Genomic DNA, 57,671 nt, shown 5'->3' with positions numbered 1-57,671 from the left:
CCCTTTTTCACAAGTCCTTCCATGTCGCTATAGCTAAGCTTGCCCAGGCTGGTGAGCATAGCCGATCTCACTTCAGGAAATGGATGGCTTGCCATCATAGTGGCCAGCTGGTCGTTGAAGTCAGCTACTTGCAAGTCAGCCAGCATATTTGCAGCGGCAATCACGACTGCGCTATTGGAGCTCTGAAGAAACTTACCAGCATTCGCTTTCGCTTTTGCCTGAGCAAGTGCAGCGTCTCTTTTGATTTCTCCACGATAGCGGCCGTCTACTCTGTCCATCACCGATGGATTGGCCCAGGTGCCCAGCGTCGCAAGTGCTTCTGCTTTTAGTTCCGGCGCCACGCCGTCTCTTAGCGCAAAGGCAATGACCATGTCCAGCTCTTTGTCTCCACCCACTCTCAAGGCGGCGTTAATGGCCCTTCTAAGCAAAGGCTCGGAGGTAAATCTAGTCTCGGCCAGAGTTGCTGCCAAAGCTGGCAGTGCAGGTTCAATCGACCAGTCGTCGTTGATAGCCCGTGCTGCTTCCGTTACAATGTACTCATCCTGATCTTTGAGGAAGGTGGCTACTTTTTCGCTGCCAAGCCTTCTTAGTACCAACACAGCGGCAATGCGCAAAGCCCTGCTTGAGCTGCTTGCCAGCGCTACCACTGGCTCTTGCTTGCCTATCCGGCTAAGAGCGAGTACGCCTGCGTGTCTGATGTAAATATCTTCATCGTTGTTGGCCTCAATCATTTTGATTAGGTCAGGAATAGCCTGTTCGTACTTGATTCTGCCCAATGCTTCAGCGGCATAGAACCTCGCTCTGGGATAGTCATTGCTCAAAAGTTTTACAAGCTGAGGGGCAGCTTCAGCGTACTTTAAATCTCCAAGCATTTTGGCAGCCTGGGCAACGATTTCAGGGTCGCTGTCACCAAGCAACCCAACAATCGGCGCTGCATGGTCGAGGCGTTGTCTTCCCAATTGCCCAAGACCCCAAACACCATGAACTCTTGCTAGTTGGTTGTCGGTTTGATCGATGGCCTTCTTAAATAGTTGCGCTCCTTTTTTCCCCCGATTTACCAGTTCGAACTGCGCTTTTTGACGAATACGCATGTCGGCGTGAGAAAGTAGTTCATACAGCCTGTCTTCGCTTTGATTTTCGTAGTCAAGCACCATCAGCTCTTTGGTTTCTTTACGAGCGGCTGCCAGGTCGTTCTTGTCGCTGGTTACATCTATTTTCCATACTCTGCCATAGTTCTTTGTGTCCCATCCATTGATCCAGTCGGCGGCGTAGAGTGCGCCATCCGGCCCAAACCGGATACCAGTTGGTAAGATGCCCAAAGCTAGTTTTTTCTCCTGCTCCAATTCGAAAGTGGCTCCTTTAGGCTTCAGGGTAAACGACCAAATCGGCGACCTGCTTGGGTTGCCAACAAACTCCACAAGGAAGAAATGGTTTTTCCAGGCTGAGCCAAGTGCTGTACCGGGGTTATACACCATTCCCGTTGGCCCGTTATGATAGTTCATGATGGGCGGAATGATGTAAGCGGCCTGACCATCCCAACGAGGTTGGAAGAGTCTTTCATCCATCCAAACATGGTACTTGTTGTTCCGGGGGTCGGTGTATTTTCCATACTGCCAGTTGGCTCTCCATCCAGCGTCGTGACCTTCTACTATATGTACAAGCCTTTCACTTTCACCACGGTGGTCACCGTCGTTGTCAGAGCTGATGATGTTGCCATAGGCATCGAAAACAAATTCATGCGTGTTGCGAAGCCCGGCAGCAAAGACCTCAAAGTTGCTCCCGTCAGGATCCGACCTTACAATCACACCCTGATTCGGATACTTGTAAGTACTTCCGTCTTTGGCGGTTAGGTTGGCTCCAATATCGCCAATGCCCCAGTAGATACGACCATCTGGCCCTTCAATGGCACCTGACATTCCGTGTCCACCGAAGCCGATATGTACAGCAAATCCTGTCGCTATCGACTCTTTTTTGTCCAGCACTTCATCGCCATTGGTGTCTTGAAGCCTCCACATATCCGGGCCAACACCAACAAAAACATCATTCTTTCTTACTAGCAGTGCTCCGGCTACGTCGGTTATTTCGTCGTGAAAATCGCTGAGGATACGCTTGGATACATCGGCAATGCCGTCACCATTTTCGTCTGTGAGCTTCCATACTTCTTCTTCCTCCACAGCCAGGTCTTTCCAGTCATGAGAGCCATCGTTGTTGAGGTCGGGCAGGTATTCATTTCTGGCACTGTTTTCTGGTGCGAATTCCTTATGTAAAAAGGCCCGGCGTTCCTCTGCGGTTTGCAATGCAATGGAACGGGTCATCCAGTCCTGGTGGCCACGAATATCGAACTCAGAGTGTTTCTGACGATTGGTTCTGGTGAGATATACATTGCCCTCATCGTCTATCGACATCGCAATAGGGTCAGGAGCCAGTGAGTCGGAGGCCCAAAGGCTCATGGTAATACCATCATAGAGTTCCAGGGAAGTGTTTTCACGGACTTCTTTTGCCCGGTTATAGGCAGTAGCCTGGTCTTCTTTTATCGTTAGTGGAGTTTCTTTAGGCAGCTCTTCGGTACAGCCGACGAGTAGCAAGGTCAGAAAAAAAGCAGGCCACAACCTGCGGGTGTTCAGTAGGAATGTCATATTAAACAGGAGTATATATTTGAAAGCATAAGTTTATATTATTTTAGACGAGGAAGCCAGTAGTTTGCCTTAAACGGCAGGAAAATTTCAAAGTCCCCGAAGATAACCTCCGTGTTCAGTCTGGGAGTGACCGCATACCATTCAGCCTGACAATCAGGGTAAATACATAATTTTTGTATTCACTTTTGTGAACCTGTCCCATAAAAAGGAGATATTAAGCTACGCATTTAAGTGAAGCGCCTAAACTACCTGCTTTGAACATACAGTATTTTACAGAAGATCCTCTGTTTATTTTAGCTATTGGCATTCTCGTCGTCTTTGTCAGTATCATAGGATTCCGGCTCCATGCGTTTCTGGCGCTACTGCTCGGAGCCTTTGTTGTAGCCCTTATCACTCCTGAAGCAGCTATTATCCTTTACCAAACAGGTAAGGGTGCTTCTGCTGTAGCTGCTCAGCGGCTTGCCAGCCAAAGCGAAGGTATCCGCATCGCTACAGAATTTGGAAATACCTGTGGTAAAATCGGGATACTGATCGCCATGGCCTCTATCATAGGCAAAACCATGCTGGAGAGTGGCGCTGCCGAAAAAATTGTGCGGTCAACACTGAAAATCACCGGCGACAAATATGCGCCCATGACATTTCTGGGCAGTAGCTTCTTTATCGGTATTCCCGTTTTCTTTGATACCGTTTTTTATCTCATGGTGCCGCTGGCCAAAGCCATGGCCATGAGGGTTGGGAAAAATTACGGACTGCTGATTCTTTGCATCGCTGCGGGAGCGGCTATGGCCAACTCGTTAGTTCCACCAACGCCGGGCCCACTATTTTTAGTCACCGAAATGAACATACCCATTGGCATGATGATGATGGGAGGCTTCCTTGTTGGGCTGGTGACCATCAGCGCCGGTTACCTTTATGCCGCCTGGGCCAATCGAAAGTGGCCAATTCCACTACGGGATGCTGTAGATGCTCCGTTGGATGAGATTAAGTCACTGTCTGAGAAAGATGAGCGGGAGCTTCCAGCACTGTGGTTTTCCTTGCTGCCGATATTTATCCCTATTGTGTTGATAAGCGTAAATGCCCTGGTAGGTTCCTTCGTCGAAGTGAGTACAATGTCATCGTCGTGGTTGACTGGGGTGCTGGAATTTGTTGGAGAAAAAAATGTCGCCTTATCCCTGGGGGCTCTGTCTTCCATCTGGTTGCTGGCTGTGCAGAAGAAAGGTGACAAAAAGGGACTAACTGCCTCAGTTCAAACCGCCCTGATGAGTGCGGGCGTGATCATACTTATTACATCAGCCGGCGGCGCCTTTGGCGGAATGTTACAACAAACGGGCATTAGCCTGCGACTGGCTGAGCTCACCAAAGACTACCAAATGGCGTTGATACCACTGGCTTTTTTTATAACGGCTATTGTCCGAACAGCTCAGGGGTCGGCGACAGTAGCAATGATTACGGCCTCTGGAATATTGGCGGGCATGGCAAACACGGGCACGCTGGAATACCACCAATTGTACCTTGGGCTGGCCATTGCCTGCGGCTCGAAACTTATTCCCTGGATGAATGACAGCGGATTCTGGATTGTGTGTAAAATGAGTAACCTTACCGAGCAGGAGGCACTCAAAACTTTTTCTCCCCTGCTTACCATCATGGGACTGGTCGGGTTGATCGTCATTCTTATTGCTGCCAGTATTTTCCCCCTTATCTAATTGATATATCAGAAACGTCGAAGAATATGACACCGAATATTAACCGAAGAAAGGCCATCTCTTCCCTGTTAAAAACCTCGCTTGGAACCACAGCCATGGTTGGATCGATGGGTTCAATGATGACGGGGTGTGAGGCAGCAGACAGCAAGGCCAAGGCTGACTCGCCACCGAAAACCAAACCAATGCGCATGCACGTTGGCTGCCAGCACGGGGGCACGGGAAAAGAAAACCTTGAGTATCTGGCCCGGCACGGGGTGTATCACCTGGACGGAGGCTCCCCGAAGTTGATTGAAGGAGTTGGTTGGGATTTGGAAGACTCGCTTGCAAAAAAGGAGGCCTGTGAAAAATACGGGATCAGCCTCGATGCCTATCACCTACCCCTTTCTTCAGCTGGTATCGACAAGATTTCAACGCCTAATATTATGCTGGGGAAAAGTCCGGAGCGAGACAGGGAAATCGAGATGATCCAGCAAATGATTTCGGTGGCAGGTAAAACGGGTGTTCGTACGTTGAACTACAATACCATCATTCTGGAAATTTTGAGAACCGGGCGAACCATTGATCCGACCAGAGGTAATGCCTCTTACAGCACATGGAATTACGAGGAGGCCCTGAAACAAAACAAACCCAAGACCATAGCAGGCGACGTATCGATCGATGAAATGTATGAGCGCATCACCTATTTTCTCGACAGGGTGCTGCCGGTGGCCGAGGAATACAACGTGCGCCTGGCCAACCACATCGCCGACCCACCAGCGCCCGTGGGATTCAGAGGGATCACCCGATGGAACAGTCCAGATGTATTTGAAGGGATCAAGAAATTTGCGCAGTTATATGACAGCCCCTCACACGGATTTAACTTGTGCCTCGGGTCGACGGCTGAAGGATTGAAAGATCCGAGAACAGAGATTTTACCTATTATCCGCTGGGTAGGAGAGAGGAAGCAAATTTTCAATATTCACTTGCGAAACATCAAAGGAGGGTGGGATAATTTTCAGGAAGTATACCCCGACAACGGGGATATGAATTTTGCCGAAATCATCCGGGAATTGAGAAATGTTGACTTCAACGGCATGGTGATGCCGGATCACATCCCGCACCACGATGACCCCGCCAGTGGCCTTCAGGGTCATGCCTTCGCTTTTGGTTATATTAAGGCATTGATTGATGTGATTGGTAGCGAAGCATAATCTTCAGGAGATTTCGTCTTGCCGACTAAGAACCATCACCTGTCTCCACTCTTCCGTCTCCCGTATGACTGTCTGAACATCTGCGTGTCTGACTGTCTCCGCCGAAGGAGAGCCTTTTTGTATTTTTCTCAAACCAACTTGCACTTTTTTGCCTTTCATTGTTGCGTCTAAGCCGAAATTTGATGCATATTGCCAACTATACCTTTGTGAGTATTTGTGTAGACTCCCTTAATGACGCCGTCAGGTGGGTAAATTTTGATTTTAATTGTAAGTTTGCAACTTCGAACCTGGGAGTGAAACGGGCCTTCCTTTGCTATACGCCACTGGTGCAAAAGGATCAACGACAGTTCATTTTTGGTTGCAGACGGTAAAAACATGTAATTCATTCCGGTATAATGCTAACATTTGGTGTCAGGAAGTCCTGGTCTGGGCTGGTTTTTAATATAATTCTATTTTTTTTACTCGGCGCAGCCCTTAGCGCATGCATTTCCAATAAGAAGGTAGTGTACATGCAGGAAGCCAATGAGGAGTCCCCTGCGGTTCCCAACGACAGCTTGCTAAGCTTCCCCTATAAAACCTATGTGGTGCAGCCAGGTGATAATCTGGACATCAAGATCAAAAGCCTGGATGGCACCACAGATGACATGTTCAATGTTGGTGGGTTGGCCACGCAGGCTGCTGGCCAACTGATCAACAACGCCTCTGACATTTTCTATCTCACAGGCTTCAATGTAGATGCCAATGGCATGATTGAGGTGCCGGTGATCGGCAGAATCGCAGTAGCGGGGAAAACACTGGCTGAGGTAAGAAAAGTGGTGGAAGAATCGGCACAGGTATACATCAAGGATCCTTATATCTCAGTGAAATTGGGTGGTATCCGGTTTACAGCGTTGGGTGAATTTAGAAGCCCTGGCAGGTATGGCGTACTTCAAAACAGGTTGACTATTTATGAAGCCATTGCTTCGGCTGGCGACTTGCAGATAGAGGCCAACAGAAAAGAAGCTTTACTTATCCGCCAATACCCTGAAGGGCAGCGTATCCACAAAATAGACTTGACGCATCGTGACTTGATTAACTCTGAGTTTTATTATATCCAACCAGGCGACCAATTGTATGTGGCGCCTTTGAAAGTACGAGAGCTCGGAACAGGCATTACTACTTTCCAAACCATTAGCGCCGTGGCTGCCACCATCACCGCCGTTTTTTTGATCCTTAACTTTTTCACCAAATAGTCATTCATGGACGCACAGGGAGTAAATAAGTTGCCCACAGTTCCTACTTATGTTGAAGAGGAAAATTTAGATGTGAAAGATTGGGTGTACAAAATCCTGGATTATTGGCAATTTATTTTTCTGTCAGTAATAATTTGCGTTGGAGTTGTTTTTCTTTTTCATAGGTATTCAACCCCTAGGTTTGAGGTGGCAGGAACAATTCTGATAAAGGAAGATAAAAAATCTATTAACCCAGAACTTTTACAGGAGCTTCAATTTTTTCAAGGAAATTCAACAAAGCAAAATGAAATTGAGTTATTAGGATCCTATTCACTTCTCAAGCGAGCAATCGAAACGCTTAGTTTCGATATAGCATATTATGGTGTTGGTAGGATAAAACAAAGAGAAATTGAACCTGACAAAATGCCTTTTCGGGTGAGTTTTGTTAATGAAGCAAGACCAGAGCGAAATTTAGCTTTCAGCGTTGAGATACAAAAAAATGGAGGCTTTGTTTTATTTTCAGAAGAACTTGGCCTCCCTCGTCAAAATTATCAGTTTCCTGCGGTCATCGAGTTCAATGGAATCTCTTTTAAAGTCGAAGAGAGGCAAATGGATTTAGCTGAGGTTGATTCTTACCAATTTGTGCTTTTTAATAGTTGGGGGTTGGCAAGGGCTTACCGTGGAAGGATTCGAATCTCTGACGTTAACAAAGAGGCAAGCATTTTGGCAATTAGCATGCAGACGGAGTTGCCGTCAAAAGGCGTGCAGTTTATCAATAGCTTAATAAATATATACATTCAACGTGAGTTGGAGGAAAAAAATGAAACTGCAACTCGGACAGTCGAATTTATAGACGAGCAGCTGGCAAGTATCCAAGACTCTTTACTGTTGATAGAGCGCCGGTTACAAACATTTAGAACAGACAATCGAGTAGTCGACATTAGTCAAGAAGGCCTTGCAGCATTACAAAAACTTGAGGATCTTGAAAATAAAAGGGCTGAAGAGAGATTTCGAATAGAATATTATAATTATATAGTTGCTTACCTTAAGGAAGAAACACGGCCTCACGGTATTATTAGTCCATCTACTGCAGGAATAGATTCGCCGCTCTTGGAAGCGTTGACGCAAAACCTGGCTGAATTGAGTTCACAATTGCTGCAGATTGAAATTGGAGCAACGGATGCTAATCCTCAAGTATTATCTCTAAAGAATCAGACCCAGAAAGTAATTTTATCAATTATTGAGAACGTACAGAACCTAAAAGGAAGTAGCGAAATTCTTGTTGCTGATCTTACTTCGAGGATTAAAGAGTCGGAGAGGTTGGTCAATAAATTACCACTTACCGAAAGAACACTTGTGAACATTCAACGAAGGTTCTCCTTGAGTGAGAATTTGTTTATATACCTCCAAGAAAAAAAGGCTGAGGCAGGCATTGCAAAGGCATCTAATGTGCCGAACGCCAAAGTTGTAGATCCACCAATGTTACGAGGACAAACGTTTCCAACCCCTTTAAGGAACTATGCAATTGGCTTTAGTTTTGGGTTAATTTTACCAATTGTATTAATTGTTATCAAAGATTTCTTTTCGATTAGCATTCAATCTGTTCATGAAATTACAAAAAGTACAAAATTGCCGGTTTTGGCTTCAATTGCGCTGAGCAGGTATGAAACGGAGTTAGTGATGGAAAAGTATCCTCGATCGCAGGTGGCCGAAAGCTTTAGGAAAATGCGAGCTTCGATGAAATTTTTGGAGCGAAAGAATCATAAGGTGGTGATGGTTACTTCGTTTCTATCAGGAGAGGGGAAATCGTTTCTAACCATGAACACAGCCATAATGCTTGCGAAAATGGGACAAAAAGTTCTATTGCTAGGTTTAGACCTTCGTAAGCCGAAAATTTTTGACTCTTTTGGAATATCAAATGATCAAGGGATGAGCCAGCTACTCATTGGTGATAAGAAATATGAAGACGTAATTCAGTCAACGGAAATAAAGGGCTTGGATATGATTGCTGCTGGACCGATCCCCCCCAACCCAAATGAACTGCTAATGGGACAGGAGTTCGATGATGCAATGAGGTGGTTCAAGGAGCACTATGACCATATTGTAATTGATACCCCACCTGTAGGTCTTGTGTCGGATCCTATCGAGATTAGTCGCCATGCTGATGTGGCATTATTTATTATAAGACAGGATGTCACTCCCCGCCACGCCATTGATTACATTAATGATATCCATAACAAAGGTCTAATCAATAATATTGGAATTGTTCTAAACGGGGTCGACTTTAAGAAACCAAAATGGCATTCTATTTATGGATATGGTTACGGCTATGGTAATTACTATGGAGGCAAAAAAGCCTCGGGTAGCGGATATTACCAGGACTAGAGCCGTCAGACTATCCTCAATCCTTTGTTCGGACTGTCAGACGTTCAGACAGTCACAATTCCCTGTAAAAGCCATCAGTCGGTGTTTTAATCCTTTTGGTGTCTCTCGCAGAGGACACTGAAAGAGTTGCGATCGTCTTCTTTTCGCCGACATAGTCCCACTAAGAGAATGGATTTGATTGACTCCCTCACAGTCCCTGACGGAGACTCCAAGGGGAATAGTTTTTCCGTCCGACTGTCCGAACATCCGACAGTCAGACTATCCACAATCCTTTTGGTGTCTCTCGCAGAGGAATCCTTTTGGTGTCTCTCGCAGAGGACACTGAAAGAGTTGCGATCGGCTTCTTTTCACCGAAATAGTCCCACTAGGAGAATGGATTTGATTGACTCCCTCAGAGTCCCTGAAGGAGACTACAAGGGGAATAGTTTTTCCGTCCGACTGTCCGAACATCCGACAGTCAGACTATCCACAATCCTTTTGGTGTCTCTCGCAGAGGACACTGAAAGATTTATGACCGGCTTCTTATAGGCTTCTTTTATCGCCCCTTCAGGGCTCGTAGGTAGGATGATCAAACCCCGCCTCCGATCTTCCGTCTCCTCTCTGAATGTCTGAATGTCTGAATGTCTGAATGTCTGAATGTCTGAATGTCTGAATGTCTGAATCTGCTATCTTCTCCCCCCAAATCAAAAATCCTCCCACCCCCTTCGAATTGTGCTAAAAAAAATATGACATGTCCATCTGGCTTCCTACCTTTGAGTAGTATTTCTACTCATTATGCCAGCAACCACCCATTGGTACGTATTATATACCCGCTCGAGGACTGAGAAGAAGGTGGCGGAAACCCTCAAGAAGCACGGTTTTAGAAGCTATTGCCCAACGGTTACAACCATCAGGCAGTGGAGCGATCGGAAAAGGAAAGTGCAGGAACCTCTGTTCAGATCTTATGTTTTTGTTAGTGCTACCGTAGAAGAACGTGTACCTATCCTTCAAACGCCTGGCGTCATTAACTTTGTGTACTGGCAAGGCAAGCCCGCCATTGTAAGGCAAAACGAAATTGAAGCCATTGGCATTTTCACGCAAGAGTTAGCCTCGAAAAATGTGTCAGAGCTTTCTTTCGATTTCCAAGAAGGATCAACTGTTAAAATAGACTGGGGTGCTTTTAAAGGCATGGAAGGAGAATGCATTGCCAGACAAGGCAACAAGATCATCCTTCATATTGAGTCGCTGGGCCAGGTGATCCGGGCCGAAGTGCCTGCTGTGCATTTGCAACAGGCTCGTTGAGTGGAATAAAGGAAGTTTTTTTCTTCCTAACATGAAAATAAAATGGTTGGCGGATGTCACGATGTGTGACTGAGGAGGCGAAGCTGTGCCGGAGACTGGAAAGTCAGATTGTCCGATACTCACACAGTTCAGACACTCAGACACTCAGGCGATCCGACCTGTCGACCTAAGCATCGCCGTAGGTTGAAAATCCGAACATCCGAAAGTCCGAACATCCGAACCGCCCGACTCGTCTGAATAGTCCGATCATCCGAAAGTCTGAATCATCCGACTTGTCGACCGAAGCTTCAGCGTAGGTTGAACGATCCGACCATCTGAATAGTCCGACCCGTCTGAACCATCCGAATAATCCCCCTTGCTCGATACCCTCATCACTTCCAAAACACGCATTAAACTCCTGGTCAGGTTTTTCCTGAGCCCGGGCAGCAGATCGTATTTGCGGTCGCTGGAGACAGAATTTGGGGAGAGCACCAACTCTATTCGCTTGGAACTCAACAGGCTTGAAGGCGCTAACTTGTTGAGAGCAGAACTGGAAGGCAATAAGAAGGTATACAGTGCCAACGATCAGCACCCGCTTTTCGGCGAGATCAATAAGCTGGTGCGCAACTACCTGGGGCTCGATGTCCTTGTGGAGAAAGTGGTGGATAAACTAGGTAACCTCCACAGTGTCTACCTGATCAATGAGCTGGCAGAAGGGAAAAATACGTCCAATATCGACATGGTGATTGTAGGTGATGCTATCGACACACAGTATTTGTCCCTTTTGGTGGCCAAAGCGGAGCAACTTATTCACAGAAAGATCAATTATAGCATATTCAGCTTGTTCGAGATGGACAATGTAAAATCCGAACTGAACCGCAAGCCTTTGCTGCTGCTTTGGTCTGCCGATGAGTAGGTGTCGGAGCGGTAATAGCCACCCCTGCAAGCCGTGTCCGCCCGCTGGCGGAAGCCGTCAGACACCGAATGAAAAGAAAGCCGTAAAGGCGCTGTGTTTCACACACCTTAAAATACAGAGCCGCAATCTTAAATATGTATTCTCATATCCGCCATCGTTAATCCCATGACCAACTTCCCCTCCAACCCTAAAATAGGCCTCATCGGCCTGGGCTATGTAGGCCTTCCGTTAGCCGTCGAATTTGCCAAACAATTTCCTACCGTTGGTTTTGATATCAACCTGGCTCGGGTAAAAGAACTTAATCAGGGCCACGACCATACGCTGGAGGTAAGCGATACTGATCTTCAAAAGGTTGTGTCGAAGGAGCTTTCTGCAGGCAAAGGCCTTTTAGTGAGCGCTTCCAAGGAAGACCTCACTAGCTGCAATGTGTTCATTATCACGGTACCTACTCCCACCGACAGGCACAACAGGCCAGTGCTTACGCCGCTCATCAAAGCCAGCGAAACGGTGGGAAGCGTGATGAAACCTGGTGCGGTGGTAGTATATGAGTCAACGGTATACCCTGGTGTCACCGAAGACGAGTGTGTGCCGGTGCTGGAAAAGGCATCTGGACTGTCATTCAATAAAGACTTTTTCGCAGGCTACAGCCCTGAGCGGATAAATCCGGGGGACAAGGAGCATACAGTGGCTAAAATTCTTAAGGTAACCTCAGGTAGCACACCGGAGGCGGCTGAGTTCATCGATGGGCTGTATGGCAAGGTAATTACCGCCGGCACCTACAAAGCGTCCTCCATGAAAGTAGCCGAGGCTGCCAAGGTGATCGAAAACTCTCAGCGAGACATTAACATCGCTTTTGTGAATGAGCTGTCCAAGATTTTTAACAAGCTGGGGATCGACACACATGAGGTATTGCAGGCAGCCGGCACCAAATGGAATTTTTTACCCTTCAAGCCGGGGCTGGTGGGCGGCCATTGTATAGGCGTTGACCCATATTACCTGGCACAAAAAGCACAGGAAGTAGGCTATCATCCCGAGATCATCCTCGCCGGCCGTCGGTTGAACGACAGCATGGGAGGCTATGTGGCATCTGAAACGGTCAAGCTCATGGTGAAAAAAAGTGTTCCCGTGGCGAATGCCCGCTGCCTTATATTAGGCTTTACGTTCAAAGAGAACTGCCCCGATGTACGCAACACAAGGGTCATCGATATTATTGACGAGCTAAAGTCTTTTCACACAGAGCCAATCATCTTCGACCCGCAAGCAAACAGCGCCGAAGTAATGGCGGAGTATGGCATAGACATATTGAATAAGCTTCCGGAAGGAAAATTTGATGCAGTCATATTGGCTGTAGCTCACAAAGAATTTGCACAGCTCGACATCCGGTCTTTGGTCACAGAAAATGGTGTCGTCTACGATGTAAAGGGAATTTTACCGAAGGAAGTAATCGATGGCCGACTCTGATAAAAGGAATGCATGAATCACCATGAGGACGCCATCGGTATCTGAGTAAAGAGGTCGCTCCATCCGCCAACACAAGAGCGCCCTCTTTACTTCACGCCAGAAAACGTCATCGCCAGGCATTGTCAAAACCCGGCAAGTGTGCTTGACGTTACCAGATAATATAGCTATTTTCATTAGCCCATGAATCTATCAGACGATAAATTGACTACTCTTCAGCTAGAACTTTTGAAAGTCTATTCATTCAATCCTTCTCCAAAGGAGATGGAAGAGTTGAAACTTTTCTTGGGCAAATTTTTTGCCGATAGGTTCACACAGAAAGTAGAGTTAGCTGCCAAAGAAAATGGGATAACCAGCAAAGATCTCGACAATTGGCTTGAGGAAGATGGACAGTAGGCCTCGGATTGTGTTGGATACAAATGTCTTTTTAGTAGCAATTTTACCAAAGCACAAATATTGGTGGGTATTTCAAGCATTTATGGATCAAAAGTTTATTCTTCTGCTCAGCACCGAAATACTAACTGAGTATAATGAAAAATGCATCGACAAGTATGGTAGTAGTTTATCGGAAGAGCGGCTGGAGTTTCTACTAGAATTTCCCAATGTTGAATTGGTTACACCCTTCTATAGATGGAACCTTATTAACGACGATCCTGATGACAATAAATTTGTAGATTGTGCTGTGGCTGGTCAGGCCGATCACATAGTCAGTCATGACAAACATCTAAATGTGCTAAAGCAAATTCCTTTTCCAAGAGTCAATGTTGTCAGACTACCGGAATTTCATGAATTACTAAACGGCAATAAAACGGCATGACGAACTCCGGATTTCAGATACTTCGATCCGTCGACCAAAGCTTTTTTCAACTGCCGAAGCTTCAGCGAAGGTAGTGGCGTAGGTTAAACCATCCGAACCGTCCGAACATCTGAACTGTCTGAACCATCCGAACATCTGAATTGCCCGAACCGTCCTTTAATCCATATCTCTTGAATACTAAATTATTCAACACCCCTTTCCACACAGGCTCCCTGGCCGACAAAAAATTCCTCATCACCGGAGGGGCTGGCTTCATTGGATCCAACATCGTCGAATACCTCCTTCGCTACGGAGCAGGCCATGTGCGGGTGCTCGACAACCTGAGCAATGGCTACTACGAGAACATCGAAGAGTTCATGTCGCTTCCCAATTTCGAATTCGTTGAAGGCGACATCCGTGACCTTTCTACCTGCCAAAAAGCAGTCGAGGGAATGGACTACGTCACCCACCAGGCAGCCCTGGGCTCAGTGCCCCGCTCGATAAAAGACCCTGTTACTTCGAATGAAGTAAACATAGCTGGCCACCTGAACATGCTGGTGGCAGTAAAAGAGAACAAGGCCGTAAGAAGAATGGTGTATGCCGCCTCTTCTTCTACCTATGGCGACAGCCCCGACCTCCCCAAAGTTGAGGGCAGAGAGGGGAAATCCTTGTCGCCCTATGCGGTAACCAAGGCAGTCAACGAAATGTACAGCGACGTGTTCAGTAAAACCTATGGCCTTCACACCATTGGGCTTCGCTATTTCAACATATTTGGCCCTAATCAAAACCCCAACAACCCTTATGCTGCGGTGATTCCCATCTTTTGCCAGGCGTTTATCGAAAACAAGCAGCCCACGATTAATGGGGATGGCAAAACCACCCGGGACTTTACTTTTGTAGCGAACGCTGTGCAGGCCAATATCAGGGCCATGTTGTTAGCAGAACTAAGGCAACATGAGGTAATGAACACAGCCTGTGGCGATCAGATCAGCCTCAATGAAATGATCACTATGCTGCAGGAAATGACTGGAAAGGACATCAAGCCGGTATACGGCCCCGAGCGCCCCGGCGACGTAAAACATTCCAAAGCCAGCATCGACAAAATTACTAAGCTATTGGGCTATCAGCCCACTGTCCGCTTCCGGGAAGGATTGGAGTTGGTATACGAATGGTATCAAGCTAAATATAAATCGTCGAAATGATCGACAGTCAGATATTCAGACACTCAGACAGTCCGACACTCAGACACTCCGAACCGTCCGACTATCCGAACCATCCGAAAGTCCGACTTGTCAACCGAAGCCTTGGCGTAGGTTGAACCATCCGAACATCCGAACCATCCGAATGTCTGAATTGTCCGAACCGTCTGAACATCTGCAACTATGAGTAAGATATTGGTAACGGGCTCCGCCGGATTTATTGGAATGCACACCGCTATTCGACTGGCAGCCGACGGACATCAAATCACCGGCCTCGACAACCTCAACACCTACTACAGCGTGGAACTCAAAATGGCCCGTCTCAAGCAGCAGGGCATTGATACCTCCCAGGTGATGTACAACAAAGAAATGACCGGCACCAAAGGCATCAGCTTTATCCAGCTCGACCTTACTGATAGTGAACACATAGAAGCCCTGTTTGAAAAGCACCAGTTCGACTACGTGATCCACCTGGCCGCCCAGGCAGGTGTGCGCTACTCCATCGAGAACCCACATGCCTATATCGACTCTAATGTGAAGGGATTCTTGAATATCCTGGAGGCCAGCCAGCGAAACAAGGTCAAGCATTTAGTATATGCCTCCAGCTCCTCGGTGTACGGCATGAACGACAAAGTGCCCTTTGAAGAAACCGACACCACCGAAACCCAGGTGTCGCTCTACGCCGCCACCAAAAAAGCCAACGAAGCCATCGCCCACAGCTATGCGTCGGTGCACGGCTTACCGCTCACCGGTTTGCGCTTCTTCACGGTGTACGGTCCCTGGGGCAGACCGGACATGGCCCTGTTTAAGTTCACCAAAAACATTCTGGCCGGCAAGCCTATCGATGTGTACAACGAAGGGAACCTCAGCCGTGACTTCACCTATGTGGACGACATCGTAGAAGGCATCGTGCAGTTGGTGCCCAAAAAGCCAGTAGCTACCTTGCCCTATGCCATTTATAATATCGGCAACGGCAACCCCGTCAAGCTCATGGACTTCATTGCCTGTCTGGAAAAAGAATTGGGTAAAAAAGCCATTTTGAACATGATGCCCATGCAACTTGGCGACGTAGAAAAAACCTGGGCGAGTACATGTGCTTTGCAAGATCTAACCGGATACAAACCGGAAATAACTTTGGATGAGGGAATGAAGAATTTTGTTGCTTGGTATAATCAGTATAATAACAGATAATGTCGAACCGTCCGACCTGTCTACCGAAGCTTCAGCGTAGGTTGAACCATCCGAATGTCTGAACTATCCGAACCGTCCGAACTATCCGAACCGTCTGAATTGTCCGAACCATCTGAACCATCCGACAGTCCGAACATCCGAATGTCTGAACCGTCCGAACATCTGAACCATCCAAAAACTCATGTCAACTAAACCAAAGGTACTAGTCACAGGCGGAGCAGGCTTTATTGGCTCCCATGTGGTAGACAGGCTGACAGATCAGGGCCACTATGACGTCACGGTAATGGATAACCTGGTTACCGGCCGATTAGAGAACCTGACCCACCATGGTGAGGCCGTTATTCTCATCAACGCCGACATTTCCGACTCGTCTTCATGGCAAACGCTAAACTTTACACCAGACTATATAATCCACCTGGCCGCTCAGGTAAGCGTGCCCGCTTCTTTTGGAGACCCGGCCTACTGCCATCGTGTTAATGTTAGCGGGTTCCTCAATATGCTGGATTTTGCCCGGGTGAGCAAGGTGAAGAAAGTAGTGTACGCCTCGAGCTCGGCCATCTATGGCGACCAGGGAGAAAGAAGAATCAGTGAGAGCGACGCACCAAATCCTTTATCGCCGTATGGAGCCAGTAAGTTGCTGAACGAATGGTATGCCGGTAAGTATCACGAGTGGTTTGGGCTGTCGGCCATCGGATTGCGGTTTTTTAATGTATATGGCCCCAGGCAGCTCAACGATTCACCCTACTCAGGTGTAATTGCCAAATTCAAACACCTGATCCAAAATGAGCAACCTGTAACCATTTTTGGAGATGGAAAGCAGACAAGAGACTTTGTGTATGTGACAGAGGTGGCAAAAGCCATTGAATTGGCTATGTTGTCTCCTGCTTCGTTGAATGTCTTTAATGTTGGAACCGGTGAGCCGTGTGACCTCACCCATTTAGCCGAAATATTCTCTTCTGTTTTTGGCAGAGAACTGGTACTTCAATATCAACCAGCGAGAGAGGGCGACATTCGCCATAGCCGGGCCAATGTGGGAAAGCTTAAAACGGAATTGGGCTTTCAATCAACGATTGACTTAAAGGCGGGAGTTCGGCTCCTTACCTCAACGGAGGAAGAAAAGTAGGATGCCTGATAAAGTCAACATCAGCCTCTCATATGCCATCGATAAGATAGGCAGTGGAAACTCCGTGAAATTGATGGGCTTCATTGCCTGCCTGAAAAATGAGGGTAGGAAAAAGCCACTCTTAATATGACGCCCGTGCAGCCTGGCGACGTGGAAAACACCTGGCCAGCACAATGGGACTTAATGGGGCGGTAGGGTATAAGAGCAAAACGTCGCTTGCAAAAGTTGTGAAGCAGTTTGTAATTTGATTCACAGGATACTAGCATTGAAAACGAACTACTTTTGGATATGAATGTTTCCGAAGCGTCAAATCACAAAATCATAGAGTTCCCTAAAATTATCGATGAACGGGGGAATCTGACCTTCATGGAAAATGGGCACTACATCCCTTTTGATATTAAAAGAGTATTTTGGACCTATGATGTGCCTGGGGGAGAGACCAGGGGAGCACATGCCTATAAAGAGCAGCATGAGGTGATTATTGCCCTGTCGGGGTCTTTTGATGTGGTAGTTACAAGCGCTGATGGGCAAACGGAAAAAATTCAGCTAAATCGGTCTTATTACGGCTTGTATTTGCCCCCAATGACCTGGAGGCATATGGAAAATTTCAGCACTAATGCGTTGAGCTTCCACATCTCTAGCCACGAGTATCGGGAAAGTGATTATGTGAGAGACATCACCTCTTTTTTAAGACTGACAAAGTGAACAAGTCAACTGTTTTTGATTGTAGTTTGCTGGAGCTCCCGAAGATAAAGGCTGCATCGGGGAGTATTACCTCCATCAATAATTTTAAAGAAATTCCCTTCGGAATAAAGAGGACATACTACCTGTATGACTTACCAAGCGCTTCTTCCAGAGGGGGCCACGCTCACAAGGATCTTCACCAACTCATCATCGCTGCAAGTGGTAGCTTCGATGTGATGTTGCAGGACGGAAGAATGAAAAGGACTGTCCAGTTGAATCAACCCAATATTGGTCTTTATTTGCCACCTGGTTTGTGGAGGGAGCTTTCCAATTTTTCAAATGGAGCCATCTGTCTGGTACTTGCCTCTGAGCTATATACAGAAGAGGACTATATAAGAGATTTCGATCAGTTTCTGACATATAAATCTTTATAGCACCAAAGGTTTCTATTATATGGAAATAGTTGAAGTAACAGCACAAGAATATAACGCAATGGTCAGTGCTGCGCACGTGTTTAGTACCGTGGGCTTTAATACCCTGAACGCTGACAAAGTCGACGCTGTAAAATTCTTGGTATTTAAGGATTCTAAAGTACGCATGGGGTTGATTCTTGGCATCAAAGGAGCGACAGCGAAATCCCCTTTTTCGGCTCCCTTTGGAGGGTTTTCTATGGCCGGAAGCCCGTCGCTGGAGCAACTCGACGAAGCCACTGATGCTTTGAAAAGCTGGATAACGGGCAACCTCCTCACGGAGCTGGTCATCACTCCGCCGCCACTGCTTTACGACCCTTCGGTGCTATCAAAAGTGACCAATGTGCTTTATAGAAAGGGGTTTGTTCAGAAAAACATGGACCTTAATTACGCTCTCGACCTGGAAACGGAGCTGCCCTATGCCAGTCTTTTGCGAAAAAACGCCAGAAAAAACCTGAACAACGCCCTGGCCAACAATCTGGTGCTCAAAGTGTGTGCTACAGCTGAGGAAAAAGAGGCAGCCTATCAGGTGATTGCGGCCAACAGGGCAGCCAAAGGCTATCCTTTGCGAATGACCTGGCAGCAGATGCTCAGCACCACCAAAATTATTGAAGCCGATTTTTTTCTGGTGACAAAAGAGGACGTAACCGTTGCCGCTGCCATTGTTTTCGCTGTAACGGACGACATCATGCAGGTGATCTACTGGGGCGACATGGTTGAGTACTCACATATGCGGCCCGTTAATTTTCTTGCCTGCCAGCTTTTTGAGCATTATCGGAACGCTGGAAAAAAGGTATTGGACATTGGCCCATCGACTGAAGACTCTCTGCCCAACTACGGTTTGTGTGATTTCAAAGAGAGCATAGGTTGTGAGGTGAGTATAAAGCCTTCCTATATTTGGTCAGTTTGAAAGAATGGTCATAGCTAACCCCGACAAATACCTTCTTCCAACGTACCGGCTAAGCCCATTTAGCACTGCTGATGTGGCACTCAATCATGAATTGCCATCCGACGACTATGCTGAAACGTATTTCGGAGAACGGTTCGCCTCTCGTCGTTACAAGTATTGCATGTCGGGAAGAGCCGCCATTCACCAGGCGCTTTCTCATTATCATTTGCAGCCGGATGATGTGGTCACCATTATCACCACCACCAATAATTTCTATATCAGCAGTTGCGTGACTAATGAGATCGAGCGGTTTTGTAAATGGTCAAGAAAAATTGAGCGGGCTACAAAAGTGCTTTTTGTGAATCATGAGTTTGGCTACCCCCTGGAGGATGTAGCTGCCCTGCAGGAGCATGGCTTGCCAATTATTGAGGATTGTGCCTATTCCTTTTTGTCTCACAATGCAGCTGGAAATACGGGGCACCTGGGAGACTTTACCATTTACAGTTTTCCCAAGATATTCCCCGTTCAAATAGGGGGGCTCCTGACAATGAAGGACGACCTGGATGACGAGAAGTTTTCTCAGCAACTTCTGCCGAACCCGGAGCACGACTACATACAAAAGGTGGCTTCTCACTTCTTGCGGAAAATAGCTGACATTGCGAGCCAACGAATTGAGAACTATCATTTTCTCGTTAACGGGCTCACCAGTATGGGATTCAGTGAACGCATTCCTCTCAGTGACGGAATAGTGCCAGGAGCTTGTCTCTTTAGCAATAACGGTCTGCTTAACCTGCCCGAACTCAAGGAAGCATTATGGGAAAAAGGGATTCAATGTAGCATCTTTTACGGCGAGGATACATTTTTTATTCCGGTGCATCAGGTGTTAAAAAAGCCTGACTTGACATATTTTTTAAGCAACATAAAAATCAACCTGAAATGAAATTTTCCAACATTATTCTGGGAAAAGACGTTGAAATTGATCCTTCTTCCAATTTTAATAATGTAGATATTGGGGACAACACCCGTATAGCTAAACGATGTAGCATATTTGGTAGCCCTGACTTCATTCTAGAGATAGGGAAAGAGTGTTACGTTGGAATGAACACCACCATCGATGGTTACTTAGAGAAAGTGACGATTGGAGCGAATGTTAGCATTGCACAGAATGTGCACATCATGTCGGCCTCCGGGCCAAATGCGTCGAAGGCCTTTCAAAGGATATTCCCAATTGAACGAATCCCGGTCATAATTGGTAATCATTGTTGGATTGGGGCATCTTCGGTCGTTATGCCCGGTGTTGAATTGGGCAAGTTTTGTATTGTCGGGGTAAATAGCTTTGTTACAAAAAGCTTTCCTGACTACTCCATCATAGGAGGAAGCCCGGCGAAACTAATCAGGACACTAACTGACGAAGAAATAAGCAAGCTGCATGAGTGAAATTAAGTTTCTCGATTTACTAAAAATCAATCAGCAGCATAGAACTGAATTGATTCAGGCGGTCACGGAAGTGATTGACTCTGGCTGGTTTCTAAACGGAGATTTCCTGACAAAATTTGAGCAGGAATTTGCGATCTACACCGGTGCGAAGTACATAGTGGGCGTGGCCAACGGGCTGGATGCCCTCAAACTCATCTTTCAATCTTATAAAGAGCAGGGGGTTTTAAAGGATGGCGACGAGGTCATCGTGCCTGCTCATACCTTTATTGCTTCCACACTGGCGGTGACAGACAATAAGCTGGTTCCCATATTTGTGGAGCCGGATCCGGCCAGTTTCAATATGGACATTGGCTTAATTGAGCGGCGAATCACACCCAAAACCAAAGCTATTTTGGTGGTGCACCTCTATGGACGAATATGCTGGTCAGACGAGTTGGAACGCCTGGCGGAGAAGTACCAACTAAAAATTATCGAAGACAATGCGCAGGCTGTGGGGGCGGAGTGGAAAGGCAGAAAGACAGGTTCACTCGGGCATGCGGCTGCATTCAGCTTTTACCCGGGGAAGAACCTGGGGGCGTTAGGAGATGGTGGAGCGGTAGCTACAGCCGACGCCGACCTGGCACAAAAGGTAAAAGCGATTGCCAACTATGGCAGCGGAAGAAAATACGAACACTTGTACAGGGGCATCAACAGCCGCCTCGACGAAGTACAAGCAGCCTTTTTATCAGTGAAACTAAAATCACTCGACGCCGGGAATGAAAGACGGCGGGAAGTGGCCGATCGCTACCTGGCTGACATCACCAACCCTTTGATTGAACTGCCCTCGTACCCGCAGGCGCAGGGGGGAAGCGCTGATAGAAAAGGACACGTATGGCACCTTTTTGTGATCAAAACCAAGCAACGGGAAGCCTTGCAAAAGCACCTCGCAGCCAGGGAAATCCAAACACTCATTCATTACCCAACACCTCCTCACAGGCAATTGGCTTACTCAGAATATGGCCACTTGAATTATCCAATCAGTGAACAAATAGCGGAGGAGCTATTGAGCTTGCCGATCAGTCAGGTATTGGCCGGGGAGGAAGCAGACTTTGTCATACAAGCTGTCAATGAATTTGGGGTATAACCTTGTTGCTCCAGAGGGCTGTTTCGCCTGTTGTTACTTTGGCCACCAGAAAGACTAATGTCAGATAAATCCTCCTACAGATCGATTTTCAAATCAACCTCGCTGTTTGGAGGCGTCCAGGTATTTAACATCATCATCACCATCATTAGAGGAAAATTTGTAGCCGTGCTGCTTGGCCCGGCCGGAATGGGCATCAATGGGCTCTTTATGACCACCATTCAAATGCTGCAGAACATCACCAACCTGGGTTTGCCACAGTCTGCCGTTCGGGATATTGCCGCTTCCAGCAACGACCCAGGAAAAATAGCTGTGACCTATACAGTCTTTAGAAGATGGATTTGGTTCACTGCGCTACTTGGCGGGGGCCTTACTTTTTTTGGCGCTCCATTCCTGAGCCAATATGTCTTTCAAAATGACAGTTACGCCTGGGCTTTCAGGCTTCTTTCAGTGACTTTTGTTTTTGGTGCGGTTAGTGGTGGCATCTACACCCTTTTGCGAGGCCTTAGACGCCTGAAAGCCCTCGCCAGCGCCAATGTATTGGGTAGCCTGGCTGGATTGCTGGTGGCGGTACCTCTTTTTTACTTTTTTGGAATACAGGGGATTGTTCCTGCCATCTTAGCCACAGCCATGGCCAATTTCGGGATAGCGCTGTTTTTCAAAAATCGGGAAGTTAAGATCGAATCAGCCGAGCTGAACTACAAGCGGACTTTCTTTCAGGGCCTCGATATGGCAAAATTGGGTGTCAGTCTGTCCGCCAGCATGCTCATGACTTCAGGAATCTCCTTCGTACTTCTCACGTTTATCAATCGGCAGGGGTCTGAAGCCGACGTGGGTTTGTACAATGCCGGCCTCACCATCACCAATACCTATGTTGGCCTGGTGTTTACGGCCCTGGCCACCGACTATTTCCCCCGCTTGGCAGAAAAAATCAATTTAAAGACAGAGGAATGGAAACAGGTGGTTCACCAGCAACTGGAGCTCATGCTCCTGATCCTGGCTCCCCTACTTGTTGTTTTGATATTGACAGCTCCTATTTTTATAAAACTCCTCCTCAGTGAGCAGTTTTTGTCGGTCATACCTTATTTATTGTGGGCAGTAGTAGGCGTGTTCCTCAAAGCCCCGGTGTGGGTGTTGGGCTATATATTTATTGCTTCAGGCAACAATAGGGTATTTCTTGTGACAGAAGCGTCTGCCGCTCTCATTCAGCTGGCACTAAATATTTTTTTTTATCAGCAGTATGGCCTGGAAGGATTAGGGGTAGCACTGGGCTGTTCCTACTTGTTGAGTTTCTGCACGCTGCTGGTGGTTATGAAATGGATTTATGGATTTTCTTTCAATAGTAGCCAATGGAAGATAGTACTGATTCTCTTTGTGCTTGTGCTGGCATCGGCGCTTTCAGCCAAATACCTGAACTACCCCTTGGCTTACCTGAGTGGGGGATTCTTTCTGATTTTAGTAGGGTGGTTCTCTTTGCAAAAGCTCAACCAGTTGATGGATATTAGGGGTGCGATACAAAACCTGGCAACCAGGTTTAGAAAACGTTAGAGGTGACGAAACCTGAGCTAGTTACGGTAGCGGTTACTGCTTTTAATTCGGCAAAAACAATTGTCGACACACTTGAAAGTGTGAAAGAGCAATCTTATCAACAATTGGAGCTGATTATTTCTGACGATGCTTCTTCTGATAATAGCGTGGAGCTGGCAAAAAAGTGGCTTGCAAGCCCCGATAATAGCCGACGGTTTGTTGATACCAGAATAATAACAGTTCCACACAACACCGGTGTATCTGCCAATTGTAACCGATGCATTAGGGCAGCTCAGGCTGATTGGATCAAATTCATTGCCGGTGATGACATTTTAATGCCCAATTGCATCGAAGACAATATGCGGTTTGCTGCGAAGCATCCAGAGGCTCAAGTCATTTTCTCCCAGGTAAATGTGTACGTTAACAACTTTGAAAAGGAAAACTTCCTGAGAGTGATACCGGCACAGTTTCCCGACAACCTGATGGATCCGGAATTTTCCGCCAATGACCAATGGAAGCGGCTGCTGGTATCGGATCGTATGCATTACACACCCTCCTATTTTTTCAACCGGAAGGCCCTGGATCAAGTAGGAAACTATGATGAAAGCAACCGGCTGGTGGAAGACTACCCCATGTGGCTTAAATTGACCGGGGCTGGCGAGCGATTGTATTACTTCCACACACCTACGGTTGGTTATCGCATGCATGCAAAGGCCCTCAATAATATTGGCGATGCCGGTTTGTTCAAGCCCCTGTCGGTGAAGGCATTTGCCATACGGCGGCAGATGGCACACCCGCATTTACCAGCTGATATTGTTGGCAAAGAAAAGTGGGAGCAGGGGGTGAAGAAATTCTTTTTGGCGATCGGCGCCAATAAGAACACCGCCACTGCCCGCACGCTTTATCGTTTGCTGTCAGTTTATCTGAACCCCTGGCAGTATGTCTATGCGGTCAAAAAGCGACTTCCAGCTAATAAAGGGAATATATTTTATCAATGAAGCTGAGTATCATTGTGCCTGTTTACAACGTGGAGGAATACCTGGAAAGGTGTGTCCGAAGTTTGGAAGACCAGGATTTGGCCAAAGATGAGTATGAGATTATCGTGGTGAACGATGGTTCTCCCGACAACTCAAAGCAGCTCATTGAAAAACTCCAAACCGAATTTTCGAACATTATTTTAATTGACCAGGAGAACCAGGGGGTTTCCATGGCAAGGAACAATGCGATAGAACGAGCAACCGGTGAGTATATTTTGCCGATAGACCCTGACGATTATGTCCTGCCCAATACGTTAGCACACCTGTATAACAAGGCGCACACTTTGCAGGTGGATGTGCTTTTTGCGGGCTTTGAAATTTTCGACAGGGACGGGGCTTCAGAATGGAAAACGCAATACCAGGTGCAGGCAAAGGAAGTTTGGAGCGGGGTTGATGCGTATTTTGCTGCCAGAGGGCCAAGGGTAAAAGATCCCGACAGGTCGTGGGGAATATTATTCTGTCGCTCCTTTTTGAAAGAAACTGAGGTTGATTATCCCAGGGACGTGCCGTATCTGGAAGACGGTCTGTTTGTAGGCAAGGTATTTTCTGTAGCAAACAGGGTAGGGTTTGACAACGAAGTTTTTTATCAAAGGACTACCCGACCGGGGTCAGCTACGCACTCGTCATTGATTAAGACTAAAAAAGGATTGGATGGCTTCCTTGTAGCCATTCAGGATGTCGACTTGTTCCTGACGAAACTTAACCACTCAGAGCAAAGCAGGCAACTTCTCAATCACCTGAAAGCCAAGTTCATATTACTGCCTTTAACTATCACCATTTCCAATCACAGGTGGTTGGGCTATTTTAAAATTATATTGTCTCTTAGAAAACTTGGCGTAGAGAAAATCGACTGCGCTGGAGTCAGGTCTGTCTATCTGGAATATGCCAGGGCGTTTAACCGCTCCTCTGTTCTTTTCCCTTATTTTTATTTTAAGATTACCAAGAAGAATGTATAGCCTGGGAATTAAACTGAGCCTTTTAAATAAAATTAAGAAGCCAAATAAAAATGCAACCTTCGTCTTTGGTCTGCAAAAAAGTGGCACTTCGGCGATAACCGGGCTGTTGGCAGCATATACAGGAAAATCGGCTACCATCGACACGAAATACCTTTGGGAACCCTATAGGACTCAACTTCTGGAGGACGAATTGACGATAAAGCAATTAGTGAACCGATTTAGTTATCCCTTTTCAAAAGAGATTATCAAAGAACCTTCCGCCACTTTTTTTATCGACAAGGTTAGTGAGTTCTTCAGCCTCGACAAGTTTATATTTATTGTCAGAAATCCTTTTGACAATATACGGAGCATTCTGAACAGACTAAGCTTGCCGGGAGACGAAGATCACATTGACCCAAGCAGGATTCACCCGAACTGGCGGTATATTTTTAAAAGTGAGGGCCAGGCAAATTACATTGACACGTTAATAGCCAACTGGCTTGCAGCAAATGACCAACCTGGCTGGACTTCCCATCCGGGATGTCTATTGATCCGGTATGAAGACTTCAATGCGGATAAAGAAGGAGTCATTGGCCACATTTCGCACCAACTTGGCTTTGGTCGGATGAACGATATCAGCGATATCGTCGACAAACAGTTTCAGCCGAAGGGATCAAGCCCCGACAGCCTGGTGGAATTTTTTGGACAAAAGAATTTTGAGAAAATAGCAAGTAAATGTGAAAAGGTTGGGCATGAACTTGGCTACCAACGACTGGCGTGACAAAATGCATCCACAAGCGACGTTCCATGAGAAAGTTACCATTCTGGCTATTGGTCTGAAGGGGCTGATGTGCCTGAAGTCAATCGATCCGAACAACCTCGACATTATCAACGGTGTGGTGATCGGTAGCGACAAAGGAGTTGTCAACGATTATTCAAGAGAGATTCAAGTCTATTGTGAATCCAATGGATTGAGGTTTTCGACACGGACGAGCAGCCAGCAGCTGCTGGAGAGTTCCAGGTACGTTGTCGCTATCGGCTGGAGGTGGATGGTGAAAGTATCTTATAATCAGGAGCTGATCGTTTTCCATGACTCGCTATTGCCTAAGTACCGTGGATTTAACCCACTGGTTTCTGCACTGATCAACGGCGAAAAAGAGATAGGAGTAACATGTCTTTTGGGTTCAGACGAATATGACAGGGGAGAAATAATAAGTCAATATCGCAGCAAAATTGACTACCCTATCAAGATTCAGGAGGCTATTGAACTAGTGTCAGAAGGATATGCTTCTCTTTTTTCGGACCTGTTAAATGCTGTAAAAGCCGCACAGGGGCTGCATCATTTGAAACAGAACGAAAAAGAGGCTACGTACTCAGTTTGGCGGGATGAGGAGGATTACAGAATTTGCTGGCAAGAGTCCTCGAATAAGATAAAACGATTCATTGACGCAGTAGGATATCCCTATAAAGGAGCGAGGGCCACTTTGGGAGATCAGGAAATAATCATAGTCGATGCTGAAGTTGCTCAGCCCTACTTTGTTGAAAACAGAGGCGTTGGTAAAGTGCTATTTAAGGACGGCGAGTTGCCGACGGTTATTTGTGGAGAGGGACTTCTGAAAATTAATAAAATTGCTGGCGCCGACGGGCAGCCGTTGAGCTTTCCGAAAAACTTCAGATATAGGTTTAAATGACGATAACTATCCCTTTTAATAAGCCTTACCTGACAGGTAAGGAAGTTCACTACATTTATCAGGCGGTGTACTCTGGGAAAATTTCCGGAAACGGAGATTTCACAAAAAAGTGCCACGACTTTTTCCGGAGCCAATATGATTTTAAAAAATGCCTGCTAACGACCAGCTGCACGGATGCACTTGAAATGGCTGCCATACTTGCCGACATCCAGCCAGGTGATGAGGTTATCATCCCATCCTACACTTTTGTGTCAACTGCCAATGCGTTTGCATTAAGGGGAGCAAGCATTGTTTTCGCTGACTCCAGAACGGATCACCCGGGATTAAATGAAGCTGACATCGAGAAGCTCATCACGCCTAAAACAAAGGTTATTGTGCCGGTTCATTACGCAGGGGTTTCATGTGACATGGATACTGTAATGGATTTGGCAACGAAACACAACCTGATTGTGATTGAGGATGCCGCACAGGCAATCGATTCTTTTTATACGAACAAGCATGGGAAAAAACAACCCCTCGGCTCCATAGGGCATATGTCGGCCTTTTCTTTTCATGAGACCAAGAACATCATAGCCGGCGAGGGGGGTATGCTAGTGGTAAACGATGAGAGGTTTGCTGCCAGATCGGAAATTATTTGGGAAAAAGGCACCAATAGATCGGCATTTTTCAGGGGAGAAGTGAATAAATATGGATGGGTCGATATCGGTTCTTCATTTCTTCCTTCCGAAGTAACAGCGGCATTCTTATATGCTCAGCTGGAGCACCTCAGGGACATCCAAAACAAACGGCACTCACTTTGGCAGCTCTATCTGGAGCTTTTTAGCTCTTCCGGATTAAATGATGTTTATTCAACACCCATCATCCCCACTTATGCCAGCAACAATGCGCACATGTTTTATATTTTATGCCCCGATTTTGAACATAGGCAAGGCCTTATTCAGTTTCTTAAAGAAAAAGGTATCTTATCAGTTTTCCACTACCTAAGCCTGCATCAGAGTCCGTTTTTTAAAGGGAAATACAACGGAGCGAAACTTGAAAAGAGTGATGAATACGCTGATACATTGCTTAGACTTCCCTTTTTTAATGAACTGAAAACCAAAGAAGTGGAGTTTATCGTGAAATCTATCGCTGAATTCAATGGGTATTGAGGATATTTCAATTGCCCACGTTTGCCAGGATGAAAAGTTCATAGATGGAGCCTTTCACTCTTTCGATTTGGCCTTTCCCGGGCAAAATAAATTTTATGTGCTTGTCCCCCCCGGGGCACAAAACATAAGATATATCAGGAAGGCTTCAAACCTCACAAAGGTTGTTATTGACGGGGCTGAAGTCGAGCTATTATTGAAAGTTTGTGAACAACACACTCTGGTGGTTCTCCATGGAATTACTCATAGTATAGCACTTTTGATTGAGAAGTTTGATAAACCGGAAAAATTTGTGTGGCTCATTTTGGGAGCCGAAATGTATCAAAATCAACACATATATGCTGGAAGGTTGTTAGGAGAATTAACCACAAAGCTGCGGAGGCACTCTGCTGGAAAGGTTGGCTTGACAGAGTTCTTGAGGGACATTTATAGAAGAGTAAAGTACAGAAGCCTGGCCATTTCCCAGATATCAATGGAGGAGCAGCTGGAAGATATTGCCAGGTCAATTGGAAGGATAAAATGCTGTGCATCTTTATTGAAGGAAGAGTTCGAATACCTGGAAAGCCGGCAGAAATTGGCGGATGACGCCTACTATTTACCTTTTACTTTTTACCCAATAGAGTATTTTATCGGTAAGGCCACGGAGGCTAGTGTTGTGCCACCTAGTGGAGAGAATATATTGATCGGCAATTCGGCATCGTATACCAACAACCACTTAGAGGTATTCGAAAAGCTACAGAGCTTCGATTTGAGAGGAAGAAAACTGATTACTCCCTTAAGTTACGGAGATCCTCAATATATAAAGGCTATCAGTAAAATTGGATACCGGCAGTTTCCAAATAATTTTCATCCCCTGACAGAGTTTTTGACGATCGAGAGCTACAACGAGATACTATCATCTTGCAGCATTGTTATCATGAATCACTATCGACAGCAAGGTATAGGAAACATTCTGTCGACGATATATTTCGGATGCAAGGTTTACTTAAGCGAGGAGAGTATACTTTACTCTTTTTTACGAAGAATCGGGTGTCTTGTTTTTTCAGTTGAGAGCGATTTAAATGCAGGAAACAGTGAAACATTCAAGCCACTAACTCTACCCGACATTGAATATAACCGTGAGATATTAATTGCCGAGATTTCGTCAGACAAAGTAGTCTCACGTCTTCGCAAGGGAGTTAACGACTATCTACATTCCTAAAGAATGCAAATGAACTTTACAATTATCGCCGGGGCAAGACCCAACTTCATAAAGATTGCCCCTATTATACACGCAATACAGCAGAACAATGATCGGGAAGAAAGGGATAAGATTCGTTTTAGACTGATTCATACCGGACAGCACTATGATGCCAAAATGAGTGACACCTTTTTTCAGGAGTTGAACATCCCTGAGCCAAGTGTTAATTTAGGGTGCGGCGGTGGATCTCAGTCAGAACAGACGGCTGCGATTATGATCGCTTTTGAAAGAGATTTGATCCTGCATCCGGCAGATCTTGTAGTAGTGGTAGGCGACGTAACTTCTACCCTGGCTTGTTCTATCGTTGCAAAAAAGCAGGGAATAAAGGTTGCCCATGTGGAGGCAGGCATCAGGTCTTTCGACCTTACCATGCCCGAAGAAATTAACCGCATGGTGACGGACAGCATTACAGATTATTTTTTTACCACAAGCACAACGGCCAATGGTAACCTGTTGAAGGCGGGGGTCGCCGAAAACAATATTTTCTTTGTAGGCAATGTGATGATCGACACGCTGCTGGCCAACAAACAAAGATTCAGGCAACCGCCTGTATGGGGGGAGGCCGGGCTGCAAAAACAGCAATACCTGGTACTAACGCTTCACAGGCCATCCAATGTGGATGAAGGGCAAAAGCTAATGCAGCTGATTGATACCATTATTGCCAACACCCATGGATTACCGATCATTTTCCCTATCCATCCACGCACAAAATCTATTTTCCACGCACTCGGTGTTTTGCCAGAAAACCTGCACATCATCGACCCGCTGGGCTATCTGGAGTTCAACTATCTGGTGCAGCATAGCAAGGCGGTCGTCACCGATTCGGGAGGCATTACCGAGGAAACAACCGTTATGGGTGTGCCCTGCCTCACCTTGAGGAACAGCACCGAACGACCCGAAACCGTGGCCATAGGCACTAACGAGCTGGTCGGAACTCAGCCCGAGGCCATTGTGGAGGCACTCGGTCGGTTGTTTGCTGGTAACTGGAAGAAAGGGGGCATTCCTGAGTTGTGGGATGGGAAGGCAGCCGTGAGAATAGTAGAGCAGCTGATCAGGTTACATGCATAGGAAGAAAATACTGATTGTTTCCAATGGTTTTTACCCCGAGATTTCCCCCCGGTCTTTCAGGGCAACTGAGCTCGCCAAAGAGTTTGCAAGACAAGGTCACCAGGTAAAAGTAATTTCACATGAAAGGGGTGACGTGCGGAAATTTTCGGCCGGGAATGGTTTTAGCTTTCAGGACATGGGGCCAATGTCGTGGCCCAAACCAGCTGTGTCAGGAACAGGATTGAAGAGGCTTTTTTCCAGGGTAATCGTTCGCCTCACAACATTACTATTCGAGTATCCAAATATTCAACTCCTTTTTCTTGTTAATAGGGCACTGGCAAAGGAGTCAGGATTTGACCTGCTCATTTCTGTGGCCGTGCCTTATCCGATCCACTGGGGGGTGGCCTGGTTCAGAAGTAGCAAGCATCCGGTAGCAACCACCTGGGTAGCAGATTGCGGCGATCCCTATATGGGACAGGAGAATGATACTTTCAAAGCGCCTTTTTACTTTGGATGGGTGGAGAAGTGGTTTTGCCGGAAGGCAGATTACCTGAGCGTGCCTACTAAAGGATCTATAGGCGGTTACTACCCGGAGTTTCACTATAAAATAAAAGTGATTCCTCAGGGATTCCGTTTTGAAGATTACCAAATGGCTGATTTCAAACCATCTGAAAAAGTTATTTTTGGCTATGGGGGTATGTTTATTCCGGGTAAGAGAGATCCGAAAGAATTGATAGAATTTCTGCTGACTGTAGAAGAGGAGTATCAGTTTGAATTTCATATCTACACAAGTACGCCGCAATGGGTGTTGCCCTATATTGCTGGCTCAAAAAGTATTTTTGTACATAGTGTCGTGGGTCGAACCGAACTGATGCTTGAGTATTCAAGAATGGATTTTCTTGTTAATTTCACCAACATCGGAACCTCCCAAACGCCCAGTAAACTCATTGATTACGCTATCTTAGGTAAGCCCATCCTCAATGTGGTAACTGGAGAGCTGCGATTAGCTGATGTATTATCTTTTCTTAATCGGGACTTCAGCAACTCTTATGTCGTAACCGACCGTGAGCAATACAGAATTGAAAATGTAGCGCAGCTTTTTTTAAATCTGATCGATGAGAAGAGAAAAAGATAACGCCTTGCTGTTTCTGTTGTTGAACCCATTTCTGGGGTTTGTGCACGCTTTCAAATACAACCACAAAAAATGGTCGGTGAATGCGGTTTGGCTGTTCGTTATTTTTTATGGCTTCACCATGGCTAAGCCGGAGGGCATGGATTCCAGTCGCTATGTTCAACGACTTAAGAACAGTTATTATGCCGGTAGCTGGGAAAGTTTTGCCGGCGGTTTTTATACAGAGGAGGGTGCGCAAGTGGATTTATATGAGCCTACGGTGATCTTTTTGATGTCCCGATTTACAGACAGTGGGGACTTGCTTTTTGCCGTATTTGGGCTGGTGTTTGGGTATTTTTATTCACGAAACCTGTGGATGGTGCTCCGATGTGTGCCTGGGCAAATGACTACCTTTTTATGGATAATCTTTTTATCCTTTGCTTTAATAATTCCATTTTGGCACATGAATGGTGTAAGAATGTGGACAGCAGCCCATGTTTTTGCCTTCGGGGTACTGAATCATATTCTCTACCAAAAACGAAACGCTTTCATTTTTATAGCTTTATCAGTGCTGTTTCATTTTTCGTTTGTCATTCCAGTTGTTTTATTTTTCTGTTTCCGGTTTTTTCGACTGGGTTGGCCACTGCTCTACTATGCTTATATATTTTCTTTTGCGGTTTCCGAATTGAATGTTGGGGCGTTAAGAGAGCTGATGCTCGCTTACTCGCCGGAGTTTTTAATACCCAGGGTTCAAAGTTATACAGGGGAGGTATACATCGACAAAGTCAATGAAACAATGCAGGGGGCAAGTTTTCATATCATCTACTATCGAAAAGTGATTGTTTGGACAATCGTCGTTTTTTTCTCGTTCATTTTTTTTAAACGGGTTAAGAATCTGGTCACCTACCCCTACCTCAAAGACCTGTTCGCCATTTCACTGATTATTTTGTCGTTTGGTAACATCGCATCGCTAGTGCCTTCAGGTGGCAGGTTCCTGAGTATAGGGCAGATATTTGCCTTTGCCTTTATATTTCTCTACCTGAAAACAGCTGCTCCTGACAAGTTCAGGTTTTGGTTCCGTTATGCGAGTTACCCAATGCTTTTTCTTTTTCTGATTGTAAGCCTCCGCATTTCGCTGGAAACAATCACTGTCATGAGCGTTTTGGGAAACCCTGTTTTTGCATTGCTTATAGACCTTCATATACCTATCATTTCATTGTTCAACTAAGGTGATACGGAAACTTCTCAGAAATCTATCGAATTTGCCCGGCTGGCGTACACGCAGGAAGATCGTGATAGTGGAGTCCGACGATTGGGGAAGTGTGAGGATGCCTTCCCTCAACATTCTTGCAAAGCTCAAATCTAGCGGGCTTGACATGGAATCAGGGGATTCTGCCAGGTACAATCAGAATGACACGCTAGCTTCGGTAGCGGATTTATCAGCACTTTTTGACGTTCTTTTAAGTGTTAAAGATAGCAATGGAAGGCCGTTGGTATTCACGCCGGTGAGCCTCACGGCCAATCCTGATTTCGAAAAAATCCGGGAGTCTGGTTTCAGCCGCTATTTTTTTGAGACGCTACCGGCTACGTTCGACCGTTTTGGATTAAGTAATGCATTGGAGCTATGGAAAGAGGGAATTGATAAGGGAATATTTATTCCTCAATTTCATGGAAGGGAACACCTGAATGTTGCCGCATGGATGAGGGCCTTGCAGGAAAACGACCGGGAGACGAGGCAGGCATTTGACTTGGGTGTATGGGGATATACCAACAAAAATCGGTTTAACGTAATGTATCAGGCTGCATTTGACCTTGAGTTAGCAAGCGACCTGGAAAGCCAAAGTGAAATTTTATCAAGCGGGCTGGATTTGTTTCAGCAACAATGGGGATTCAAGGCAAGCTATTTTGTGCCCCCAAACGGCCCATTGAACAACTCGCTGGAGAACGTTATTGCCAGAAAAGGATTGTCATATATTTCCTCGCCCAAAATACAAATTGAGCCTTTGGGAGGTGGAGTCACGAAACGAAACTTCAGGTGGTTAGGAAAGAAAAACAAATGGGGGCAGTCATACATCACACGCAACTGCTTTTTTGAACCGAGCATTCCCGGCACTGATTGGGTTGGATCCTGCCTGAGAGACATATCAATTGCATTTCGCTGGCAAAAACCCGCTGTAATAAGTACACATAGAGTGAACTTTATCGGCGGATTAAATGAATCAAATCGCAAAAATGGTGTGGAGGCGTTTCACAGACTTGCAAGGCAAATAATTTCGAGGTGGCCTGAAGTTGAATTTATGACGTCCACGGAGTTGGGTCGGCTAATGGATAGCGACAGGACAACCGAATAATTTGAAGGGAATGGCAAGCTATCTGACAACTGTACTGAAAAGATGGAAATCGAGAATGAACGCTGCCCGGGTAAACGCCCCCGGCGTTCGTTTTAAAGACAAGACAATTGTGATCGAGTCAGACGATTGGGGAGCCATCCGGACGCCATCGGTGGAGGTATTGAGAAAGTTTGAGGCTGCCGGAATGGATATATCATCAAGTATCTACAGGAACGATGCCCTGGCCAGCGAGCAGGACCTGGATCTCTTTTTTAATGCGCTGCAGGCTGTGAGAAACAGCCAGGGAGAAGCCGTGAAGGTAACTGCCAATACCATCATGGCCAATCCTGATTTTGATAGAATAAGGCAGGACAATTTCGGACAATATCACTTCGAGCCCTTCACCACGACACTTGAGAAATACCCTCAGCACGGTAAGTCTTTTGCCAAATGGCAACAAGCGATGACATCTGACATTTTTTGGCCACAATTTCATGGCCGGGAACATCTCAACATCAACCGGTGGATGAAGAGACTACAATCGGGTGACGACAAGGTGCGCTTTTGCTTCGACCAGCGTACTACATTTTCGGGGGAGGGGGACTATAGCTTCATGGAAGCTTTCGATTGGGATCACCGGGATGACATTGCTACACATCGGGAAATCATCTCCGACGGGCTTGACATGTTTGAGAAAATATTTGGCTTTCGTTCAAAGTCCTTCATTGCTCCCTGCTACAATTGGGATCCTGCGCTTGACACTGAATTTTCAAAACTGGGTATAGAAGTGTTGCAGGGTACCAGAAGGCAGCTCGTGCCTACGGGGCAATTTGATCAGTACGTAGACAAAACTCACTTTTTTGGTGAGCACCAAAGTGGCTGCCCCCGGTACAATGTGCGCAACTGTTTTTTTGAGCCCACCATGAATCCAGCTAAAGATTGGGTGGATAGCTGCCTGGCGGAAATCAGTGCCGCCTTTACTTTTCAAAAGCCTGCCGTGATCTGTTCTCACAGGGTCAATTATATTGGGTTTATTGACGAAAGAAACCGTGATAGGGGATTGAAGGAACTCACCAGGCTATTGAAGGCGGTGGTGAAAAAATGGCCGGAAGTAAAATTTATGTTTACCGATCAGCTGGCTGATCAAATGGCAAAAAACAATGGTTAAAATAGGCTTCACTGGTGATTTTTGCCCGCAGGAAAGAATAGAAAAAGCGTATTACCAGGGTGACTGGCAGCCATATTTTGAAGAGGTTCGTGTCAAACTGAGCAAAAACGACCTGACCATAGCAGACCTGGAATGCCCCCTGACGACATCATCCAAGCCGATAGTAAAAACCGGGCCGCACCTGAAATGTCATCCGGATACTGCTGATATTCTTACTTTTCTTGGTATCAAGCTGGTGGCTACAGCCAACAACCACTTTCTTGACTACGGGGTAGAAGGAATGACTGATACATTCGGGACATTGAAGGCACGGGATATTCAATGGCTTGGTGCTGGCCGTAATTTGAAGGAAGCATCCACCCCGCATTTTGTGGAAATAAAGGGGCTTACCTTCGGCATTATCAACTTTGCCGAGAATGAATGGTCTACCACGCATGGAGCCGGAGCCGGGGTGAATCCTCTGGACGAGATTGCTATTTATAGTCAAATTCAGCACGCAAAGGGGAAATCAGACTTTGTTATTGTGATCTCTCATGGGGGCCACGAGCATTATCCGTTGCCAAGCCCCAGAATGAAAAAGCTTTTCAGGTTTTTGGTAGACGCTGGAGCCAGTGCTGTGATCAACCATCACACACACATTATTTCAGGCTTTGAGGTATACAAAGAAGCACCCATTTTTTACAGCCTTGGCAATTTTTGTTTCGATTGGCCTGGTAAAGCCGACTCGCCATGGAATTTGGGTATGGTTCCGCAATTACTGTTTGAAAAAGGGAAGCCAGTCGGCTATGAAACGGCCTACGTGGAGCAAAACTCGACCGTCCCCGGAGTGTACCCGTTGGCCGGAGACCGACTGTCGGAACTAAAGGACAGCGTAGAAAAGTTGAACGCCTTTATTCAGGACGATGAATATTTGGAAAAAGCATTTGTGCAGCACGCCGACACACTGGCCAATCTCATGCTCACGTGGCTTGAGCCCTATGAGGGCCGTATACTGCCTGGTTTGCGGTTCAAGGGCTGGATACCCTCGCTCAACTCACCGAGAAAAAAAAGGCTGATGACCAATTTGATCAGGTGTGAGTCGCACAGGGAAGTATTATTGAATGCATTGAATAAAAAATAGCCGATTAGTCGGCGACTTTTACAGGAAACAGACAGTCATGTGTGGTATAGCAGGGTATTTTTATAGATCAGGGAAGCACATTGGCGATACCTCTACAGTATTGGCCATGCTTCAAAAGCAGAAGCACAGAGGACCTGACGACAGCGGGGTTCGCACTTTTTCCATCCGATCCCAGACTTCCCGGGAGTTTTCTAATGAAAAAACGGAGCAGGTAGAGACAGGCTATGAAGGCATCCTGGGATTCAACAGGCTTAGTATCCTTGACCTTTCGGCCAATGGGCATCAGCCCATGTGCAGTGCCGACGGCCAGGTCATTTTGGCATTCAACGGCGAAATTTATAATGCCTTTGACTACAAAGGCGGCTTGCAAAAGGACGGCTTCACATTTAAAAGCACGTCGGATACTGAGGTGATTCTTAATTTGTACCTGCGGGACGGCTTGGACGAGATGGTCAAAAAACTCAATGGCATGTTCGCTATCGTGTTGATCGACCTTCGTAAGCGGGAGCTATTTATTGCCAGGGACAGATTTGGTATCAAGCCCATGTATATTTTTGAGGCGGGCAATCTTGTTGCTTTTTCTTCTGAAATTAAGAGCTTCCTGGCACTACCCGAATTCAAAGCGAGTCTGGACAGCACACTGGTTGATGAATATTTATTGTTCAGAAACACGATAAACAGGACGTTGTACGAGGGTGTGCAGGGGCTTGATCCGGGAACCTACCGGGTATATACACCCACCGAAAGTTATGTCAAAAAGTTCTTCTCCATCAATGACTATCAAAGGAGCCTTTCCGGCGACTCCATGCAAATGATGGAAGACTTGCGATCTTCCTTGTTGGGCAGCGTGCAGCGACAATTGCTAAGTGACGTCAAACTGGGCTGCCAGTTGTCAGGCGGAATCGATTCATCACTGGTTACCTATTTTACCAGAGAGATCAAGCAAGACGACCTTCTGGAGACTATTTCCATCACTTTCGACAATGTCCATTTCAATGAGGAACCGTATGTCGATCAGGTAGTGAACCTTCTGGGGCTGAAGGCTCACAAATTTAAGCTGGATCCATCGTACTACCTGAAGCATTTTGAGCATGCTACCCGGCATTTCGAAGCACCACTCAACCACCCAAACACGATCGGTATTTACTTGCTTTCGCAGGAGGCAAAAAAGTATGTAACGGTGCTGCTCAGCGGTGAGGGAGCTGATGAGGTTTTCGGAGGGTATGATCGATTTGCGGCCGTCACTCATCCCTATCACCCTGAAACCTTATTTCGAAGCCTTCGGAAAAATAAAGGAAGTTTATGGAAGCATCTTTTAGCTTATTCGGGAGGCGACTACAGGGCCATCATGGGATCCTCTTTCATGGCTTTAGAACAGGCTGCTGTATTAAAGCCAGGGTTTGACCTTGAGTCAGCGCTCTCTGCCAGAAGAACAACCTATGCTGCATTAAGCGGCTCTGCTTTCGATAAGCAAGTCAAATATGAAATATTGACTTATTTGCCTGATTTGCTGATGAGGCAGGACAAAATGTCGATGGCGCATAGTATCGAGAACCGGGTACCCTTCCTGGACAATGACCTGGTGGCGGATAGCTTTCAGGTACCGCAGGATCAATTGGTGCGAAAGACAGCAAAAGGAGAACAGACCAAGTTTGCATTGAAAGAGCTATCGGGTAAAGTTTTTGGGGAAGACTTTTCTTATCGGCCTAAGGGCGGGTTTGGAATTCCGCTGAAGGATTTTTTCTCAGATCCCGATTTCAAGGAATATCTCAATGATAAAATCATGCCTTCTATCAAGCAACGAGGCATTTTTAATACAAAAGCAATTAACCATTGGGTATCCACACCTGAAGCCATCTCTCCGCAAGAAGTGGAGGCACTGTGGGTGATGGTTGCCTTCGAAGCCTGGGCACTGGAATACAACATGTGATGAAGCTAGCCATACATCGAACCAACGATTCGTTCAGCCAACGCTGGATGGCCTACTGCCAGACAAAAGGTATCGAATACAAAACAGTCGACTGTTATGCCAGCGATATTGTGGAGCAGGTAAGCGACTGTGAAGCACTGCTATGGCACCACCAGCAGGGCAGTCCGAGAGATATTCTTTTTGCGAAGCAACTTCTGTTTGCCCTTGAGCAAAGCGGAAAAACTGTATTTCCTGACTTCAATACCAATTGGCATTTCGACGATAAAGTAGGGCAGAAATACCTGCTGGAAGCGCTCGGGATTCCGGAATTTGCCCCTACCTGGGTGTTCTATGAGAAAGCAAAAGCGCTTGAATGGGCGGGCAGCACCACGTTTCCGAAGGTATTTAAGCTCAGGGGAGGAGCCGGATCGCAGAATGTAAGCCTGGTCAAAAATCATGCGGAATGCAGAAAACTCATTCATACAGCATTTGGCAAGGGGTTCAGTCCCTATGATGCATGGGGAAGTTTAAAGGAGCGGTTCCGTAAGTATCGGATGGGCAAGGTCAGCCTGTTTGAGGTCGTAAAAGGCTTTGCACGACTTTTTGTGTCGCCCCCTTACGCCAGGGTAATGGGTAGAGAACGGGGCTATATTTATTTTCAGGAGTTTTTTCCGGCCAATGATTTTGACATACGCATCATTGTGATCGATCAGAAAGCATTTGCCCTGAAGCGGTTTGTGAGGAAGGGTGACTTCAGGGCATCGGGCAGTGGCTTGTTCAAATATGAAAGAGAGGAGTTTGACGAACGCTGCATCAGGCTGGCATTTGCCTATACCGACAAATTGAAAGCACAATGTGTGGCGTACGATTTTGTTTTTAATCAAAAAAATGACCCGGTGCTGATAGAAATTAACTATGGCTTTGCACCGTCCGGGTACGACGCCTGTCCCGGCTATTGGAACCGTGAATTAAAATGGCATCAGGGTGCCTTCAACCCCTACGGATGGATGGTGGAGTTAGTAATAAAAAGGAAAAGAAATTGATGTGGCCTTAGCCACGTTTTATGCTATTTAACTCTATAGAATTTCTTCTATTCCTTCCAGTCGTTTTTGCGCTATACTGGTTTGTGTTTGGCAAAAGCCTTAGGCTTCAGAACATGCTGTTGCTGTTGGCCAGCTATGTTTTTTATGGCTGGTGGGACTGGAGATTCCTTTCGTTGATTTTTTTAAGCACGGTCGTCGACTTCATCACAGGGCTGAGGATTGACGCTGCGCAACAACAGCAAACAAAAAAAAATTGGCTCACTGTAAGCCTGGTGTTCAACCTGGGATTGCTGGGATTCTTTAAGTATTACAATTTTTTCGTGAGCTCATGGATTGAGATGTTTAGCCAGATGGGCATTTATATGGATCCATGGACAATGAATATTGTGCTGCCGGTGGGTATTTCGTTTTACACCTTTCAAACCATGTCCTACTCGCTGGATATCTACTACGGGAGACTGCAACCGACAAAGAATTTCGTCAATTTTGCAGCCTTTGTTTCCTTTTTTCCTCAGCTAGTCGCTGGACCTATTGAGAGAGCGTCCAGTCTTTTGCCCCAAATTGCGAACCCAAGGAAATGGGACTATCGAACTGGTGTGGAGGGATTGAGACAGATTCTTTTCGGGCTGTTCAAGAAAGTGGTGATTGCCGATTCATTGTCAGGTCCTGTAAATGAAATATTCTCTAACTACCCTGGTTTTGCCGGGGGAACGCTTGTTTTAGGTGCGCTGTTCTTTGCACTTCAGATTTACTGCGACTTTAGCGGTTATTCCGATATAGCGATTGGCGTAGCAAAGCTGTTTGGCATAAAGCTCATGGTGAACTTCAACTTTCCCTATTTTTCGTCCTCGATAGCTGAATTTTGGAGGAAGTGGCATATTTCACTTTCAACCTGGTTCAGAGACTATGTTTATTACCCGTTGGGAGGTTCAAGGGTGGCGACAAAAACGGCCGTAAGAAATATTTTTGTTGTGTTTCTGGTCAGTGGACTTTGGCATGGTGCCAACTGGACTTTTGTGGTATGGGGGGCTTTACATGCCCTATACTTCATCCCATCCTTCTACTTAAAGCAAAAGAAGGTAGAAGTGATAAGGAGCAAAAGCTCATTTTTCTTGGTGGCCATAAAAACTGCATGGACTTTCCTCATCGTTTGCTTTGCCTGGATTTTTTTCAGATCGGAGAGTTTGGCCAGTGCATTTGACTACATAAGACATCTGTCGCCACATTTTACGGCAGACTACTTCTCCTCATTTAAGTACGTCGCCTTCTTTTTGATGATTGAATTGCTTGTTTTCTTTTTTAAGAGGATAGATTATGATATGGCAGGTTACAGAGCGTTAAGATACTTTTCGTACGCTGTTTTGGCCTTTTCCATTATTTCACATTCGACCAGATCGGGATCTGACTTCATCTATTTTCAATTTTAGATAATTTGCGCAGTCTCCTAAAGGAAACTTTAAAGTTTGGGGCGTTTTTTTCCCTTTTTGCTACAGTTCTGTTGCTCGTTGATTTCTATGGATACGACAGAATGAGCAATACCTATCTGGTGCAAGCTTTAGAGAGTGGAGAAGTAAAAGAGAACATTTTCATTGGCAGCTCTAAGCTGAAATGGAGCATCATCGACTCCCTGTTAAGCGAGGAATCAACCATATTGGCTGAAGGGGGGCAATTTGCTTTTGCATCTGTCGCCGTCCTCATGAAGCTCAAGGAGCATCATTTGCTGGATGGACGGACTATATATTTAGATTTACAGGAGGCGAACGAGATCAGTAGTGGATATGGGCAATGGTGGTATTTTTCGGAATCGTTTATCAGATACCGCTACGCAAATTTTCCCGACTATCCGGCTGAGCATTGGCCGGCTATTTTCGCAAGGGTCGTCCGTGATATTACCCATTTTGGGCCAAATGCTGGTCAGAAATTCCGATGGAGGCCATTGGAAAAGTCTATCAGCCATTTGAGTGTAAAGGCAGATAAAGATTCATTGGAAACTTTTAAAAATGAGTTCGATAACTGCCTTGTTCCGCTTCCTGTATCCTATCGAAATTCGCTGTTAAGAATCAACACGCTATTTCGCAAACTCGAAGCCCAGGCTAATTGCAGAATTTTTGTTCTAATTCCTCCATACCCCAAAAGCGGTTGCTTAAGCGACTACGTGAAAATATTCGGCCGGGGAAAAATCATCGACTTAACCCAGATTTCTTTTGAGTACGACGATTTCCATGATAATTCACATGTAAACGGTAGAGGAGCAGTGAAGCTGACCGAATATTTAAATTCCGTTATGGGCGAGGTTTCAGAATAGTTTGGTCTCAATAAGGATAGTCACATTAATCGACTATTATCTTGAATATTGGATTGTCAAGTATTGTTTAACTGTGCTGCGAGCCTCTATAGAATGTTGATCAGAATGCATCGTCAGAAAGTCAAAATAAAGGCCTTGATAGGGCAGCAAAGGTGATATGCTATTTAATTCAGTAGAGTTTCTTCTGTTCCTGCCCGCCGTTTTTGCGCTATACTGGTTTGTATTTGGCAAAAGCCTTCGGCTTCAGAATGTGCTGTTACTGGTGGCCAGCTATGTTTTTTATGGCTGGTGGGACTGGAGATTCCTTTCGTTGATTTTTTTAAGCACCGTCGTCGACTTCATCACAGGGCTGAGGATTGACGCTGCGCAACAACGGCAAACAAGGAAGATTTGGCTCACTTTCAGCATGGTATTCAACCTGGGGCTGCTGGGGTTTTTTAAGTACTACAACTTTTTTGTGGGTTCGTGGATTGAACTATTTAGCCAGATGGGCATCTACATGGACCCCTGGACGATCAGTATTGTGCTGCCAGTTGGTATTTCGTTTTACACCTTTCAAACCATGTCCTACTCACTGGACATTTACTACGGACGACTTCAGCCAACAAGAAATTTTGTCAATTTTGCCGCCTTTGTTTCGTTCTTTCCTCAGCTGGTGGCTGGGCCCATCGAGAGGGCGTCGAATCTCCTTCCACAAATTGAGAAACGAAGAACCTTTAGTTCAGCAAAGGCTATTGAGGGGATTGAGCAAATACTATGGGGCTTCTTTAAGAAAGTGGTGATTGCTGATGCGCTGGCAGGAATGGTAAGTGAAGTGTACGGATCGCATGAGGAGTACAACTCGCTTTCGCTGATTTTCGCCGCCATAGCTTTTTCATTCCAAATATATGGAGACTTCAGTGGTTATTCAGACATCGCTATCGGAACGGCCAGGCTGTTTGGGATCGACCTGATGAGTAATTTTAATTTCCCTTATTTGTCAAGGAATATAGGAGAGTTTTGGCGAAGGTGGCACATTTCATTATCGACGTGGTTCCGGGACTATGTTTACTATCCGTTGGGGGGATCGAGAGTAAGAAGTTCGGTGGCCATCAGAAATGTTTTCATTGTGTTTTTGACCAGTGGACTCTGGCACGGGGCGAACTGGACATTTCTGGCATGGGGAGGAATCCACGCATTATTGTTTATTCCCTCGTTTGTGGTTAAGTCAAATGCAAAGTACAAAGCCGATATTGTCTCCGGAACGAAGCTTTTGCCTGGGCTTGTCGATACGCTAAAAGTGGCTTTGACATTTTCGGTAGTGACTTTAGCCTGGGTGTTTTTCAGATCAGAATCGGTTGGTAGTGCGGTGGGCTACATCAAAGGTGTCTTTTCACCGACAGGTGGGCGCCTGTTGGCAATTCCGAACAATGAGATCATCACACTAGTCTTTTCATTTTCAGCTTTCTTCTTCTTTAGCTGGATTTACCTCTATAGAAAAAATGAGATGATCAAGTATGGGGAAAAGGCTGCTTTTCTGTCTTCCCTTGCACTTTTGATATTGATTTGCCTGTTTGGCGAGTTTTCGAAACAGAGCTTTATCTACTTCCAATTCTGATGAGAAAATTTGGAGTCTTTGTAGCCTTCCTTCTGATCGCCTTTTTGGCTGTAAATGCGCTGTACTTGTTTGCCCTTAGCAAGGTAGATGCTGAATTTCGGAAGACGGACGAGTCAGTTAATTTTACTGACGAATCATTTGAAATCCTTGTACTGGGTAATAGCACAGCACTCGATGGAGTAAATACCCAAATGCTATCCGACTCAGTAGGAACTGCTTATAATTTCTCCCTTGCGGGGTCGTCTATCGAGTCCAATTACATCCAGTTGGAGCACTACCTAGCCCGCAATAATCGACCGGAGTTTGTGCTGTTTTTTTTAAGCAGTTGTCATATTAACTACAACAGGGAGTATGTAGTTAATCCTATAATTGAGAATTATTATGGGTTGTGGCGCTTCGAATTGGAGGAACTTCCCTTATTCAAATTTCGATGGCTTTTTATTGAGAACTTTAAGAAGATATTGTCTTCTGAGCGCCGAAAGTCCTCAGTCGTAGCCGGACAGCTTATACTAGAGCGCTCTGTTGCTGACGGAACTGTGTTCGAAAATTCCTCCATCGCCAACTGCACAACAGACTATCAGAGCAAAGGTTACACTTTTTTAAAACATATCGCCCAACAATGTGCCGACCAGGGCATCAAATTTCTTGCATTTGAAATGCCTTGTTGGAGTTGGAAGCAGAATAATTGCGATGATGTATATGTTGGATTTGGCCCTGATGTTAAGTTTAAGGTTGTTAACTTAAATCGGCGTGACGTTGCAGGGCCATTGCTCAACTCCCGGGCAGATTGGCTGAGCGAGAATCATTTGAACTATGCGGGTTCTGTGAAGCTTTTTGAAGCGATCAAGGCGGCAATTTTGGAAGAGGAAGAATCAGGCAATTTTCAATGAATAATTTCCTTAAATGAAAAGAGTATGTTTTGTGACGCACTGCTTGCAGGCAGGAGGGATGGAGCGTGTAATGCTGGAAGTGGTAGCTTACTTTGCTGCAAGAGAAGAGATGGAAATCCATTTGGTGCTTTATGGTTTCAATAGAGAAGTTTTTTACCCAGTGCCTAAAAATGTGACGCTGCACCTACCTCCCTTTGTTTTCAAAAATAGCAGCCGTTTTTTTTCTACCGTCCGAACATTGTTTTTTCTAAGAAAGATACTGAAGGAGCTGAAGCCGGCTTCGGCCCTGAGCTTTGGCGAATATTGGAATTCCTTTGTTTTGCTGGCAACCTTTGGAACTGGTTTGCAGGTGTTTGTGTCCGACAGAAGCCAGCCCGACAAGCCGTTGGGAAGGATGCAACACCAACTCAGAAGATGGCTCTACCCCACGGCAGCAGGCGTGATTGCACAAACTGAAACGGCTGCCGCCATCTATCGCAAAATATACAAACCGAAGCGGATGGAGGTAATTGGGAACCCAATAAGAAAGATTGCAACTACAGACGGGCCAAGGGAAAAAGAAATTCTCATGGTAGGAAGGCTCATCCAGACCAAGCACCAGGATCAGCTCATTACGATTTTTGCGCAATTGAATGCCCCGGAATGGCGGTTGGTCATTGTGGGGGAGGATCACCTGAAACAGCACCACCTTGAAAGGTTGAAGCGGTTGGCGGTTAGTTTGGGGGTCGCTGACAGGGTAGAGTTTGCCGGTAAGCGCCTCGATGTGGAATTGTATTATAATAGGGCGTCTTTATTTGCATTCACTTCTTCCTCAGAGGGTTTTCCAAATGTAATTGGCGAGGCCCTGGCTGCTGGCTTGCCTGTGGTGAGCTATGATTGTGTGGCTGGGCCAGCTGAAATGATAACAGATGGACAAAACGGTTTCTTGATCCCGCTTTTTGATCAAAAGTTATTTGAGAGGCGTCTTCAGCAACTGATAGACAACCCTGGTTTGCAAAAGGATATGAGTGACAGAGCTATTAAAAGTGTCGACAAATTTGATCCTTTGGTAATTGGAAGAAGATTTTATGATTTTATTGTTCCCCGGGAGTGAAAAATAGCGTAACCATAAAAAAAGTGATAATAATAGGTGTGCGGGGGTTTATTGGCTCGCACTTAAAGACCTATTTGGAGAATGAAGGGTACAATGTCTACGGCGCAGATGTAATAGTGGACTACGTTGCTAAAAACTACTTTCTCATTGATACTACGAACGATGGTTTTGAGAGTGTGTTCAAAGAACAGGCGTTCGATTTGTGTGTTAATTGTTCCGGCGCAGCAAGTGTGCCCGACTCCATTAGAAACCCCCGCCGAGACTATCATCTGAATACCAGTAATGTCTTTGGTTTATTGAATGCGATAAGAGACAAACAACCCAATTGTCGTTTCATCAATTTGTCGAGTGCTGCGGTCTACGGCAACCCAACAAGCCTGCCCGTGGCTGAAGAGGCGATCCCGAAACCATTGTCCCCTTATGGGTATCACAAGTACATGAGTGAAACGATATGCAGAGAGTTCTATGAACAATTCGGTTTGGCCACTTGTAGCTTGCGAGTTTTTTCAGCGTATGGAGAGGGGCTCACAAAACAAATTTTCTGGGACCTCTATCAAAAGTCAAAGGCCAAACTAAAAGTAGAACTATTTGGCTCAGGTAACGAAACCAGGGACTTCATTTATGTACTTGATTTGGTGAGACTTATTGAGTTGATAGCCATACACGGTAAGTTTCATGGGGAGGCGGTCAATGCGGCTAGCGGCATAGAAACTTCAATCAGATCTGCAGCCGAGACATTCTTTTCCTATTACCCTCATCCGCCTCAAATTAAATTTACGCAGACTGAACGACAGGGCGACCCATCACGCTGGGTGGCGGACATTTCAAAAATAAAAGAGAACTATAACTACAGTCCCGAATTTACATTAGAGGAAGGCCTCCGGCGCTACTACCAATGGGTGCAACAGAAAGAAAAACAATAGGAGTCATCTACAATTTCAGGAGTACCTGGATGGGTGGACTGATCTATATCCTGAATGCAATCAAAATATTGAATTGGCTGGATGATGAGGAAAAGCCCAGAATTATTCTCTTTTACAGAAAGGACCTAAAAAGGTTTGTCGATGAAATTGAGTATCCTTATCTGGAAGCTGTGGAATGGGAGTTTCCTTCCTTCTACAAAGGCTATATTAACTCTTGGTTGACACTAAAAAACCAGTTCGTCGAGCCTATTATAAGAAAATATTCCGTTGATGCGATATTCCCCCTGAGAGACTATCCTGTGCAAAGCAGAGGCAAGGTGAAGCTTGTGAGCTGGTATGCAGACTTGCAGCACAAACACTATCCGCATTTTTTTAACAAGAAATATTTATGGGAAAGCGAACTGAGAACCAGATTAATTCTTTGGAATAACAAAGACCTGGTGGTCTCAAGCGAGGCCGTCCGAGACGATTTTAACCGGTTTTACCGTGCCTCAAAAGCCAGTAACCTTCATGTATTCCATTTTGCTTCAGTGATCGATAGTTTTAGTTTTCCCGGTCGGGACATTGTTACCGACAAGTTCAAGTTGCCAGCTGCCTATTTTTTAGTCTCCAACCAATTTCACAAGCACAAAAACCATAAAATTGTGTTAGAGGCACTCATCAGGCTAAAAAGCCAAGGTTGCAAACCAGTTGTGGTCATGACGGGAAAAATCCCTGACGATACCAGCATGCCGCACATTGCCGAATTGAAATCTCTGATCGCTGACCACGAGTTGCAAGGACAAGTATTTCTTCTGGGGCTGCTTGCGAGAGAAGAGCAGCTTTGTCTTATGAAGTATGCACAGGCTGTCATCCAGCCTAGTCTTTTTGAAGGATGGAGCACGGTGATTGAAGATGCGATATCCCTGCAAACTCCCGTTATTGCCTCAGATATCGACGTGAACCTGGAACAACTTGGAAGTTGGGGCGTATATTTTGATCCACATAGCCCAAATCAGCTGGCGTCAGCTATCAAAGAGTTTCCTGAGAGAACCGATTTCGACAAGATGATCTTTGAGCGTTACGATGAAAGAGTTAGAAAGGCAGCACGAACCTTTATTTCTATTTTTAGTTAAGCAAAGGTTGATTACTTTTTTACAAATGCTCGTTCATTTTTCAAATTCGTGGAATTTTTCCACCTGGGTTCAATGCAATAGACCTTATTATATGCCGATCCAAAAATGAAGAGCCAGATAGTCTTCGTCAATCAAAGCTCAGGGTATCTCATGATCGACATTGTCAACGCATTTGACGGGATTTATGACGAACGAACAATTATTTCTGGAATTGTGGTGGAGCGAAACACTGCGCTTCAGAAGGAAGTGAAACAAGAAAGAATAATTCCCTACGATCGCAGTACAAAATTTAGAAGGATTTTTACATGGGTTTGGGGCTTTATTCAGATCGTTTGGTTAATTCGGTGGAAATACCCGAAAGCTCATCTTTTTTTGGTCACCAACCCTCCGTTCTCCACCTTGCTTCCTTTCTTTTGCCGAAACTCTTTCAGTTTTTTGATTTTTGACGTCTATCCAGACGCTCTCATTGAGTATAAGGTGTTGAAGGAAGAGTCATTCATTGTTCGCAAATGGAGAAAATACCACGAAATTGTTTTCAAAAGAGCCACAAGGGTAATAACCATAAGTTCAGGAATGAGGGAGAATTTACTTCAATATTACCCTGGCGTGCCCATAGACACTGTTAATGTGTGGGCCGACGGACTTTTCTTTAAGCAAATACCAAAGGACAAAAACCCTTTCATTACTGACCAAAGCCTTGCCGACAAATTTGTTATCATGTATTCTGGGAATCTTGGACGCACACACGATGTAGATATCCTGGTCGATATTGCCGAGAAACTACAGGACACCGATGCCTTCGTGCTTATTATTGGTGGCGGTGAGAAACGTGACATGATCGATAAGAAAATTGAAAAATTGAAATTGAAAAATTGCAGATTATTGTCGCTATTGCCTGTCCAGATGTTACCTTACAGTATGTCGGCTGCTGACTTAGGGGTGGTGAGTTTGGGGAGAGAGGCATCTTTGCTAAGCGTGCCCAGCAAGACATTTAGTTTGTTGTCTGCCGGCCGCCCCCTATTATGTATTGCCGACCCGAGTTCTGAACTCGCTTGTTTGGTTAAAGAACATTTGGTCGGCGAATCTTTTTCGCCGTCTCAATTGGATCAAATGGTTTCATTTATCAGGAAGTTGATGCAGGACAACGTGTTGAAAGACCAGCTTTCAAAGAATGCATTAGATGCCTCGAAAAAGTACACTCCAAATAATGCGTCAGAAATTGCCGCATGGTATTCAGCTTAGATTTTCGATCAAGCCTTGGATCACCCTGCAGAAACTGAAAAAAGGCTATCCACTGACGCTCACAATCAGTAAAAAGACCTCAGTTTAAAAGTCGCTATGTACGTTTTTTTGTTTAAGAGGCTAATAGATATTAGTGTGGCCGCTACCTTACTTGTGTTAGTATCGCCAGTGCTCGTCTCACTTTCGGTGATACTCGTAATTTCGAATAGAGGCAAGCCTTTTTTTTTTCAGAATAGGCCTGGAAAAAATGGAGTGCTTTTCCGAGTGATTAAGTTTAAGACCATGAACGACAAGCGTGATTCCATGGGTAATCTGCTTAAAGATAGTGAAAGAATAACCAGAGTGGGGAGGCTTGTGCGGTCGACGTCCTTAGATGAAATCCCTCAATTATTTAATGTTTTGAAAGGTGAGATGAGTCTTGTAGGGCCAAGGCCTCTTTTGATCCAATACTTGCCTCTTTATAATGATCAGCAGGCACGTCGCCATGAAGTTAGGCCTGGAATCACTGGATGGGCGCAAGTAAATGGAAGGAATTCTATTTCTTGGGAACAGCGATTCACATTTGATTTGTATTATGTAGATAATGTTTCCCTGAGCCTTGATATGAAAATTCTTTTTCTTACTATCAAAAAGGTCTTTATGAAGGAAGGAATCAACTCAGCAAAGGATGTTACAATGGAAGCATTTAAGGGAAATAGGGCAAAATAGAATAACAAATTGAAGAAGATAGCAATCTACGGTGCAGGCGGGTTCGGAAAAGAAATTGCATGTTTGATCAACCATATCAACAGTGAGTTTCTAACTTGGGATTTCATCGGGTTTTTTGATGACGGGCTTCCAAAAGGCTTCAAGAACAAATTTGGGACAGTATTGGGAGGAATTCAAGACTTAAATAGTTACTCAGAAGAACTGGGAATTGTCATTTCAGTGGCGAGCCCTACGGTAATAGAAGATTTGTCCGGGAAAATTGACAATCAGCTTGTGTATTTTCCAAACCTAATTGCACCTAATGTTCTATTTCTTGACAAAGCGTCCATGAAGATTGGGAAGGGCAATGTTGTCTTTTTCAGTTGCCGAATAAGCTGCGATGTCACAATTGGCAACTTTAATTTGCTAAACAGTATGGTTTCGTTGGGTCACGACGTAGTGACGGGAGACTACAACGTTATTGGCCCCTCTTCCCGCATTTCAGGCGAAACTACCATTGGCAATGCTAACTTTTTCGGCGTTCAATCTACCGTTCTTCAGGGATTGAAAATAGGAAACAGAACTAGAGTTGGTGCCGGAAGCGTTATCATGCGGAACACAAAGAATGATGCATTGTATTTAGGGAACCCGGCGAAACGGATTGTATTTTAGTAAATAACATTAAGTATCGAATATGGCTTTTCAATATATTCCTAACATTGCCGTCAAAGGAATGGCTGCTTGCGTTCCAAAAAAAATCGAAGATAACCGAGAGCTCTCTTTGTTTGAGACAGAAGATGATAGGAACAAGTTTATTCAGGCGACAGGCATATTGAAACGGCACACAGTTAAAGGAAGCGATTTATGTGCTTCAGACCTTTGTTTTCAAGCGGCAGAGACTCTCCTGGCTGAAATTGGGTGGGAAAGAAGTGAGATAGGTTATCTGATATTTGTATCACAAACCCCGGACTACATTTTCCCAGCTACTGCCTGTATTCTTCAAAATAGGCTGGGGCTTAGCCAGGAATGTTACGCAATGGATATATCCCTTGGCTGCTCTGGTTGGGTATATGGATTAACTACGATTGCATCACTGCTTTCTTCAAGTGTCAACATGAAAAAGGGTTTACTGTTAGTTGGCGATACCACCACCATAACCAAATCTCCAAAAGACAAAAGTACATACCCACTTTTCGGCGATGCCGGCACTGCAACTGCTGTTCAGTATGAAGAGGGGAGCATCGGGCTGAAGATTCATGCTGCCACCGATGGAAGTAGTCACAAAGCTATAATGATTCCTGATGGTGGCTTCAGGAATTTTTTCTCCAGTGATTCTTTGGTTGAACACGAGATTGAGCCCGGTATTGTTAGAAATAGCCTTCAAAGCATTCTTGATGGGCCCGGCGTTTTTACCTTTGGAATAACTAAAGCGCCAAAAAGTATATCCGGCGTATTAGAGTATTTTGACATCAAGATTGACGCCATCGACTATCTCGTTTTGCATCAGGCTAATAAAATGATGAACGAAAAAATTAGAAAGAAGCTTAAAATTGAGCCGGAAAAGGTGCCATATTCACTTCCAGAGTATGGAAATACTTCATCGTCATCTATTCCTTTAACGATGGTTTCGCAACTATGCGACCCACTTAGATTCCGACACAACGTCATTGTTGCATGCGGATTTGGGGTAGGATTGTCATGGGCTTCTGTGATTTTGGAAACGAATAAAATTGTGTGTCCTCCGGTTATTGAAATATGAATTAAAACACATTTAAAAGAAGAAAAATGGAAGAAAAATTTATCAAAGCTTTCAAAGAGGCGTTAGAATTGGAAGATAGGACAATCGACCTCACAGATACTTTTCGAGACTATGAGGAATGGGATTCGTTAGGTCATCTATCACTTATAGCAATTCTTGATGAGGAATTTGGTGTTGTCATTGAACAGGCCGAGTTTAATAAACTAAACACAGTTGGAGAACTAATGGTAGAAGTTAAAAAGAGAATGGTTTAACATCCCAAGTATTGAATTGTGACAAGTTAATTATTGTAATAGTCTGACAATTATGCTCCGTCGAATATTTTAAAAGATGCTTTTACTATGTCACTACTAAGTTTTAATGGGATAGGTATTTCAGGTTTGTCTGCCGCAGTGCCAACAAATACGATTGATAACCTGGCCTACCAAAATGCTCTCTTTGGCAAAGAGGTGGCACATGATATCGTCAGCAAGACTGGGATATTTGAGAGGCGTTTTGCACCCCCCGGGATGTGTGCCTCTGACCTTTGCTACGCAGCAGCCGAAAAGCTACTGACAGATTTAGCTATTGACCGATCAGAAATAGATCTTGTCTTATTTATTTCTCAGACCCCTGACTATCGAATGCCCGCAACCTCGGTTCTTTTGCAAAACAGGTTAGGGCTTTCGAAGCAAACTGCCGCATTTGACGTCAACTTAGGATGTTCGGCATTTGTCTACGGTCTGTCAATAGCTTTTTCTTTTCTTCAGCAAGGTGGTTTTCGCAAGGTGTTGCTGTTGGATGGCGAAACCCGGTCAAGGGTGTATTCTGAAAACGACAGAAAAGTTGCGTATTTATTTGGAGACGGTGGTGTTGCGGCTGTTCTTGAACGAGATAAAAAATTTGGAAACAGCTATTTTTCTCTAAATTCAGATGGGAGTCGAGAGAATTTAATAAAAATAGACGCCGGAGGCTATCGCAAACCAAGCTCGGCCGACACAGTGGCTAGCCGCATGGTGGATGATTTCGGAAACGTAAGAAGCGAAGAGCATGGCTACATGAATGGTGCGGATGTATTCAATTTTGTAATTGATGAAATCCCGAAAGATCTTCGGAGATTGTCGGAATATGCTGAAACCGATTTACATTCGCTGGATTATTATATTTTTCACCAGGCTAATAGTTATATGAACAACTATCTGGTAAAAAAACTAAAAATTCCTGTGCACAAAGTTCCTACCTCTTTGGAGCGGTTCGGGAATACTTCATCTGTGTCTATTCCATTGACTATAGTTGACAAACTGAAATTGCAACTAAAAGAGTCAAATAATGTGCTTTTATGTGGATTCGGTGTCGGTATGTCCTGGGCCTCTGCTATTCTCGAAATGAGGGCTTGTCAAATAAGTGATTTGGTAGAACTATAGACATTTAACATCATAATTGGAGTAATCTTGTGTTCATACCTATATTCAGTTCGCAATCTTGATGAGAGTGCTGTTTCTAATAGGTAACTTCAAGAGCTGCTCGCTTATTCTTCAATGCCAAAATATATTTGAACCCAGTCTACCATGGATTCTCCGTTTCTTTTAACAAACGAACATATAATTGTAACAGGCGCTTCATCAGGTATCGGGCGTCAATGTGCGATTGCATTCAGCAGGCTCGGTGCGAATCTCACGTTACTGGGCAAAAGTGAGGAGCGCTTGAATGACACGCTTTCGCAATTGGAGCGAAAAAAGGAGCATCAATTTTTTTGTTTGGATTTGCTAAAGAGTGAAGAAATGGAGAAGGTAGTCGAATTATCAGTTAAAAAACTAGGTAAAGTGCATGGCCTTGTTAACTCGGCCGGCATAGCAACTACTATACCGCTAAGATCAGTCACGAATGCTAAAATGGAAGATTTTTTTTCGGTTAATGTTTTTGGGGCTATAAATCTGACCAGAATTGTTACAAAGAGATATTTCATGTCACCAAACAAGGGCAGTATCATTTTTATAGCTTCCATCATTGGTGTGGTGGGTGACTCCGGAAAGTCGTTGTACGGAATGACAAAAGGTGCCCTGATATCGGGGGTAAGGTCACTTTCTATCGAATTGGCGGCTCGAAATATTAGAGTCAATGCTGTTTCGCCAGGGGTCGTCGTAACGCCAATGTTAAGTAATGCATCTTATAGCAAGGATCAAATGGCATTTGAAAAAATAAAGAATGCTCATCCACTCGGCTTGGGGGCTCCTGAAGATGTTGCTAATTCTTGTGCCTTCCTCCTGTCTGATGCAAGTCGATGGATAACTGGCTCTAATTTGATAATTGATGGAGGATATTCTGCGGTTTGATGGCAATGCATCCATTTCTGCTAACAAATAAGACCATTGTCGTAACGGGGGCCTCATCGGGCATTGGGCGAGCTTGTGCTTTTGAATGTGCAAAACAAGGGGCGCAGATTATTGCTTTAGGAAGAAATAAGCAAAAATTAGAATTGCTAATGGAAGAATTGAAGGAAATTAGCAAGGAAAACCCGGATAGTAGTCATAGTTATTGCATCCTTGATCTGTCGGGCGATTTGAAAGAATTCAGAGGCGTCATCGACCGATACATTGGGAACAAAAATCGCATCGATGGTTTTGTCCACGCAGCTGGCATTGAAAAAACGATTCCTCTTGTCTCTATGAAATCAGCAGATTTCAATGAATTGTATAAGTTGAATGTGGTTGGTGGATTGGAACTCGCAGGAATATTCTCAAAAAAGAAGTATGTTTCAAATCATGCAAGTTTTGTTTTTATTTCTTCCATAACATCCATGATTGGAAGGCCAGGTCTGGTAGGGTATTCGGCATCAAAGGGAGCTCTTGTTTCTGCTGTAAAATCAATGGCGATCGAACTAGCCAATAAAAATATTAATGTTAACTGTATTTCTCCGGGAACAGTTTTGACGCCGATGATCTTGAAGTACCTTCAAAGTTTAGGCCCGGAAGAACAGGAAAAGCGAAAACAGAACTTTCCGCTAGGGTTGGGAAAACCGGAGGATGTGGCTTATTCGTGCGTTTTTCTTTTGTCGGATAGTGCAAGATGGATAACAGGGACAAACCTGGTAGTCGATGGGGGGTATACTGCCAAGTGACGAAAGACAGATGAAAATTAGATCAATTGTTGCTGGCAGGTAAGTGAAAAAGTGTACTGTCATTGAAACCCTTGTTTTTGAACGGTTTGCAGAAACACAAAGTTTATGTCAGACAAACAAACTAAACTAATAGTGATCGGAGCGGGTGGCCATGCCGCTGAAATAGATGAATATATTCAGTATGCCAATCAAGCCCCAGCATCCACTGAATGGGAAGTTGTTGGTTTTCTGGATGACAACCCGGATAGTTACGCCAGGTATTCCTTTTCAGCCCCGTTCTTGGGTGCCATTAGCAACCACAAGATACTAGATGAAGCGTCGTACATAATGGGAATCGCCAACCTGACCTACCGGCGCCCTATAATCGAGAAATTTGTTGCTGTTGGCGCCAGGTTTGCTACCGTGATTCACCCCGGTACTTATGTCTCAAAAAGTGCCTTAATCGGACAGGGAGTTGTGGTTGCACCAAATGTCAACATCGGGCCTAATGTAAAGATCGGAGACTTTACCCTGCTCAACGCACGTTGCAGCATTGGCCACGATTCTGAGCTGGGGCATTATAATTTTATTTGCCCTAATGTCTCATTGTCTGGCTTCACCAAAGTAGGAAATGAAAACCTTTTCGGTATCAATAGCGCAACCATTCCAGGCATAACAATAGGAGACAGAAACAAGATCGCTGCCGGGATGGTTGTTGATAAAGACGTAGACGACGATACAGTGGTATTTTTCCGTCAGAAGGAGCGTGTGATTGCGATTCCAAAAAACTCTTCTGGATAAATGAAGTCCCTCCTTGCATATTTTCTTAATCCGGTTTTCATTTCGATTATACTCCTGCTCCCTGGAGTTTTTTTTCGTTTTTATGGTCAGCAGAAGATCGCTTGGGTAAGTTTTTTCCTATCCGCATGCCTTTTTCTTGCAACTTCTACATCCTTCCTCCCTAACTACTTGATCCGTCAACTTGAAAGTGCCTATCCTGTATGTGACCTAGGTCAGCTATCGCTATCGAAAGAGCCGATTCCTATTATCGTGCTGGGCGCAGGGTATGGGTACAACGAGGAGCTCCCCCCTTTGAACAGGCTGAACATCACCACTTTGGGCAGGCTGGCTGAAGCGGTGCGTATCTACAAAGCCCTGCCGGATGCCAGGGTAGCTGGCTCAGCAGGCCAGATCACACAACCTATCAGTCAGGCACAGGCCATCGCCGAAGGCGCCCTTGCCCTGGGTGTCCCGCCCTCCGATACCCTTCAGCTCAGAGGAGCCCTCAATACCTGGGAAGAAGCCGGAAAATTTGTAGCCCGTTTTGGTAAAGGCAGCAAGGTGGTTATAGCCACCGATGCCATCCACATGCCCCGTGCCATGATGCTTTTCGAGGCCAGGGGTTTACAGCCCATAGCAGCTCCCACCAATCACCACATCAAAACAGAAATCCGATTAAGACTATTAGATTTTCTACCCTCCACCGCCAGTTTGAGAAAGACCGAGCTCGTGATGCACGAGTACCTGGGCATGCTCTGGGCGAAGTGGGTTTTGTTGTAGATATTCAGACTTTCAGACACTCAGACTTTCGGACAGTCCGACTTGTCGACCGAAGCCTTGGCGTAGGTTGAACCATCCGAACCATCCGACCCGGGAGGGTCATCTATTTTAGCCTTCTTTTCCCTCATTTTCACCCCTTACCGAAATCATAGCTATAATCCACTTCAATTGTAGCTATGTTTCATCCCAAACATAGCTATGTTTGCCTCCATTTATAGCTATGTTTCAAGTCAATGTTAGCTATGTTTTACATCAATTATAGCTATGTTTTTCAATCCGCTCTTTTTTGGCCTCATTTGAGGTTTTTTTATTCATCTCACGCAATGGCGGAAGCCCGAAGATCGGGCCGCAAAGATTCGTTAAAAGATGACGAGATCGCTAACTCGAATCAGATGTCGTGCGCTCTCAAGAAACGATTCCCCTTGGGGTCTCTCGAAGAGGACCCTGAGGGGGTTGATGTCTGCATTTTTCATCGTACCCCTGAGGGAGTTAGCGCTTTCCCTCTTGCTCCTCGTTTGGCGCCAAGCAGTTTGGGTGGCACCAGGCTTCTCAGCTAGCTTATATATGCCGCACCTACGGCACTCGCTCTGTCATCGGTTACTGTCGTGGTTTTATACATATTTCGTCCCTACGGAACTTGCGGTCTGCGTTTCTCCTTTTCGAGAGACCCCAAAAGGAGGTGATTCCCAAATCTCCAGGTTCCGGAGCATGGTTGTTGACTGGGGCGGCGCCCGGCTTGGGGTGCCTGCATCACGGGGCCCTCTCCCTCGTACCTCGGAATCGAGGTGACGACGGTGTGGGGAGTGTAGTTGTGAAGAAGCCTCGCTGCAACTAGACATTAATCTCCGCTCACCACCTTATGCTTTTACCCTCCCTTGCCCGTACCGACGCCAGCTCCCGCTACCTTAACAACGTCATGGTGCCCGTCCCGTCCGCCCGCCGGCGGGATCCCCCAGCAGAAGCAGCTTATGAGAAGCGTGCTGTTTTCACGGAAATCTTCATAGGATACAAATCCCCTTGGGCTCTCCGCCAGTGACCCTGAGGTTTCGCTTCACTCTGGCAGTTGGGGGTGGTTATAGGATGATGAGATCACTAACCTGATACCAATGCCCGTGCGCTGGGATTCCCCTTTAGGGGCCAGGGGTAGCGCAGGCCTTGTTAAGCCTCCCCGTCTTTTCGAGGGACCCCAAAAGGAGGGGATTTCCTTTCTGCCATGTCACGCCACCGACCTCCCTTGCCGTACTAAACCCACCCACGTCACAATGATCAATTCGTTAATTTATGTTAAAATAAATGATTCAATTCCTGATGGAGTAGTCAGCTAATTTTTATAAATACACAAAATGGATGAAATTTAATTTTGATCACATGAAATAATTCAATCGATTGAAATAACTTAATAGGCCTGTATAGGCCAATTGGAGGTTAAAATTCCCTCTCTTTACAAGTTAAAAATAAGGTAGGTGAAAATAATTTATATTTTTTTTACCAATTTTCCTTAAATGATAATTTTTTGGCATCAATATTGAAATGTTTTTTACTGTACACGAAGAGTAAATTCCCCTTCTTTTTGAGGCCTCATTTGAAGAGCAATGCACTCCTCACCGAGCTGGTTACAGGGCGCCCGGTGCCGGTTCAAACTTAAATTTTCGTTTCATATTTTAAACAATTTTCAATTATGTCAATTCAATTTAAAACAGTTCGCCGTGCCGAGCCGGGAGTGGTCGGAGGTGGACAATTCAAGTACTATGCTGCCATCGAGAGAGACCGTCAGGTTCAGATGCGTCAGTTCATCAAAGCGATATGGGCACGAAGCACTGTGAACATGGCCGATGTATATGCGGTGATCGAAACCTTCCTTCAGCTCATCCCGGAATACCTGCTCGATGGCAGACCTATCGAACTGGGACCGCTGGGTAAGTTCAGTATCGGTATCAGCAGTACCGGGCACTTGTTGCCTGAGGAGGTGAATGTATACAGCATCCGAAATACCAGGATCCTGTTTACCCCTGGCAATGAGCTGAAAGACCAAATTTCTTTAGTGAAGTTTGTAAAGGTGGAGAACGACAAGCTCGTTTTGCCCACTGATGTTGAACCAGATCAAGCTGCATGAAGTACTTAAAGTGTCTAACCATGGTTACCTGAATCCCGCTGACGTCAGCGGGATTTTTTTTACCCGCCGAAGCTTTAGCGAAGGCGGGTTACCCGCCATAACCATTGGCTTAGCAGGGTTTCCACGCCGAAACCTCCGGCGAAGGCGGGTCACTCTCTCTGGAGCTTTAGCAAAAAACTAACCTTTCCTGCGTCTGACGGGAGACTGTTCAGAAAAGTGTGTCATAAGTATAAGTAAAAATAAAATGAGAACTTATGACAGAAATGGAATCAAAGAGACCACCTCGGAGTGAGTTGGAGCAACTTTTCGAGGAAGCATTACAGACACTTAAGTCGGGCAA

52 protein-coding genes (1 of these 52 running past the window's edge) are annotated in these 57,671 nt (G+C 45.4%); 51 read left to right on the top strand and 1 reads right to left on the bottom strand.

All coding sequences use genetic code 11. The features are described 5' to 3' along the window. Positions 1–2,636, bottom strand: the 5' portion of a protein-coding gene (locus RIG68_RS16170; protein WP_350124389.1) for a HEAT repeat domain-containing protein. 766 nt of this gene lie to the left of the window's left edge; only the first 2,636 of its 3,402 coding nucleotides appear in the window; it begins with the start codon at positions 2,634–2,636; its stop codon lies off the left edge, out of view. Positions 2,637–2,896: 260 nt separating this feature from the next. Between RIG68_RS16170 and RIG68_RS16165 the strand changes: the two genes are divergently transcribed. The 51 genes from RIG68_RS16165 to RIG68_RS15915 all read left to right on the top strand — a co-directional run bounded on the left by RIG68_RS16165 (position 2,897) and on the right by RIG68_RS15915 (position 57,331). Continuing rightward, complete coding sequence (locus RIG68_RS16165; RefSeq protein ID WP_502880665.1) at positions 2,897–4,339, top strand: GntP family permease; 1,443 nt, start codon at positions 2,897–2,899, stop codon at positions 4,337–4,339. A 26-nt stretch (positions 4,340–4,365) separates the two neighbouring features. Further along, positions 4,366–5,529, top strand: a complete 1,164-nt coding sequence (locus RIG68_RS16160) for a mannonate dehydratase (protein ID WP_502880652.1) — start codon at positions 4,366–4,368, stop codon at positions 5,527–5,529. Positions 5,530–6,038: 509 nt separating this feature from the next. Then, positions 6,039–6,761, top strand: a complete 723-nt coding sequence (locus tag RIG68_RS16155) for a polysaccharide biosynthesis/export family protein (RefSeq protein WP_350124383.1) — start codon at positions 6,039–6,041, stop codon at positions 6,759–6,761. A 6-nt stretch (positions 6,762–6,767) separates the two neighbouring features. After that, on the top strand, positions 6,768–9,125 hold the full coding sequence (locus tag RIG68_RS16150) for a GumC family protein (protein ID WP_350124380.1): 2,358 nt from the start codon (positions 6,768–6,770) through the stop codon (positions 9,123–9,125). A gap of 774 nt (positions 9,126–9,899) precedes the next feature. Further along, positions 9,900–10,406, top strand: a complete 507-nt coding sequence (locus RIG68_RS16145) for a UpxY family transcription antiterminator (protein ID WP_350124377.1) — start codon at positions 9,900–9,902, stop codon at positions 10,404–10,406. A gap of 355 nt (positions 10,407–10,761) precedes the next feature. Beyond that, complete coding sequence (locus RIG68_RS16140; RefSeq protein ID WP_350124374.1) at positions 10,762–11,301, top strand: ArsR family transcriptional regulator; 540 nt, start codon at positions 10,762–10,764, stop codon at positions 11,299–11,301. Positions 11,302–11,466: 165 nt separating this feature from the next. Further along, the gene (locus RIG68_RS16135; RefSeq protein ID WP_350124371.1) at positions 11,467–12,762 is read left to right on the top strand and encodes a nucleotide sugar dehydrogenase; all 1,296 of its coding nucleotides are present in this window, start codon (positions 11,467–11,469) and stop codon (positions 12,760–12,762) included. Between the two features lie 180 nt (positions 12,763–12,942). Further along, a complete protein-coding gene (locus RIG68_RS16130; protein ID WP_350124368.1) occupies positions 12,943–13,155 on the top strand; it encodes a DUF8507 family protein in 213 nt (70 codons plus the stop codon). After that, the gene (locus RIG68_RS16125) at positions 13,145–13,576 is read left to right on the top strand and encodes a putative toxin-antitoxin system toxin component, PIN family (protein WP_350124365.1); all 432 of its coding nucleotides are present in this window, start codon (positions 13,145–13,147) and stop codon (positions 13,574–13,576) included. Before RIG68_RS16130 ends, RIG68_RS16125 begins: the two co-directional genes overlap by 11 nt. Before the next feature lie 170 nt (positions 13,577–13,746). Continuing rightward, the gene (locus RIG68_RS16120) at positions 13,747–14,757 is read left to right on the top strand and encodes an SDR family oxidoreductase (RefSeq protein ID WP_350124362.1); all 1,011 of its coding nucleotides are present in this window, start codon (positions 13,747–13,749) and stop codon (positions 14,755–14,757) included. Positions 14,758–14,937: 180 nt separating this feature from the next. Next, positions 14,938–15,945, top strand: coding sequence for an NAD-dependent epimerase/dehydratase family protein (locus RIG68_RS16115; protein WP_350124359.1), 1,008 nt, complete (start codon positions 14,938–14,940; stop codon positions 15,943–15,945). A 181-nt stretch (positions 15,946–16,126) separates the two neighbouring features. Next, a complete protein-coding gene (locus RIG68_RS16110) occupies positions 16,127–17,068 on the top strand; it encodes an NAD-dependent epimerase/dehydratase family protein (RefSeq protein WP_350124356.1) in 942 nt (313 codons plus the stop codon). Positions 17,069–17,356: 288 nt separating this feature from the next. Next, complete coding sequence (locus tag RIG68_RS16105) at positions 17,357–17,773, top strand: sugar 3,4-ketoisomerase (protein ID WP_350124353.1); 417 nt, start codon at positions 17,357–17,359, stop codon at positions 17,771–17,773. Further along, complete coding sequence (locus tag RIG68_RS16100; protein ID WP_350072280.1) at positions 17,770–18,186, top strand: sugar 3,4-ketoisomerase; 417 nt, start codon at positions 17,770–17,772, stop codon at positions 18,184–18,186. The genes RIG68_RS16105 and RIG68_RS16100 overlap by 4 nt, the downstream gene beginning before the upstream one ends. A 19-nt stretch (positions 18,187–18,205) precedes the next feature. After that, positions 18,206–19,132: a GNAT family N-acetyltransferase gene (locus tag RIG68_RS16095; protein WP_350124350.1), complete on the top strand. Its 927-nt coding sequence runs from the start codon at positions 18,206–18,208 to the stop codon at positions 19,130–19,132. A gap of 4 nt (positions 19,133–19,136) precedes the next feature. Then, the gene (locus tag RIG68_RS16090; RefSeq protein ID WP_350124347.1) at positions 19,137–20,051 is read left to right on the top strand and encodes a DegT/DnrJ/EryC1/StrS family aminotransferase; all 915 of its coding nucleotides are present in this window, start codon (positions 19,137–19,139) and stop codon (positions 20,049–20,051) included. Continuing rightward, on the top strand, positions 20,048–20,548 hold the full coding sequence (locus tag RIG68_RS16085; RefSeq protein WP_350124344.1) for an acyltransferase: 501 nt from the start codon (positions 20,048–20,050) through the stop codon (positions 20,546–20,548). The genes RIG68_RS16090 and RIG68_RS16085 overlap by 4 nt, the downstream gene beginning before the upstream one ends. After that, positions 20,541–21,671 carry a DegT/DnrJ/EryC1/StrS family aminotransferase gene (locus RIG68_RS16080; protein ID WP_350124341.1) on the top strand — a complete coding sequence of 377 codons (1,131 nt, stop codon included), beginning with the start codon at positions 20,541–20,543 and terminating at the stop codon, positions 21,669–21,671. Before RIG68_RS16085 ends, RIG68_RS16080 begins: the two co-directional genes overlap by 8 nt. A 57-nt stretch (positions 21,672–21,728) precedes the next feature. Next, on the top strand, positions 21,729–23,216 hold the full coding sequence (locus RIG68_RS16075; protein ID WP_350124338.1) for an O-antigen translocase: 1,488 nt from the start codon (positions 21,729–21,731) through the stop codon (positions 23,214–23,216). A gap of 2 nt (positions 23,217–23,218) precedes the next feature. Continuing rightward, entirely contained in the window at positions 23,219–24,193 is a 975-nt protein-coding gene (locus RIG68_RS16070) for a glycosyltransferase (RefSeq protein ID WP_350124336.1), read from the top strand. Next, a complete protein-coding gene (locus tag RIG68_RS16065) occupies positions 24,190–25,188 on the top strand; it encodes a glycosyltransferase family 2 protein (protein WP_350124333.1) in 999 nt (332 codons plus the stop codon). Before RIG68_RS16070 ends, RIG68_RS16065 begins: the two co-directional genes overlap by 4 nt. Beyond that, a complete protein-coding gene (locus RIG68_RS16060) occupies positions 25,181–25,948 on the top strand; it encodes a sulfotransferase family protein (protein ID WP_350124330.1) in 768 nt (255 codons plus the stop codon). The genes RIG68_RS16065 and RIG68_RS16060 overlap by 8 nt, the downstream gene beginning before the upstream one ends. Then, on the top strand, positions 25,920–26,858 hold the full coding sequence (locus RIG68_RS16055; protein WP_350124327.1) for a formyltransferase family protein: 939 nt from the start codon (positions 25,920–25,922) through the stop codon (positions 26,856–26,858). Before RIG68_RS16060 ends, RIG68_RS16055 begins: the two co-directional genes overlap by 29 nt. Beyond that, complete coding sequence (gene rffA / locus RIG68_RS16050; RefSeq protein WP_350124324.1) at positions 26,855–28,006, top strand: dTDP-4-amino-4,6-dideoxygalactose transaminase; 1,152 nt, start codon at positions 26,855–26,857, stop codon at positions 28,004–28,006. The genes RIG68_RS16055 and rffA overlap by 4 nt, the downstream gene beginning before the upstream one ends. Beyond that, positions 27,996–29,204: a TDP-N-acetylfucosamine:lipid II N-acetylfucosaminyltransferase family protein gene (locus tag RIG68_RS16045; RefSeq protein WP_350124321.1), complete on the top strand. Its 1,209-nt coding sequence runs from the start codon at positions 27,996–27,998 to the stop codon at positions 29,202–29,204. Before rffA ends, RIG68_RS16045 begins: the two co-directional genes overlap by 11 nt. A gap of 9 nt (positions 29,205–29,213) precedes the next feature. Continuing rightward, positions 29,214–30,311, top strand: a complete 1,098-nt coding sequence (gene wecB, locus RIG68_RS16040) for a non-hydrolyzing UDP-N-acetylglucosamine 2-epimerase (RefSeq protein WP_350124318.1) — start codon at positions 29,214–29,216, stop codon at positions 30,309–30,311. After that, entirely contained in the window at positions 30,304–31,425 is a 1,122-nt protein-coding gene (locus RIG68_RS16035; RefSeq protein ID WP_350124315.1) for a glycosyltransferase, read from the top strand. The genes wecB and RIG68_RS16035 overlap by 8 nt, the downstream gene beginning before the upstream one ends. Further along, a complete protein-coding gene (locus RIG68_RS16030) occupies positions 31,406–32,629 on the top strand; it encodes a hypothetical protein (protein WP_350124312.1) in 1,224 nt (407 codons plus the stop codon). The genes RIG68_RS16035 and RIG68_RS16030 overlap by 20 nt, the downstream gene beginning before the upstream one ends. A gap of 34 nt (positions 32,630–32,663) precedes the next feature. Next, positions 32,664–33,752: a hypothetical protein gene (locus RIG68_RS16025; RefSeq protein WP_350124309.1), complete on the top strand. Its 1,089-nt coding sequence runs from the start codon at positions 32,664–32,666 to the stop codon at positions 33,750–33,752. Positions 33,753–33,762: 10 nt separating this feature from the next. Next, complete coding sequence (locus tag RIG68_RS16020) at positions 33,763–34,899, top strand: hypothetical protein (protein WP_350124306.1); 1,137 nt, start codon at positions 33,763–33,765, stop codon at positions 34,897–34,899. Next, entirely contained in the window at positions 34,892–36,019 is a 1,128-nt protein-coding gene (locus RIG68_RS16015) for a CapA family protein (RefSeq protein ID WP_350124304.1), read from the top strand. The genes RIG68_RS16020 and RIG68_RS16015 overlap by 8 nt, the downstream gene beginning before the upstream one ends. Positions 36,020–36,056: 37 nt before the next feature. Next, the gene (gene asnB / locus RIG68_RS16010; RefSeq protein ID WP_350124302.1) at positions 36,057–37,949 is read left to right on the top strand and encodes an asparagine synthase (glutamine-hydrolyzing); all 1,893 of its coding nucleotides are present in this window, start codon (positions 36,057–36,059) and stop codon (positions 37,947–37,949) included. Beyond that, positions 37,949–38,971 (top strand): ATP-grasp domain-containing protein, encoded by a 1,023-nt coding sequence (locus tag RIG68_RS16005; protein ID WP_350124299.1) that lies wholly within the window; start codon positions 37,949–37,951, stop codon positions 38,969–38,971. The genes asnB and RIG68_RS16005 overlap by 1 nt, the downstream gene beginning before the upstream one ends. 20 nt (positions 38,972–38,991) lie before the next feature. After that, the gene (locus tag RIG68_RS16000; protein ID WP_350124296.1) at positions 38,992–40,398 is read left to right on the top strand and encodes an MBOAT family O-acyltransferase; all 1,407 of its coding nucleotides are present in this window, start codon (positions 38,992–38,994) and stop codon (positions 40,396–40,398) included. A 5-nt stretch (positions 40,399–40,403) separates the two neighbouring features. Beyond that, positions 40,404–41,276, top strand: coding sequence for a hypothetical protein (locus RIG68_RS15995; protein WP_350124293.1), 873 nt, complete (start codon positions 40,404–40,406; stop codon positions 41,274–41,276). Positions 41,277–41,433: 157 nt separating this feature from the next. After that, entirely contained in the window at positions 41,434–42,873 is a 1,440-nt protein-coding gene (locus tag RIG68_RS15990) for an MBOAT family O-acyltransferase (protein ID WP_350124290.1), read from the top strand. Then, positions 42,873–43,763: a hypothetical protein gene (locus tag RIG68_RS15985; RefSeq protein WP_350124287.1), complete on the top strand. Its 891-nt coding sequence runs from the start codon at positions 42,873–42,875 to the stop codon at positions 43,761–43,763. The genes RIG68_RS15990 and RIG68_RS15985 overlap by 1 nt, the downstream gene beginning before the upstream one ends. Positions 43,764–43,776: 13 nt before the next feature. Then, positions 43,777–44,856, top strand: coding sequence for a glycosyltransferase (locus tag RIG68_RS15980; RefSeq protein ID WP_350072300.1), 1,080 nt, complete (start codon positions 43,777–43,779; stop codon positions 44,854–44,856). Positions 44,857–44,879: 23 nt separating this feature from the next. Next, the gene (locus RIG68_RS15975) at positions 44,880–45,779 is read left to right on the top strand and encodes an NAD-dependent epimerase/dehydratase family protein (RefSeq protein WP_350124284.1); all 900 of its coding nucleotides are present in this window, start codon (positions 44,880–44,882) and stop codon (positions 45,777–45,779) included. Then, complete coding sequence (locus tag RIG68_RS15970) at positions 45,752–46,894, top strand: glycosyltransferase family 4 protein (protein ID WP_350124281.1); 1,143 nt, start codon at positions 45,752–45,754, stop codon at positions 46,892–46,894. Before RIG68_RS15975 ends, RIG68_RS15970 begins: the two co-directional genes overlap by 28 nt. Positions 46,895–46,999: 105 nt before the next feature. Beyond that, positions 47,000–48,136 carry a glycosyltransferase family 4 protein gene (locus tag RIG68_RS15965; protein ID WP_350124278.1) on the top strand — a complete coding sequence of 379 codons (1,137 nt, stop codon included), beginning with the start codon at positions 47,000–47,002 and terminating at the stop codon, positions 48,134–48,136. A 96-nt stretch (positions 48,137–48,232) separates the two neighbouring features. Next, on the top strand, positions 48,233–48,844 hold the full coding sequence (locus RIG68_RS15960; protein ID WP_350124275.1) for a sugar transferase: 612 nt from the start codon (positions 48,233–48,235) through the stop codon (positions 48,842–48,844). Between the two features lie 9 nt (positions 48,845–48,853). Then, positions 48,854–49,495, top strand: coding sequence for an acetyltransferase (locus RIG68_RS15955; RefSeq protein ID WP_350124273.1), 642 nt, complete (start codon positions 48,854–48,856; stop codon positions 49,493–49,495). Positions 49,496–49,517: 22 nt separating this feature from the next. Next, a complete protein-coding gene (locus RIG68_RS15950) occupies positions 49,518–50,582 on the top strand; it encodes a 3-oxoacyl-ACP synthase III family protein (RefSeq protein ID WP_350124270.1) in 1,065 nt (354 codons plus the stop codon). A gap of 26 nt (positions 50,583–50,608) precedes the next feature. Next, positions 50,609–50,836 (top strand): acyl carrier protein, encoded by a 228-nt coding sequence (locus RIG68_RS15945; protein ID WP_339792897.1) that lies wholly within the window; start codon positions 50,609–50,611, stop codon positions 50,834–50,836. A gap of 87 nt (positions 50,837–50,923) precedes the next feature. After that, on the top strand, positions 50,924–51,985 hold the full coding sequence (locus RIG68_RS15940; RefSeq protein ID WP_350124267.1) for a 3-oxoacyl-ACP synthase III family protein: 1,062 nt from the start codon (positions 50,924–50,926) through the stop codon (positions 51,983–51,985). A 144-nt stretch (positions 51,986–52,129) separates the two neighbouring features. Further along, the gene (locus RIG68_RS15935) at positions 52,130–52,894 is read left to right on the top strand and encodes an SDR family NAD(P)-dependent oxidoreductase (RefSeq protein WP_350124264.1); all 765 of its coding nucleotides are present in this window, start codon (positions 52,130–52,132) and stop codon (positions 52,892–52,894) included. Beyond that, entirely contained in the window at positions 52,894–53,679 is a 786-nt protein-coding gene (locus RIG68_RS15930; protein WP_350124261.1) for an SDR family NAD(P)-dependent oxidoreductase, read from the top strand. Before RIG68_RS15935 ends, RIG68_RS15930 begins: the two co-directional genes overlap by 1 nt. Positions 53,680–53,784: 105 nt before the next feature. After that, positions 53,785–54,459: an acetyltransferase gene (locus RIG68_RS15925; RefSeq protein ID WP_350124258.1), complete on the top strand. Its 675-nt coding sequence runs from the start codon at positions 53,785–53,787 to the stop codon at positions 54,457–54,459. A 168-nt stretch (positions 54,460–54,627) separates the two neighbouring features. After that, a complete protein-coding gene (locus RIG68_RS15920; RefSeq protein WP_350124255.1) occupies positions 54,628–55,218 on the top strand; it encodes a YdcF family protein in 591 nt (196 codons plus the stop codon). Between the two features lie 1,678 nt (positions 55,219–56,896). Continuing rightward, the gene (locus RIG68_RS15915) at positions 56,897–57,331 is read left to right on the top strand and encodes an HU family DNA-binding protein (protein WP_350124252.1); all 435 of its coding nucleotides are present in this window, start codon (positions 56,897–56,899) and stop codon (positions 57,329–57,331) included. Positions 57,332–57,671 lie beyond the last annotated feature (340 nt).

The organism is Imperialibacter sp., assembly GCF_040222385.1.
Classification (GTDB): domain Bacteria; phylum Bacteroidota; class Bacteroidia; order Cytophagales; family Cyclobacteriaceae; genus Imperialibacter.
Note: the sequence above shows the minus strand (reverse complement) of the source record. Positions and strands in the feature narration are given on the sequence as shown.

Bases quoted from the DNA above. Each gene is read 5' to 3' on its own strand.
- RIG68_RS16160 (WP_502880652.1), top strand. From the start codon at position 4,366: ATGACACCGAATATTAACCGAAGAAAGGCCATCTCTTCCCTGTTAAAA.
- RIG68_RS16155 (WP_350124383.1), top strand. From the start codon at position 6,039: ATGCAGGAAGCCAATGAGGAGTCCCCTGCGGTTCCCAACGACAGCTTG.
- RIG68_RS16150 (WP_350124380.1), top strand. From the start codon at position 6,768: ATGGACGCACAGGGAGTAAATAAGTTGCCCACAGTTCCTACTTATGTT.
- RIG68_RS16145 (WP_350124377.1), top strand. From the start codon at position 9,900: ATGCCAGCAACCACCCATTGGTACGTATTATATACCCGCTCGAGGACT.
- RIG68_RS16135 (WP_350124371.1), top strand. From the start codon at position 11,467: ATGACCAACTTCCCCTCCAACCCTAAAATAGGCCTCATCGGCCTGGGC.
- RIG68_RS16130 (WP_350124368.1), top strand. From the start codon at position 12,943: ATGAATCTATCAGACGATAAATTGACTACTCTTCAGCTAGAACTTTTG.
- RIG68_RS16125 (WP_350124365.1), top strand. From the start codon at position 13,145: ATGGACAGTAGGCCTCGGATTGTGTTGGATACAAATGTCTTTTTAGTA.
- RIG68_RS16115 (WP_350124359.1), top strand. From the start codon at position 14,938: ATGAGTAAGATATTGGTAACGGGCTCCGCCGGATTTATTGGAATGCAC.
- RIG68_RS16110 (WP_350124356.1), top strand. From the start codon at position 16,127: ATGTCAACTAAACCAAAGGTACTAGTCACAGGCGGAGCAGGCTTTATT.
- RIG68_RS16105 (WP_350124353.1), top strand. From the start codon at position 17,357: ATGAATGTTTCCGAAGCGTCAAATCACAAAATCATAGAGTTCCCTAAA.
- RIG68_RS16095 (WP_350124350.1), top strand. From the start codon at position 18,206: ATGGAAATAGTTGAAGTAACAGCACAAGAATATAACGCAATGGTCAGT.
- RIG68_RS16090 (WP_350124347.1), top strand. From the start codon at position 19,137: ATGGTCATAGCTAACCCCGACAAATACCTTCTTCCAACGTACCGGCTA.
- RIG68_RS16085 (WP_350124344.1), top strand. From the start codon at position 20,048: ATGAAATTTTCCAACATTATTCTGGGAAAAGACGTTGAAATTGATCCT.
- RIG68_RS16080 (WP_350124341.1), top strand. From the start codon at position 20,541: ATGAGTGAAATTAAGTTTCTCGATTTACTAAAAATCAATCAGCAGCAT.
- RIG68_RS16075 (WP_350124338.1), top strand. From the start codon at position 21,729: ATGTCAGATAAATCCTCCTACAGATCGATTTTCAAATCAACCTCGCTG.
- RIG68_RS16065 (WP_350124333.1), top strand. From the start codon at position 24,190: ATGAAGCTGAGTATCATTGTGCCTGTTTACAACGTGGAGGAATACCTG.
- RIG68_RS16060 (WP_350124330.1), top strand. From the start codon at position 25,181: ATGTATAGCCTGGGAATTAAACTGAGCCTTTTAAATAAAATTAAGAAG.
- RIG68_RS16055 (WP_350124327.1), top strand. From the start codon at position 25,920: ATGAACTTGGCTACCAACGACTGGCGTGACAAAATGCATCCACAAGCG.
- rffA (WP_350124324.1), top strand. From the start codon at position 26,855: ATGACGATAACTATCCCTTTTAATAAGCCTTACCTGACAGGTAAGGAA.
- RIG68_RS16045 (WP_350124321.1), top strand. From the start codon at position 27,996: ATGGGTATTGAGGATATTTCAATTGCCCACGTTTGCCAGGATGAAAAG.
- wecB (WP_350124318.1), top strand. From the start codon at position 29,214: ATGAACTTTACAATTATCGCCGGGGCAAGACCCAACTTCATAAAGATT.
- RIG68_RS16035 (WP_350124315.1), top strand. From the start codon at position 30,304: ATGCATAGGAAGAAAATACTGATTGTTTCCAATGGTTTTTACCCCGAG.
- RIG68_RS16030 (WP_350124312.1), top strand. From the start codon at position 31,406: ATGAGAAGAGAAAAAGATAACGCCTTGCTGTTTCTGTTGTTGAACCCA.
- RIG68_RS16020 (WP_350124306.1), top strand. From the start codon at position 33,763: ATGGCAAGCTATCTGACAACTGTACTGAAAAGATGGAAATCGAGAATG.
- RIG68_RS16015 (WP_350124304.1), top strand. From the start codon at position 34,892: ATGGTTAAAATAGGCTTCACTGGTGATTTTTGCCCGCAGGAAAGAATA.
- asnB (WP_350124302.1), top strand. From the start codon at position 36,057: ATGTGTGGTATAGCAGGGTATTTTTATAGATCAGGGAAGCACATTGGC.
- RIG68_RS16005 (WP_350124299.1), top strand. From the start codon at position 37,949: ATGAAGCTAGCCATACATCGAACCAACGATTCGTTCAGCCAACGCTGG.
- RIG68_RS16000 (WP_350124296.1), top strand. From the start codon at position 38,992: ATGCTATTTAACTCTATAGAATTTCTTCTATTCCTTCCAGTCGTTTTT.
- RIG68_RS15990 (WP_350124290.1), top strand. From the start codon at position 41,434: ATGCTATTTAATTCAGTAGAGTTTCTTCTGTTCCTGCCCGCCGTTTTT.
- RIG68_RS15985 (WP_350124287.1), top strand. From the start codon at position 42,873: ATGAGAAAATTTGGAGTCTTTGTAGCCTTCCTTCTGATCGCCTTTTTG.
- RIG68_RS15980 (WP_350072300.1), top strand. From the start codon at position 43,777: ATGAAAAGAGTATGTTTTGTGACGCACTGCTTGCAGGCAGGAGGGATG.
- RIG68_RS15970 (WP_350124281.1), top strand. From the start codon at position 45,752: ATGGGTGCAACAGAAAGAAAAACAATAGGAGTCATCTACAATTTCAGG.
- RIG68_RS15965 (WP_350124278.1), top strand. From the start codon at position 47,000: ATGAAGAGCCAGATAGTCTTCGTCAATCAAAGCTCAGGGTATCTCATG.
- RIG68_RS15960 (WP_350124275.1), top strand. From the start codon at position 48,233: ATGTACGTTTTTTTGTTTAAGAGGCTAATAGATATTAGTGTGGCCGCT.
- RIG68_RS15950 (WP_350124270.1), top strand. From the start codon at position 49,518: ATGGCTTTTCAATATATTCCTAACATTGCCGTCAAAGGAATGGCTGCT.
- RIG68_RS15945 (WP_339792897.1), top strand. From the start codon at position 50,609: ATGGAAGAAAAATTTATCAAAGCTTTCAAAGAGGCGTTAGAATTGGAA.
- RIG68_RS15940 (WP_350124267.1), top strand. From the start codon at position 50,924: ATGTCACTACTAAGTTTTAATGGGATAGGTATTTCAGGTTTGTCTGCC.
- RIG68_RS15935 (WP_350124264.1), top strand. From the start codon at position 52,130: ATGGATTCTCCGTTTCTTTTAACAAACGAACATATAATTGTAACAGGC.
- RIG68_RS15930 (WP_350124261.1), top strand. From the start codon at position 52,894: ATGGCAATGCATCCATTTCTGCTAACAAATAAGACCATTGTCGTAACG.
- RIG68_RS15925 (WP_350124258.1), top strand. From the start codon at position 53,785: ATGTCAGACAAACAAACTAAACTAATAGTGATCGGAGCGGGTGGCCAT.
- RIG68_RS15915 (WP_350124252.1), top strand. From the start codon at position 56,897: ATGTCAATTCAATTTAAAACAGTTCGCCGTGCCGAGCCGGGAGTGGTC.